Consider the following 57,671-nt stretch of genomic DNA (forward strand, 5'->3'; position numbering starts at 1 on the left):
ACATTTACAGCAGGACGAATTCCTTGATAGAACAAATTGGTTTCCAGAAAAATTTGCCCATCGGTAATTGAAATCACATTGGTAGGAATATAAGCAGAAACATCATTTGCCTGTGTTTCAATAACGGGCAACGCCGTCAAAGATCCAGAACCATTTTCCGCATTAAGTTTTGCAGCACGCTCCAAAAGGCGCGAATGGAGATAGAAGACATCACCAGGGTAAGCTTCACGACCAGGCGGACGACGCAGCAAAAGGGACATTTGGCGATAAGCAACCGCCTGTTTGGAAAGATCATCATATCCAATCAAAGCATGTTGACCATTGTCACGGAAATATTCCCCCATTGCACATCCCGCAAGAGGTGCGATAAATTGTAATGGAGCAGGATCAGAAGCGGTAGCCGCGACAATAATGGAATATTCAAGAGCACCACGCTCTTCCAAAACCTTAACAAATTGCGCCACGGTTGAACGTTTTTGACCAATAGCAACATAGATACAATAAACTTTATCTTGGTCTTTTCCAGCACCCTTTTCGTGGAATGGCTTTTGATTTAAAAATGTATCGAGTAAAATCGCGGTTTTTCCCGTTTGCCGATCTCCAATCACCAATTCACGCTGTCCACGCCCAATAGGAATGAGTGCATCAATAGCTTTCAATCCGGTAGACATTGGCTCATGCACTGACTGACGTGGAATAATTCCTGGCGCCTTAACATCTACACGACGACGTTCTGTTTCTTTAAGAGGACCTTTACCGTCTATAGGATTTCCCAATGCATCAACAACACGGCCAAGGAGTGCAGGACCAACAGGAACATCAACAATAGTGCCCAACCGTTTAACGGTATCACCTTCACGAATATCACGATCTGATCCGAAAATCACCACCCCGACATTATCGATTTCTAAATTTAGTGCCATTCCGCGCACACCATTTGAAAAGGAAACCATTTCCCCTGCTTGGACATTATCCAAACCGTAAACGCGGGCGATACCATCTCCTACAGACAAAACCCAACCAATCTCTGAAACTTCAGCCTTTTGGTCAAAGTTTCTGATTTGCTCTTTGAGAATTTTTGAAATTTCAGATGGTCTAATATCCATCAACTGACCTCTTTTTTCAATGCAAGCTTAAGTGAAGATAATTTTGTTGCAAGAGACGTATCAATCTGAGACGACCCCACACGAATGACCAATCCACCAAGAATTGTTGGATCCACAAGGGTATATAGCAAAATTTTTCCCCCAACGACACCTTCCAAAGCCACGCGCAATTCTTGTTCTTGTTGAGAACTCAACGGACGAGCAGAAACAATCTGTACCGAATTTTCTCTACGAAAAAGAGCAACACGGCGTTGAAAAGCATGTAAAATACCAGACAAAGCACCAAGCCGACGGTTTACTACGACAACGCGCAAAAAATCACCAAAAATCTGACCGGCACCCTTATCATCAAACTTCATGCACTCAAAGACAGAACGCATCACTTTAACCTGCTCTTTCACCGAAAAGAATGGACTCTGCACAAAGCGTTTTAAGTCTTCATTTTGATCCAAGACAAGTAAAAAAGATGCCACTACCTTTTCAACCTTTTCAACGACTCCTGCTTCTTGAACACAATCAAAAAGCGCTTGCGCATAGCGTTGATCTACCAATGGCAGCGGTATAAGAGAAAATGAATCCGACACGAAATACCGCCTCTTTCCCTTGAGCGACTCTCTGATAATTATCAGATGAAATAAATCAGACACCCCGAATTTTAAGAATCTTCCCCTTAAAATTCGGGACAAAAAACTTTTCGAGTTCTAGCATACACACAATCGACTCGCAACACTTCAAATCGATGCTTTCTGAAAATTTCTTATAAAACATTCAAAATGTTTTTAAAAACAGTTTTTTAGATATGCAAGTTATCACCACAGTTTTTCTTACGTCTCTTTTTGACATTTCCTGATAGATTTTTCAAGTCTCTATTATCTGTGCTTTACAAATGATCTGACAACAGAAAAAAATGCTGCTTATCAGAAAAGCTCCATTTACGTAAAAACCTCATTACTTCAAAAGAATAAGCAAACAATAATGAATCTCTATTCCCCTTTAAAAAGCAGAAAAAAGATCTTTCATTCTTTCCTTCAAGCATCTTGCAAATCCCCCCATTCTCTTGCCTTATTATATTTGCAGTATTTTCAGAGAAAACTTTGCGGATCAATATCAATCTGCACCCGAACAGAAGAAGGCATTTTAGGAGCATTTGCAAGCATTGCACGAATAAAGCCTTGTACATCAAAACAACGCTGTCCCTGTAGCAAAAGCCGAAAACGATAACGTCCTCGAATCAGCGCCAATGGTGCTTCTGCTGGTCCCATGACAGAGATATTTTTCTCCCGTGGAGCCACTTGGCGCAACACCCGCGCATAATGTTCCGCCGCTTGGCGTTTTTCTGAAGACACAATCAAAGAAGCAAGCCGCCCATAAGGTGGAAGATGATAATGCTGCCGCGCAGCAATTTCATGTGTGTAAAAATCCTCACATTGTTGAGAAAGCAAAGCTTGTATCACGGGATGATCAGGTTGGTAAGTTTGCAATAATCCTACACTTTCTAGCCCTATACGCCCTGCTCTTCCTGTCACCTGAGATAAGAGTTGAAAAGTGCGCTCCGCCGCCCGCAAATCACCATTGGCAAAACCAAGATCAGCATCAATCACTCCAACCAGAGATAACCCAGGAAAATGGTGCCCCTTAGCAACAAGCTGCGTGCCAATAATAATATCCACCTCACCATTGGCAATCGCTTGCAATTCACGCCGTAACTGACCAATCCCACCTTTAAGATCAGTTGAAAGAATCAATAATCGCGCCTGTGGAAAAAGTTTTTGTGTTTCCTCAGCAATTCTTTCCACTCCTGGTCCACAAGCCACGAGATGATCTAAAGTCCCACATTCAGGACACGCGTCTGGAATTGGTTGATGATACCCACAATGATGACATTTAAGCTGCCCTTGTAAACGATGCTCAACCAACCAACTTGAACAATCTGTACACTGAAAACGATGTCCACAAACCCGACACAAAGTTAAAGGTGCATAACCACGTCGATTGAGAAAAAGCAGCGCCTGTTCACCCTTCTCGATAGTTTTTGTCAGAGCCTCTTCAAGAACAGAGGAAATAAAGCGTCCCCTTTGCACACCTCCTTTACGCATATCAACCACCCGTAACTGTGGAAGTGCCGCCGCGTTAAAACGCGATGGCAAATTGACCCGTTGATAACGTCCCCACAAAACATTTGCTTGGCTTTCAATCGATGGGGTTGCTGAAGATAAAATAACAGGAAAATTCTCGAAAGAGCCCCGTGCAACCGCCATATCGCGTGCATGATAAAAAACGCGCTCTTCTTGTTTATAAGCACTATCATGTTCTTCATCCACCACAATTAAGCCAAGCTCTGGAAAGGGGAGAAAAAGTGCCGAACGCGCCCCAGCCACCACCCGCACCTGCCCTTCTGCAACTTGCCGCCATACACGTTCCCGACGCCGCGGCGCTAAATCTGAATGCCACTCCGCTGCAGATGCTCCAAAACGCGCATGAAACCGATCTAAAAATTGTTGTGTTAAAGCAATTTCCGGTAACAAAATCAAAACCTGCTTGCCATTTGTGAGTGCCTGCGCAACCGCCTCAAAATAAACTTCTGTCTTTCCCGATCCAGTAACACCCTCAAGCAGAAAAACTTGAAACTGAGAAGACAAAACCCCCTCTCGCAAAAGTCGTGCTGCCTTACTCTGCTCTCCTTCCAACTGAGGAGAACAAAAATCAGGATTGGGCAACGCCACAAGAGCAGGAGCCGGCACCATAACGTCTTCAAATACCCCAAGCGCTTTCAACCCCTCAACAACAGAAACAGAAGTTCCCGCCGCATGCGCCAGACCAGAACGGGTCCAAATCCCACCATCATGCACCAACTCCAAAACCCGTGACCGTGCTGGTGTGAGACGCTCCACATCTCCTCCACGATACCGCAAACCCAGCATTGGTGCTTCGGGTTCTAAAGCAGCCGGCACACATAAAACCAATCGCGCCACAAGACCGAAAGGTGTCATTGTATAGCGGCTTACAAAACGCAAAAATGCCATCATCTCCGCCTTTAAGGGCGGACAGTCAAAAACATGAAGGACAGAGCGTAATTTTTTACGCGCCACAACTGTAGCTTTTTCCCCATCTTGTGTGATCTGCTCTTCAACATCCACCACAAAACCACAAACTTGGCGCCCCATTACCTGAACACGAACAAAACAACCAACTTCACACTCCAGTAAAGGAGGAACTTCATAACTATAAGCCTGAGAAACAGGAAGAGGCACCAAAACCGAAACAATCTTTTTCTCTGTCACATCCTCTGTCGCCTTTGATCTCATCTTTATCTTTTGTACCAACAACAGGCCCTTTATACAAACAATGCTTCTACAGTCTATTTTAACGGCATCTCTTTTAAAGCCCCGCTTCTTCTAAAATCATTATGAAAAAGCCTTTACGTGCTTTATCATTGCATCCCTCTCAACAACAGCCAGCAAGTAAGGATTCCTTCATCATACCCCTCAAACAAAAAAGAACGCCTTTCTCCCATAACAGATAGAACTCTATCATTATAAGCATTTCATAAGAACACCGTAAGTGCTAACAACCAAACAAAATGCCTCACACATTGTGTGCTTTCTCCATTCCCCCATTTTTGCCCTCTTTATATTTCAACTTATCATAGAATAACACACATCCTCCCTCTTGCTTTTGCGATAAACAAGAGCGCATAACTAAAAAGAGAGAAAAACATCAGAAGCTTTGAAGTATAAAGCGCAAAAACAAGGAGGCTGAATATGAAATTTTTTGTGGATAGTGCGGATATTGAAGAAATCCGAGAATTACAAAATTTAAGCCTCGTTGATGGTATTACCACCAATCCCTCTCTTATTCTCAAATCGGGACGCAATATTCTTGAAGTTACAAAAGAAATTTGTGCGCTTGTCGATGGCCCTGTTTCGGTCGAAGTTACAGCAACTCAATTTGAAAGCATGATGAAAGAAGCAGCTGTTTTAGCAAAAATTGCTGATAATATTTGCATCAAGCTTCCCCTAACGCTCGATGGATTAAAAGCCTGTAAAGCCCTTACAAAAGAGGGATTAAAAACAAATCTCACACTTTGTTTTTCCGCCAATCAAGCTCTCTTAGCCGCCAAAGCAGGTGCAACATTTGTTTCACCTTTTGTTGGCAGAATTGACGATTGCGGAATGGATGGCATTGAACTGCTTCATGAAATTTGTACAATCTATAACAACTACGGTTTTGCAACACAAATTTTGGCCGCCTCCATCCGCACCGTGAATCATGTCAAAGAAGCAGCCTTAAGTGGTGCGGATATTGCAACCGTTCCACCAAAAGTCTTAAAAGCGCTGGTCCAACATCCCTTAACCGATAAAGGTTTACAAATCTTTCTAGAAGATTGGAAAAAAACCGGACAAAATATCGCTTAATGATGTGAAAGATCTTTTGAAAGCAGCAGAAGAATCTCTTCAGCTAATTCTTCTGCCACACGTTTTTGCGCATCTTCCTCTGCTTGCAGGGTTGCATATTCTTGGCGAAGCCGTTCAAAAGATGCACTCATGCTTACCGTGCTTTCGGCAATCACAATATTTTTCATATTTTGCAAAACATAGGAAACCTTCCCCATCACGGTTCCAACAGAAGGGCGCCCTTCTCTTTTCCTATCGCGATCCATCTCTATTTGTACAGAATTTCGTGTAAATGTAGACGTTTGCAATGCCAATTGATAAGCCGGAGCAGAAGGTTTCCGCCCATTTCCATAAAGAAGAAACAGCAAATGATTGCGCACCATTTGACCAAAACGATCTGAAGGTTCTGCAACAACAATGGAAGCAAGCTTTTGGGAAAGACTCAAAGCTTTTGGTTTTGCAGACGAATGCTCAAAAACAGAATCCACAGAACTTATTGTCGTCGAAATCTGTGTTTCCTGATGATAAAGCGGCTCCACTATGCACCCACACAAAAGCATGAGAAAACCAACCAAACCCACAAAAATAAATTTTCTAAACAACGACATTTACAATCCTTTTTGGAACAATAATCATTTTTTTTACTGATTTTTCAACCAGATGCCCTTGGACAAAATCAAGAGCTAACACAGCTTCTTTAATCACCGCTTCACTTGCTGTTGCTGCCACAATCACCTCACCACGTTTTTTACCATTAATCTGTACCGGCAAACTATAGCATTCTTCAACGGTTAAGGCAGGATCATAAACAGGCCAAGGAAGCTCAGAAATCAAGGCTTTCCCTCCTAAAACAGCATGACATTCTTCCGCTAAATGGGGCATGATAGGCGCAATCAATGCAAGAAAAAAGTCCATCGCTTGACGCAAAGCCGCCTTCATTTCATCTTCAACACCTTCCACTTTATTTAATAACGGAGCCATAATATTCAAGAACTCATAAAGGCGTGCAATGGCGCGATTAAAGGCAAATTTTTCCAAATCATCCTCCACAGTGCAAACTGTGCGATGTGCAACTTTTGAGAGCTCCAAAGCTGCTCCCTGATGCCCTGCACATGGTGCAACTTCTCTTAACACTGGAGCACTCAAAGCCACACAGCGCCAAACACGTTGCACAAAGCGATGCGCTCCTTCAACACCAGCTTCTGTCCAGATAACATCCCGCTCAGGAGGAGAATCCGACAACACAAACCAGCGTACAGTATCGGCTCCATAGGAGGCGATAATATCATCAGGATCAACGACATTCTTTTTTGACTTTGACATTTTTTCAATCAAACCAATTGTCACTTCGCTTTGATCAGACAATTTGTAAGCTTGACGTTTTCCATCCTTTTCAACAATGGAAATCTCTTCTGGTGAAACCCAACCTTGATCATCCCGATAGGTTTCATGAACCACCATTCCTTGGGTAAAAAGCCCCTTAAACGGCTCATCCACCGTCACATACCCCACCATTTTCATAGCACGCATAAAAAAGCGCGCATAAAGAAGATGTAAAATTGCATGTTCAATTCCGCCAATATATTGTTGTACAGGCAACCATTCAGTTGTTGCATTTTTATCGACCGGTTCTTGTGCAAAAGGCGCGATAAAACGTGCATAATACCAAGAAGAATCAACAAATGTATCCATAGTATCGGTTTCACGTCTAGCCTGTTTCCCACAAACAGGACAAACAACAGCTTGCCACGCTTTATGGCGATCAAGAGGATTGCCCGGCTGATCAAAAGTCACATCCTCAGGCAATACAACGGGTAAATCGGAGCGCGGTACCGGAACTACTCCACAAGCATCACAATGAATTATCGGAATCGGACATCCCCAATAACGCTGCCGCGAAATTCCCCAATCCCGCAATCGAAATTGCACTGTTTTTTGCCCTTGCGGTTGACCATAAAGCACTTGCTCCTCAAGCTTTTTCGCTGCGGCTTCAAAAGCTTGCTGCCGTGTCAAACCATTCAAAAAATCTGAATTGATCATCACACCATCGCCTGTATAAGCCGTTTTTTCAACCACAAAATCTTCTGGATTCATCCCCTTTGGCAAAACCACGGGCTGCACAGGGAGATTATATTTACGAGCAAAGTCTAAATCTCTCTGATCATGGGCAGGACACCCAAAAACAGCTCCTGTCCCATAGTCCATAAGCACAAAATTGGCGATATAGACAGGAATATGCACCCTTGGATCAAAGGGATGAACCGCCAAAAGGGGTGCCAGGAAACCTTGTTTTTCTGCTGTTTCAAGTGCTGCGGTTGTCGCCCCACCACACCGACACTCTTCAATAAAAGTGCTAAGCGCTATATCCTTTTGTGCAAGAGCTTGCGCAATGGGATGATCAACAGAGAGCGCCAAAAAAGAAGCGCCAAAAAGTGTGTCAGGACGTGTTGAATAACAGACAACCTCTTTCAATGTCTCACAAGCCTCATAGGCACATTCTGTTGACTTTAAAGCCCAACGAATGAGTAAGCCTTGTGACTTCCCAATCCAATTTTTTTGCATAGTGCGGACTTTTTCCGGCCACTGTTCAAGCTTCTCAAGTCCAGCCAAAAGATCTTCACTAAAATCACTAATTTTAAAAAACCACTGCGTCAATTCACGCTGTTCAACTAACGCGCCAGAACGCCATCCCCGCCCATCAACAACCTGCTCATTTGCCAACACGGTCCGATCAACAGGGTCCCAATTGATCTTAGCAACTTTACGCGTCACCAATCCCTTTTGATAGAAATCAAGAAACAACATTTGTTGGCGGTGGTAATAATCCACATCACAAGTAGCAAACTCGCGCGACCAATCCAATGAAAGCCCTAATTGCTTTAATTGCCCACGCATCACAGCAATATTTTGATAAGTCCAAGTTTTGGGATGAATTTTATTGTGCAGTGCAGCATTTTCTGCCGGCATACCAAAAGCATCCCACCCCATGGGGTGAAGCACATTAAATCCCTTTGCACGTTTATAGCGCGCAACAACATCCCCCATGGCATAATTACGCACATGCCCCATGTGAATACGTCCAGAAGGATAAGGAAACATCTCTAAAACATAATATTTTTCACGGCTATCTTTTTGAACGGTTTGGAAAACCTTTTTTTCATCCCAAATCGCTTGCCATTTTTGTTCGCGTGCACGTGGATTATAGCGTTCGCTTAAATGAGAACGTTCAATTGTCATTGTCATTATACTCTTTATAAAATTGAACTAAAAAACTTGTTTTTATGCTTCACCATGGATTAACTCCATCGTCAATATTTTCAACCAATATTTTATTAAGTATCTTACAAAGCTCTGATAAGCAATTACTATAAAGAATTATCTCGTCTCTCAATAAAAACAGAAAGAATACAACTTATGAACACAGAACAGCATCCCTCCATTGAAGCGTGGAAAAATCTTCAAAAAGACATTGCTGAAACATGTGAAGACTATAACCGCTCCATAGAAAACATCCAACTTATCGCTGTTTCAAAAACTGTCCCAGCAGACAACATATTTCCCCTTTTGCAAGCAGGACAGCGTCTTTTTGCAGAAAACCGCGTACAAGAAGCTGCTGAAAAATGGCCCTACCTGCGTCAACAATTTGAAAAAATTGAACTCCACCTCATCGGTCCTTTGCAATCCAATAAAACAGCAGAAGCTGTTAAAATCTTTGATGTCATTCAAACAGTTGACCGCGAAAAAATAGCCAAGAGCTTAGCTGAAGAAATGCAAAAACAAAACAAACACCTCCCCTGCTATGTTCAGGTCAATATTGGCTTAGAACCGCAAAAAAGTGGACTTGCACCGCAAGAAGTGGTCCCTTTTGTTGCCCAGTGCAAAAATCATTACGGACTAGATATTATCGGTCTTATGGCAATTCCACCTGTACAAGAAAACCCCGGTCCCTATTTTGCACTGCTAGCAAAACTAGCAAAAAAAGCCGGTCTCCCAAAGCTTTCAATGGGCATGTCCAATGACTTTAAAACAGCTCTTCAATTTGGCTCTAATATTCTTCGTATTGGCTCTGCTTTGTTTGGAAACCGCCCAGTCTAACCGCTTTACCCATAACAATACTGCAAAAAAGAATCCTTTTGTCATAAGAGAAGGATAAAAATGCATTGCACATGAAGGGAAAAAACTGTGAGATAAACAATCAATGGCAAAAAACATTGCGTGCAGTTATTGCGAAGCTACCCGTTTAAAAAAAATTGCATTTGCGGGATTCCTCACTGCACTTCCCCTCGTTTAGATACAATAAGCCAAGCACAACAATGTTATTGAAGATGATTTCAACACATTGATAATACTAAATAACACATATTGATATATTCAACGTGAATCAGTTAGATAAGTGAGGTGTAAATTAAAGGTAGAAAAAAATAATTATCAAAAAATCTTTATTTAATAAAAGCCTATTAATTATCACACTTTTAACAACGTATCTTATATCTGCTTCAAAAGGATATGCTAATTCGAATGAATTATTCTGTTCAAAAGCAATTACAGAACGAGAGAATGCATTTCGCATCCAACTTCTTAATGAAAACGAATGGTGGGAAAAAAGATTTAATAAAATCATAATGATAGAAGAGATATATTTCTTGGATAAAACTTCGCAGTTATCAAAGCCACTGTTTGAAAAACATGTAAAAATGATAAAAAAATGGCACAACATGCTTCGAAAACGAACAAGTGAACTATGCTCTATCCACTAGTATAGCACGAAAAATAGCTGCAATAGAAGAATTAAATGAAGCAAAACAATCTAAAATCATGTAAAGGTATCATACATTCTCAAAAACATTCCCAAAATTTAAGAGTATATAGATACACATAAGAGAGAACTTGAAAAACTAGACCATGAAATTAAAATATTATATGATGTTATCATTAATTTTTATCAATAATTACACACTGTTATGAAAGTGCTTTTGAAGTGCATTAAGAATAACCCGCAACAAACTCACAAGATGCGGTAGCATTTTATCTTCTATAATAAGATATTCTATTGTGGCGTAAAGATTATACTGTCTATAGAGGCATTGTGCTTCTTTTATTTGCCGCTTGTATATTTAAAAACTGCTCTGTAGCGAATTCTATCCATTTGTCTCTTGCCTTATCATCAATCGATGAAGACATTTCATCATTAAGCGCTGTCAAATGATAACAGAGCAAAGCGCTCCAATTAGAATAGCCGTTGCTCTTTCAAAATTGGTTATGTACGCAGCATTATGATTTAATATCTGTATCTTAGACTCTACCGCTTTTAAGGACACAAAAAGGCGTACGAGACTCTTTTTAAGTCAATTGCACCAGATTTTTAAAATTGACTATACAAATCTTTGTCATTTAGTCTAATCTCAAAATGAAAATTTTCATATAAGAAAAATTTTTGGAAAAATTCTGCTAAAATACAAAAAGACAATGGCTGATTTTTCAAACAAAAAATTATAACGAGGGGACTTATGACTAAAACAATTTATCCAATACAAGAGAATATTAAAAAAAATGCTCTGATTGACGAAGAGACCTATCAACAATGGTATCGAGAAAGTATCAATGATCCAGAAAGCTTCTGGGCAAAACATGGTCAACGTATTGAATGGTTTAAACCTTATACAAAAGTAAAAAATACTTCTTTTAATGATGATGTCCCCATTCGCTGGTACGAAGATGGGATAACAAATGTTGCCTATAATTGCATCGACCGCCATTTAAAAAACCATGGTGAGAAAATCGCGCTGATTTGGGAAGGGGATAACCCTTATCATGATAAAAAAATAACCTATAATGCACTCTATGAACATGTCTGTCGCTTTGCGAATATTCTAAAGGATCATGGTGTTAAAAAAGGCGACAAGGTGACCATTTACTTACCGATGATTCCCGAAGCAGCTTATGCCATGCTTGCTTGCGCCCGCATTGGTGCTATCCATTCAGTTATTTTTGCTGGTTTTTCTGCTGAAGCAATAGCAGGACGCCTTGTTGACTGTGAATCGACTTTCATCATTACCGCTGATCAAGGCTTACGTGGAGGAAAACAGATTAACTTAAAAGACAATGCTGATCATGCCATTGAGATTGCAGCACGCCAACATGTGCATGTAGATCAAGTTATGGTCATACGGCGTACCAGTAAACCCATTCATTGGGTAGAAGGGCGTGATTTCTGGTATCATGAAGAAGTCTCCCATGCCAAAACAAGCTGTCCAGCCGAACACATGAACGCTGAAGATCCACTTTTCATTCTTTATACCTCCGGTTCAACAGGAAAACCAAAAGGTGTGTTGCATACAACAGCAGGTTATCTTGTTTACGTCTCGATGACACATCAATATGTTTTTGATTATCATCCTGATGAAATTTACTGGAGTACTGCCGATATTGGCTGGATTACAGGACACTCTTATTTGATTTATGGACCTCTGTGCAATGGTGCTACAACTTTAATGTTTGAAGGAACACCAACCTTTCCAGACAAAGGCAGATTTTGGGAAATTGTCGATAAGCATAAAGTAAACACGCTCTACACCGCACCAACGGCTATTCGTGCGTTAATGGGAGCAGGAGATTCCTTTGTTGAACACTCTAAAAGAACATCTTTGCGCCTTTTAGGCACGGTAGGCGAACCGATCAATCCAGAAGCATGGAAATGGTTCTACCATATGGTTGGAGATGACCGCTGTCCCATTCTCGATACATGGTGGCAAACAGAAACGGGAGGGCATATGATCACCCCCTTACCCGGTGCAACACAACTTAAAGCGGGCTCGGCAACACGACCGTTCTTTGGTGTTCAACCTCAAATTGTAGATGCGCAAGGCAATATTTTGGAAGGTGAAGCAGAAGGCAACCTCTGCATTATTGACTCATGGCCAGGTCAAATGCGTACCCTCTACAATGATCATGAGCGCTTTATTGAAACCTATTTTTCATCCTATAAGGGAAAATATTTTACAGGCGATGGCTGTAAACGCGATAGTGATGGTTACTATTGGATTACAGGACGTGTTGATGACATCCTCAATGTCTCTGGACACAGGCTAGGAACCGCTGAAATTGAATCAGCGCTTGTTTCCCATCCCGCTGTTTCAGAAGCTGCGATTGTTGGCTATCCTCATCCCATTAAAGGACAGGGTATTTACAGTTTTGTCACCTTAATGGAAGGCAAAACCCCAAGTGAAGAGTTGCAAAAAGACCTTATTCGGCATGTCAGAAAGGAAATTGGCTCCATTGCCATTTTGGATAAAGTTCAATTTGCCCCTCAATTGCCAAAAACACGCTCGGGGAAAATTATGAGACGTATTTTGCGAAAAATTGCCGAAAACAATCTTGATAATTTGGGAGATATTTCAACCCTAGCCGAACCACAAGTCGTTGAAGATCTCATTGCCAACCAGCAAAATGGAGAGCCCACAACGTAACATAAAACCAGAACGGTGACTTGAGCTTTCCTGCTAAAATGAGCTCGGCATTCGTGCTCAAGTCACCGGTAAAGAAAATGACTATAAAGCCCCTCAATCTCTCTAAAAACAGATATTCTTTCTCAATACCAACGAGGAAAGATTGAAAAAAATATTCCAAGAAGTATGAACTTTAACGAAAACTTGACAAAAGAAAAGCAAAGTAACCTTTACCAACCGCAAAACACAAAAATCTCTTGTCAAAAAACAGGCGTATTGGCTTTTATGTTTCTGCTAGAAACACTTTAGAATTCCTGCTAAAATCATAAATAAAGGTAAAATAAGGAAAAATTATCATTGATCATATTCTTTCTCAAACACAAACTGAAAACAGTGAAAGAAAAAAGAGAGAACTGGAGCGTATGAACGCAACCAAAAGCTTAAAACAATGAGAGCAAAGGTCCTGAGAATGATGCACTATAAAAGCAGAAGTGGTAACAAAAAGTGATTCATTTTGAAAATGTTGGCCTGCGCTATGGAATGGGCCCTGAGGTCCTTCGTGATATTAGCTTTCATATTCCTGCTGGATCATTTCAATTTCTCACGGGCGCCTCTGGAGCGGGGAAAACGTCTTTGATGCGTCTGATGTTTTTAGCACTCAAACCAACCCGCGGCCATATTGATCTCTTTGGAAACGATACCGCATTGCTCAAACGACAAGAGCTTCCTGCATTAAGACAACGTATAGGTGTTGTTTTTCAAGACTTTCGTCTACTTGATCACATGACCACTTATGAAAATGTCTCTTTACCTTTACGCATTAAAGGACAAGAAGAAGCAACCTATCGCAGTGAAGTGGAAGATCTTCTCTGTTGGGTAGGCCTTGGAGACCATATTCATGTTTTACCACCCGTTCTTTCCGGCGGAGAAAAACAAAGGGTAGCGATTGCCCGTGCATTGATTGATCAACCTGAAATTCTTTTGGCTGATGAACCAACAGGAAATGTTGATCCACCTTTGGCAAAACGTCTGCTCCGCTTGTTTATTGAATTAAATCGTTTTGGAACAGCTGTCATCATTGCTACCCACGATATTGCACTGATGGAACAGGTTGCAGCACGGCGGATGCTTCTCCATAATGGACGGATGACAATTCATGAATAAGTCTTTGCCAATTTTTACAAGCAATAAAAAAAATACAACTCCGATTATTCCAAGCGGCAACATTTCTGGTCGAGCACTGGTCACAGTGATTGCTATTATGACCTTTCTCTCCAGCTTTACATTAATTGGAGTTGATCTGGTACAGCGTGCTGCGAAAAGTTGGAGCAATCAAATTAGCTATGAAGCAACGATTCAAATACGCCCTATTGAAAATGTTGATATCGAAAAAGCTCTTCATGACGCAGTGAAATTGGTTAAAACATTTCATGGTGTACAAGATGCCAAAATTGTTGACCAAACAGCAACCGAAAAATTGCTTGAACCGTGGCTTGGTACGGGATTAAGCCTCAATGAATTGCCCCTCCCCCGCCTTATTATCGTCACACTAAACGAGAAAGAAACAATCGACTTTCATGCCATTAATCACGCCATCAAAACACAAATTCCAGGAGGACAATTTGATGATCACCGCGTTTGGGTGGACCGTTTTACAACAATGGCACATACAACTGTTTTCATTGGTTTTTCAATTTTAATGTTGGTTTTAAGCTCACTGATACTCACGGTTATTTTTTCCACACGCAATGCATTGGCAGAGAATGCGCATATTATCAATGTCTTATACTTTCTTGGAACTGAAACCCTTTTTATTGCTCGACAATTTGACTGGCATTTTTTTAAAACTGCACTGCGTGGTGCATTATATGGCGGTGTCACAAGCATATTTCTGTTTGCTGCTTTTATCGTTTGGACAAACTATAACCTAGGGAGAGTAGAAACCAGCCAAATCACCGCTATGTTTGGACATCTTTCCATAAGTTCCATTCCCTATGGGAAAATCATTAGTCTTATTTTTTTCGTTTCTCTTCTTACCATGTTTACAAACCGTATGACTATTTTGGCACAACTTAAAAAAATTGATCAATGTGAAAACGGCTTATTTTAATTTATGACCCAAAACCTATACGATTCCAAACCACTCATACAATGCAATCCAGAGCATTCTGTCCAAAAACATACCAGAGGCAATCTATGGTCTCTACGCTGCTTGTTTCGCTATTTTCCACCGACAGCGCTTTCTCTTTTAACAATCGTTCTCCTCTTTTGTATTGGTTTCATACTTTTTGCTGAAAAAACCGAACGGCTTCAACCCCCAAATCCTTTGCCGCAAGCAGATGCAATTATTGTTTTGACAGGGGGAGAAAACCGAATAGAAGCAGGGCTAAGCCTCCTCAAAAAAGGGCTTGGTTCACGGCTTTTGATCAGTGGAGTAAACACAACAACCAACCTGAAGAGTTTGATGCACAGCACGCATATGACTCCCCAACTTTTTTCCTGTTGCGTCGACCTTGGACATAAAGCGACGAACACAAAAGAAAACGCCAAAGAAAGCGCAGCTTGGATTAAAAAACACCACTATAAAACACTTTATATCGTGACCCATGACTACCACATGTGGCGTTCTTTGCGTGAACTTCAATATTTAATGCCTGAGATCAATTTTATTGCTTATCCTGTTAAAAAGAACAACAATGAAAGCACGATACAACAGATCAATCAAATACGCATTCTTTTATTCCAATACATCAAAACAATCCAAGTATACATAAGAACCATATTCTAAGCTTTGCACATTGATTTTCTTAAAATTTTTCAAGGCTCTTCGACGTCATAAAACATGCTTATACAGCAAATATTTTAGGTCATAGACACGATAAACTCTTTTTATAAACGCTTCATACAGTATGAACAGAACACAGGAAAAAAGCCATATTCACCGCAATGGTTGATGCCTAATCGCGTGAGAGAGCAACAACAGGATCAAGCCGTGAAGCTTGCCTCGCTGGTGAAAAGCCAAAACATATCCCAATGAGGGTCGAAAAAGTAAGAGAGAGGATGATGGAATCCATTGTATAAATCAGATGGATAGGCGCCTTAAAGAGCAAAAACAAACCACCGATGGAGAATCCAAACAGGATTCCCAAACCACCACCAATGACACAAACCAAAATCGCTTCAATTAAAAATTGCTGCAAAATATCACTCTGACGTGCCCCAACCGCCATACGCACACCGATTTCATTAATCCGCTCTGAAACTGTAACCAGCATAATATTCATCACCCCAATCCCCCCCACAATCAATGAAATAGCTGCAATAGAAGAAACCAACAGTGTTAAAATATGTGTACTTTCTATGATACGTTCACGAAAGAATTCTGAATTTCTAATGAAAAAATCTTCTTCACCATGCCGCATTGTGAGAAAGCGCTTTACCATGGTTTCCGCTAAATGTGCATCCACATCATCATCAATCTTAACTGTAATGGCACGAACCTGCGTTGTTCCAAGAAAACGCGTTTGTACAGTTGTATAAGGCAAATAAACTTGTATTGTATTTGATACACCACCATTTGTAGGATTTTGCGGATCCACAACACCAATAATACGCGCTGGAACTCTACCCACCTGCACCACTTTCCCAAGTGGATTTTCATGGCTATGAGGAAAAAGAACAGACAGTGCTTCTTTTTCAACCACGAGATCCACCGCTCGATCATACACACTTTTCTGATCAAACAACTGCCCTTTGACAGCCTTGAGCCCCTGTGTCTGAAAGAACTGTTCTCCCACCCCCATAATGACAGCATTCACTTCAACGGCACCAAAACGCACCTTTGTGCTTGTTGAAATCTGTGGCGTTACACCAGAAACATAGGGCAAACCAGAAAGCGCTTCTGCATCAGCTTCAACAAGGCTTGTTATTTTCTCTGCTTGTGGATCAGAAAAGCTTTTGCCTGGCAAAATTGTTAATGTATTAGATCCTAAACTCTTAAAGTTTTCTAGGATTTTTTCTCGTGTGCCATTTCCCAAAGCAACCATGGCAATAATGGCACCAATACCAATAATCACCCCAAGCATTGTTAAAAAAGTTCGCATCCTATGGGAATTCATAGTTAACAAAGCCATAACAAATGCCTCACGGAAACGCTCGAAAAAAGAACGCAAAAAACCGAGCTGTTGTTTGTTTTCGAGATTTTTTTCTCCATATTGATTATCGGTTTTTGTTTTTTCATCCACCGCTTTTGTTTTTGTATCCTTTGTCACATGATCGGCAATAATTTCCCCATCACTGATTTCGATAATACGATCTGCTCTTTCCGCCACCTGCATATCATGGGTTACAATAATAATGGTGCGCCCTTCTTGATGAAGCTCATCTAAAATACGCAACACTTCTTGTCCACTTTGTTTATCTAATGCACCGGTTGGTTCATCAGCCAGAATAACCTCTGCATTATTCATGAGAGCACGGGCAATAGAGACCCGTTGTTGCTGACCACCCGAAAGCTGATTTGGGCGATGATTTATCCGATCACCCATCCCTAAACGCGTTAAAAGCTTTTGTGCACGTTGTTTTCTTGTTACCACGGGGCAGCCTGCATAAATAGCTGGAACTTCAACATTGCCTAAAGCTGTCAATTCATTCAACAAGTGATAGCGCTGGAAAATAAATCCAAAATGATTACGCCGCAAAGCGGACAATTCATCGGCAGAAAGAGAGGCTGTTTCTTTTTCTGAAATCCAATAACGACCAGAACTTGGTCGATCAAGACAGCCTAGAATATTCATCAACGTGGATTTTCCTGAACCGGAAGCGCCCACAATCGCTACCATTTCACCGCGTTTAATGGTGAGATTAATGTCCTTCAAAACAGTAACAAATGTTTCCCCTGCGGGAAATTTGCGCACGATATTTTCCAAAACGAGGACAGCATCTGCTTTTTCTGCTTTCATGCTTTAGCTTTCATCTTTGCTGTGAACATCAGCGACATCTGGCATCACACCATCACGCGCCCCCGTGATCACCACATCACCTTCTTTAAGCCCTGAAACAACCTCTGCAACCATCTTATTATTAAGTCCAATCGTCACCTGTTTAGTCACCACTTTTTTTCGCCCCTCCAAAACAGAAACCCATGCTTTACGGTCTTTTGTTTCATTTCGTAAAGCATCACTTGGAACCAACAAAACATTCTGAGCACGACCTAAGATAATATGAACTTGGGCAGTCATATAAGTCTGTAGAAAATTATCCTCATTATCAACATGGACAATCCCATTATAATAGATAGCCGATGATGATAAAGCGCTAGAATCCGTCACACCAGGATTAATACTGACATCCGCACGAACGGATTCAGGAGCTGGCTCTACCCTTTCTAAAGTTCCCTCATAATGACGCTGTGAATTGCCTAAAACTGTAAAATAGAGAGGTTGTCCAGCCTGAACTTTAAGAATATCAGCTTCGGAGATTTGTGCTTTAATGGTCATCTTTGACAAATCACCTAAAATCACAATTGTTGGCGCCGACTGAACCGCATTAACATTCTGCCCTTCTTCTACAATTGTTGCTAAAACTGTTCCCGCTGAAGGGGCGGTTACCCGCGTATAACCTAAATTAACCTCTGCACTATCCACATCAATTTGTGCTTGTACAATCTGTTGACGAAGCTGAGCAATTTGCGCCTCGCGTATTTTCACCTGCGTTGCAGCATCATCGAGATTAGCCCGTGAAATCGCATGTGATTCAATCATTTTTTTCTGACGTTCTAAATTTTTCTGTGCAAGAGAAAGATAAGCTTCTTGTTCTACCAAACTCGCCTCATAGTGTGATAATGCTGCTTTTTTTCTTTTTAGATCATTTTCTTGATCTATAGGATCAATTTCTGCTAAGAGATCCCCTTCCTTCACCACACTCCCTGGGGAAACACGCATTGACACCACCCGCCCTGTTGCACGTGCACCAACAGCAACCAACCGATAAGGACGGACAAGACCAGAAGCCAAAACACTTTCCTCGATATCACCACGTTTTACCACCGCGGTCATATAAGCTGGTGTTGATGTTCCAAAAAAAAACGGAACGCAACCATAATAAGACAAGAACAAATATAACGGTTAAAAATAAGGAAAGTTTTTTGCGTTTTGTAATGAAATTTTTGATAAAGTTTTTTTTCATTATCCTACCTTTGCACGCGAACGGGATGTACCATCAACAACCTCTGGACGATATACATCAACAACGCCATCCCAGCCACCACCCAACGCTTTCATAAGTGCAATATATTGAGTAACCAAAGCAACACGGCTATCTTTAAGAGCCATTTGCGCAGAATAATAGGAGCGATCAGCATTTAACAATTCAAGGAAGCTGGTATTTCCATTTTCAAAAAGGCTTCGAGAAAGTTTTAAAGAATGTAGCGAAGCTTTATTTGCAACAATAAGCTTCTCTAGACGCTGATGTTCTTTCGTTAATCTTACAAGCGCATTTTCCACATCTTCTAACGCTTCCAACACAGCAGCCCGATAAGTAATAAAAGCTTGATCACGTTGTGCCCGCGCTATGGCAATAGAAGCCTCAATTTGCCCCCCATTAAAAAAAGGAAAACGAAGACCAGGTGCCAACAACCAAGAAATTGTTGACGTTTTCCAAAATTCATGAATTGTCCCTGGTGCTGTTGAAATATTACCTGTCAAGGTGAGTGAGGGATAACGCTCTGCTTCACGTTGACCAATCCGTGCTGTTGCTTGCGCATATTGACGCTCTGCTTGCCGTAAATCTGGACGTGTTAACAAAATATCCGCTGGAATTCCTGCTGGTATTGGCCATTTTGGTTGCGGAATTTTTGCCTGTCGCGCATTTTTTTGTAAAAGATCCTTTAAAGCCATAGGAACATGACCCGTCAAGATGGAAAGGCGATGAATGCTCATTGCCAAATTCGCTTCCATCTGTGCGATATCGGCTTCTGTATTAGCCATTTGTGCTTGTGCATTGGAAACATCGAGTTCTGAAACATCACCCGCTTTTAATTTGGCACGCATCAATTCATATGTTTTGCGTTGTGATACAGCAATTTGCCGCACAATGAACAACTTTTGTTGCCAACCACGCATTTGAACGTAATTTGTTGCGACATCTCCCAACAACGTCACCATGGTAGCACGCATATCTTCTACAGCGGCTTCAAAACCATAACGTGCGGCTTCAGTTGCTCTTTTGTGTCCCCCAAAAAAATCTAACTCCCAACTCGCATCAAAATTACTACTATAGTGATTCATATATTGGTCCATAATACCAGGAACTTCCAGATAGCCGGTACGATCTGCTGAAACTGAAGCGGATATATTCGGCAAAAGAGCTCCCCTAACTTGCCCTAAAGTAGCACGTGCTTCGCGAATCCGTGCTTTGGCAACAGCAACATTATTATTACCAGAAATTGCAGAATCCATTAATACATTCAAAACAGGATCATTCAAACGCCGCCACCATCCAGCAAGCTCCACCGGACGCCCTGCTGTCTGTGCAGTTTGTTCTCCCCATTTTTGGGGAACGCGAAAAAATGTTTTCTTGTAATTAGGACCAACCATACATCCTGATAAGATAAAAAAACACAACAAAATACTACAAAGCAATCTGTTAGAAGTAACCCACTCTAGACTTTTGATCTGCATCCATTCTCCCATATGTTTTCAGAATCAATCCATTAATACTTCATTTACTATGTTCTTATTTCAAACTTATTGTGAAAAATCAAATACTGTTTGTACAGGAACGTGATCTGAAGGTTGATTCCATCCCCGTGCACTCCGAAAAATCGTAAGATCCGTAACAAAAGGTGCAAGATCTGGAGAAGACCAAATATGATCAAGCCGCCGTCCACGATCAGCAAGCGCCCAATCGCGTGCACGATAACTCCACCATGTATAAAGCTTGGTAGGAACGGGAATATGTAACCGCATCAGATCAATCCACCCTCCTTGGCAACATAAAGCTTGTAAGCGCTCAGTCTCAATGGGTGTATGGCTCACAACCTTTAACAATTGCTGATGAGACCAAACATCTTCTGCCAAAGGAGCAATATTCAAATCCCCCACCAAAAGAGAAGAAAGACCATTTTCCTGATCCGCCCGAATGGAAGACATGTCTTCTAAAAAATCAAGTTTATGACGGAATTTTTCATTTACCTTTGCATCAGGAACATCCCCCCCAGCAGGAACATAAAAATTGTGAATTTGTATGTCTCTGCCATAGGCCTCAACAATCACCGAAATGTAACGACAATCTTGTTTTTGACAAAAGAAACGCTTTTCAACGTTCTTAAAAGGCAAGCGTGAAACAATTGCCACACCGTTGTAAGACTTTTGTCCACTCAATGCGATATGCTTATAACCCGCTGCTTCAAAAGCCTCCCTTGGAAAGAAAGCATCTGGGCATTTTGTTTCTTGAAGACATAAAATATCCGCAGGAAATAGATCTAAATATTGAAAAATCTGTGCAAGACGTAAACGGATAGAATTAATATTCCAAGTAGCAAGACGAAAGAACATTTGTCAATTCCAGTGTTGGAGACACCACATTATTTCTTAGCGGGAAGTGTGAACATCCCATCAGCAAACCGAACACCGGTCCTTACATTCATGATTTGCACAGTCGTTTCCAAATTCTGTTGATCAACAATTGTCCATTGGCGTAAATCATAATTTTTAGAATCAAAAACCATTCTTATTTGCCCTGCCCCAATAGTTTTATCACGCAGAACAATTGTCACGGCCCCTGGAACTTCACGAAACGCTAACAAACGCCCTGAGGATACATCAATTTTATTATCTAATAGAAATTTCATCGGTGTTTGAAAAAGTTGTGAAAAATTCCAAGTGTTTAGAGCACGATTGTTAACTCCTACGAATTGACCATCTGCAATGATCTGTAAAGGTATTTTTTTGTAAATAAAACGAATTTTCCCTGGACGCTCTAAATAAAATGTCCCCTGAGACATTTTCCCCTTTGGACTAAACTGAATAAAATCACCTGTCATTGTTTTAATTGCGGCAAAGTGATTAGCTATATTTTGTGCCCTTGCCACTTTATTGGATGCCATTACCACTTTATTAGATGATTGCGAAAAAGCAGGAAAAGTTAAGCACCAAAAGACCAGAATTCCTACAAACCCAATGGTTCTTTTTTGTGGTGAAACAGACGTTTCCATAGAAAATGCTCCCAAAGAATATTCATTTATCTTATAATAATGATAAAGAGAATATCCTTCTTTAAAAGATAAAGATATTGTTTGAACAGACTATCAAAAGATTTTTATTTCAAAAGCGTTCTTCTTCAGAAGAGATTAAAACTTCTCGTTTACCGGCATGATTTGCCGCACTAATGATGCCTTCTTCTTCCATCCGCTCAATTAATGTAGCAGCACGGTTATAGCCGATGCCTAAACGGCGTTGAATATAAGAAGTGGAAGCCTTACGATCTCGAAGAACAATAGCAACAGCTTGACTATAGGGATCATCTGCTGCAGGAGAAGTTAAAGAAACATCCGCACTATTTTCTGCAATCTCTTCTGTAATAGTTTCCAAATAATCAGGAAGCGCTTGTGCTTTGAGATGTGCCACCACCTGCTCCACTTCATCATCCGCCACAAAAGGCCCATGAACTCGCTGGATACGCCCTCCTCCCATCATAAAGAGCATATCTCCTTGTCCCAACAATTGCTCAGCACCCTGTTCGCCAAGAATTGTCCGGCTATCAATTTTTGAACTGACAGAAAAAGAGATGCGTGTAGGAAAATTGGCTTTAATGGTTCCAGTAATAACATCCACTGAAGGGCGTTGGGTCGCCATAATCACATGGATACCAGCAGCGCGTGCCATTTGTGCAAGGCGTTGAACAGCACCTTCAATGTCTTTACCAGCAACCATCATCAAATCGGCCATTTCATCAATAATGACAACGATATAAGGCATAGGACTAAAATCAAGTTTTTCGGTCTCATAAAGGGGCTCACCGGTTTCATGATCAAACCCCACTTGAATTGTGCGCGTCATTGTCTCACCCTGTCCTTCTGCTTCCTTAAGACGCGCATTAAAGCCATCAATATTGCGGACACCCACCTTTGACATTTTGCTGTAGCGTTCTTCCATTTCACGCACAGCCCATTTCAGTGCAATGACAGCTTTTTTAGGGTCCGTTACCACGGGAGTTAACAAATGGGGAATGCCATCATAAACAGAAAGTTCAAGCATTTTGGGATCTACCATAATGAGGCGACATTGTTCAGGTGTCATCCGATAAAGCAGTGACAAAATCATGGTATTAATGGCAACAGATTTCCCCGAGCCTGTTGTCCCAGCCACCAAAAGATGGGGCATTTTTGCTAAATTCGCAATCACCGGTTCCCCACCAATTGTCTTCCCCAAAGCAAGCCCTAATTTTGCTTTGCTTTCCACAAATTCTCGCGCTTGCAAAATATCCCGCAAATACACCATCTCACGTTTTGCATTGGGCAATTCTATTCCAATCACATTGCGCCCTGGAACCACAGCAACACGGGCTGAAATCGCACGCATAGAGCGGGCAATATCATCTGACAACCCAATAATACGAGAAGATTTAATACCAGCAGCCGGTTCAAATTCATATAAAGTCACCACCGGTCCAGGGCGTGCATCAATAATTTTTCCCTTAACCCCGAAATCTAACAAAACACCTTCAAGTTCATGAGAATTGGCTTTCAAAGCAGCAGGAGAAAGTTTTGCATCCTTTGCCGCCGGTGGAAAAACTGAAAGATAATCCAAAAGTGGAAGAAGAAAACGACCGTTTGAAGAAGCCGTTATAGACTTAGAAACACGGTTTTTAACGGGAGAACTCTTCTCTTGATTTCCTTGACATTTAGTTTTTTCATCCACGAAAATTGGTTCAACCCGATCAAATACTTTTCCTTGTTTCTGAGAGCGTTTGATAGAGAAGAAACGAAAAAAACGCGCTTGTAAAAAATAAAAAAGATGTAAAATAGCTCCCAAAGTTGTAGCAAAAAAGCCATATCGGCTCCTCTCTTCAACATGTTCTGTATCTTCTGACATATCAAAGAGAGGATCAACGATTTCGTTGTCCTTGACCTTTTTTATTTTCCTTTTACTGGTCCGACGCCTCCATACCACATTGCCCGCAAAAGCAGCTATTAAAAAACCTAAAAGGCTAAAAGCCATCCCCAAGAGTACATTCTGAAATGGAGAAAAAAAGACTGGAAAAAATGAATAAACAGCACTGAGAATTTTATCCCCCAAAACGCCTCCCAACCCCATTGGCAATGGCCAATACGTAAAAGAAGCAAGAGGTGTCATAAGAGCAAAAGAAATTAAAAAACAAACCGTCGATATTCCCCACAAAAAAAGGCGAAAAATCAAATGATAGATATCCTTTTGTGCCAACAAAAGAAATGACCAAAATAATGGCGGCAACAAAACACCAAGACTTGCTAAACCGAAGAACTGCATAACAAAATCTGAAAAAATTGCACCTGGCCACCCCATAAAATTTGTAACTTTATTTGTACTTGCATGGGTGAATGATGGATCGGCTGCATTCCAAGTTGCCAAAGCAAAAACACAAAAAACAAGGAAGCCCAAAAGCCCAAGCCCAATGAAAACGCCAATCTGGCGCAAAAACATTTCAACGAGCTTTGAACTGTAAGATTTTTGTGCTTCTAATGAATTATAAGGAGAAGAACTTTGGTGCATCCATCAATTCCAAATTAAAATCCTCGCATGAAAGAGTTATAGAATTATGACCGCAAAATATTAACACAGTTTTAACCATCGTAATCATAACAATTTTCCTACCATGCTTGTGAAATATGATCCTTCAAGACAATCACATAAGAGACTTTCATTCCATCTTAAAAAGACCACATCGTTTCTGTCTTATTTCAGTTTTCTTTTGCATTGATAAAGTGTAAAGTTGGTATGCAACATTCAGGACAAAACTTTCCCTGTAAAATTATGAAGTCAAGTTATGGAATGAATTTCTCAATAATCGGTAGAAAGAATAAATGAAAAAAAGCCAATCTGTTTATAGACCAATGCGCGGAAAAGTGCGTTCTTTAAAACAAAAAGGGAATAGAAAGAATGTAGAAAAGGTAATATTAAAAAAGATATTCTGTTTATAAAAAAAAACAAACTGCCAACAATGGAACAAAGCGTTGTGTATCCTCATCCCAATAAAAATGTAAAACCCCATAAAAAAACAAGATCCAATACAAGTATCAGACAATGCGATCTTCTTATTGCAGGGGGAGCAGCTGTTGGTCTCGCCTTAGCAATAGCGCTCAAGCAAGCAGCTCCTAATCTGAATATTAATATTGTTGATGCTGCTCCTCAAGAAGAACCTCCCACTTCTCATATACGAACCATCGCCCTTTCTGCTGCTTCTATTCGTATGTTAAAACAGCTGCGATGTTGGGAATATATCAACCCCTTTGCACAACCGATTCATTCAATGATCATCACCGATACATGTGCAAATGATCCTGTCAAACCAACGCTTTTAACCTTTGAAGGTGATATTACTCCTAACGAACCCTTTGCTGCTATGGTGGAACATAGAGAACTCATTAAAGCTTTAAAAAAACGTGTCAAAGATCTGGAGATCACTTTTATTGCAAACATGCATGTCGTTGATTTTCATCAAGAAGACCAACATACAACTGTCACTTTAAGCAATGAAGAAATTTGGCAAACGAAACTGCTTATTGCCGCCAACGGAGCACATTCAAAATTACGCGAAAAAGCAGGTCTTAAAAACTTTTCTCATTCCTATAAACAAACAGCCATCATTTGCACGATTAACCATGAAAAACCCCATCATGGTCAAGCAATTCAACATTTCTTACCTGCTGGACCTTTTGCTCTTCTCCCTCTTAAAGGCAATCGCTCTGCTATTGTATGGAATGAACACCATAAAACTGCACAATATTATTTTAAAGCTGATACTGTTATTTTTGAAACAGAACTCGAAAAACGCATTGGTCATCGACTTGGAAAACTCTCTTGGAATGGAGAGCGACAAATTTTTCCCTTGAGCCTTTCTTTAACACGTCAATGCATTCAACCTCGTTTTGCTCTCGTTGGTGATGCAGCCCACACAATCCACCCGATTGCAGGACAAGGGCTCAACTTAGGATTACGTGATAGCGCCGCACTTGCTGAAGTTGTTATTGAAACAGCACGATTAGGCCTTGATATTGGATCCCTCATTGCTTTAGAGCGCTATCAAAGCTGGAGACGTTTTGAAATTGTCCGTATGGCTTTGAGTAATGATTGGCTTAATCGCCTTTTTTCCAACGATAATCTCCCCTTACGCATGCTCCGAGATGCCGGTCTTGGAATTATCAATCAGGCACCAAAAATAAAGAAATATTTCATTCAAGAAGCTTCCGGACTTACTCCCAATGCGCCACGTCTTCTTCACGGACTCCCACTTTAAGTGACATATCATTTCGCTTTTTATCCTCTATGAATAAGCCTCTCATTTAACAAGGGAATCCCCTTGCTTATTTTTTTGAAATACCAAGGTTTCTAGAGAAATCCTGGAGATATATAACAAAGCAATCCACACCCTACTCTATTTTTGATGAATACTGCAGTCCTCCCCTCCCTGCGCAATACAAAGAAAACAGACAAAGACTAGAAAATAATCCTATATTTTTGGCTTCAACCTGTATTTTCTCAAACTTATGTAAGTTTCATCATTTAATACATGAGCCGTTTATTTCCTGCTTTTTTAAAGGCAATTTCATTAAAACGACAAAATCCTAGCAGAAAATCTTCTCTGTACAGATTAAAAAACAAAACACATTGCCAACTTTTTTCAAATAAGCACAGTCTTTCTATTACGATCAGAATGTACACACAATAAAAACATCTCCTCACAGGGAAATGAAGCGGCAATTTTTCAGCCTTACATCCATACCAATAAAACAAAAAACGGTTTTTGGCATACCAAATGATCTATAAAACCATAGAGTGTTGGCTTATATTCTTATTCCCTCATAATTGTTAAAATACAAAAACTTAAACTCTATAAAAAATAGTTTAGCAAAACCACAGCAGCTTGTCGTTAGCAAAACTGAGTTTGGTCAGACATTTTATTTTAATGACTCTCAATTTCAGGATGGTGAATGCCCACTCTATTTTAGGACCTCATCTTGATCTTCACATGATTACGCAAGTAATTTTTATGTAAAAGAATTAACGATCATCCGGAAGATGATACATGAAAAATTACACACACACTCTCTCTGATGTGCCATCATTATTCAAAAAGTAAATCATGATGCAAACTAAAAACCCGACAGAAATTCTGAAAAGGTTTGGCTGAAAAACATATCACTATGAAGCAGAGAATTGCTTATTATCATCTCTCCTATCGTATTGTGTCTATTCTCCATGATTTTGAATTTTGTAGATTATGGAGAGAGTGGCAAGGAGTTGCAGTTATAAGTTGTTCTCACTACCGCTACCTATTCCCTTGCCAAAGAGTACAATAATGGCGAACAATCACATTATGAATATGATGATATGTTGCTTTTTGCGGAAGAACATTTCGGAGTTACGCACGGGTACTTACGGAAAACCATATCGAAGCAGCCTTAAACAGAGTGATTGCATGGATGCACGCACAGGATACTAAAAAAATTACGCGAAGAAACTGCCAATCATTCTGCCCTTGCAAAAACTCTACTTGGTAATATGGAAACTTTTAAAAGTGATGGATCTATTCCAGAAGGAAATGTGCCAGAATTTTTTGATTGTAAAACAACAGGGCGATTGAGCATCTCATTCTTTTTGCAGAGTCCTATAAAACAGAAAATTGGATAATATTCTGGTGCGTAAAAAAATAAACAGTGCTCGATGAGTCTTATCGCAGCAAACTGCATTCTTAAAACTCAAGGGTGGTTTGTAACGGAACCTAAAAAATATGATTCTCTTTACCGAACCGTTTTATTCAAATTTGATTTTATGCGTCTCTATGATAAGTTAAAGCCCATAGTGAAGTAGAGATTTCCAATAAAATTTTTTATAGCTTAAAAATATATTCTCTCTAATAAGAAATATGATTTCCTACGGATATTTCTATGTCTTTAAACACGATTAGAGCGAGAATTGATTTGTCTTGATAAAGGATTAATACTTATGTTGAAACACATTACAATGAACGAAAGCTTATCAAAATCTCCGAACAAATAATCATGGACTTAAGATTTGTAAAAAACGATAGAAAGAAAAAATACTCATCCCCCAATATAGTTACAATGTAGATATAGTTCGGCATTTGGCTTGCTTTGCATTAACGGACCAAATTGATATACTGAAGTTCTATCAAAATTCTCTAGCAACAGACAATTTCTCAATTTCTAAACATTTGGGTGCCGATGATAGAGAAACCCATTTAATTACGCTGTCTAACTTGCTGTAGAACCTTACTCATATTCTACATGAACCCTAAGTATTAAGAACAAATCTTAGTTTGCAAGAATTAGTTTTTCTCAACACAGTTACAGTTACCAACTGCTTAAAACTATGAGAATTGGCAATCTATCGCAATAAAGACTACAATTATAATGCTTATTTATAAATAAAGACTGCCTCTCCAACATAGTGTATAATCTTGATATAACAGTGCATCTTTCATACTCGAATAAACGCATTTGCGCTTTTATGGTTTTATCATCGCTCGGTACTTAAGATATCAGCGCAGCATTTTTATATATCAAATTCCCAAAAGAATATACTGCTTGAATTCATGTTTCTTGATATTCTTATAACTTTGCAAATATTGCCTATGCACTATGTTATTTCTAGTTCTTCAAGCGCATAACCATTCTCCAACCATTCTTTAATCCACTTAGGTCTACGCCCACGTCCATTCCACAATTCCCACTGGTTATTGGGATTTCTATAATGACGTTCTTTACTTACAAGATCAGCGATATCAATTCCATGTGCGTTAGCAATTTCAAGAATTTTTCGTCGTGCATTCTGCTTTTCTTTTGCGTGTCGTTTTTTCAATTCCACATCAATTTTAGCACGCATCTCTTGTAACTCATCAAAGTTCATATTTTTGAGATCATTCACCTTAATTACTCCCCTTGCAAAAAAGAATTGTGCTTTGTCATAATTTAAACACAATTATAGACAATTTTTGTCTATTTATTATCAAAATTAAAATTACGATGAATATAACACTTTGACGGAGATATCCTTTGGACCACGAAGAGTTATTAATTTGTATCTTAGCTTTCACAGCTACATCCTTTTTCAGTTTGCTCACTGAGATTGGTAAGTGGAGCATACAAATTTCATCACGCCTCACTAACTCTTGTGAACCAGTGGTCAAAAGTGAATATAAATCGTCATTTTATAAATTATGGCAATACATGATAAAGAGCAAGCCCTCTATATGTAATGAAAGTGCAGTTCGTTTTAACAATAAGAAATACATTCATATACAGCAATCTTCTCCTTCATATTCGTACTCTCCAGAAAAATTGAAGCAATCAGAAAATTACACGAAAATATTAAACTTAGCGCCCTATAGAAAACAATCATCAATTGAAAATAATCTTTCTTTCTATAAATGCAATAATTATAGCGTTGGTTCACTTAATGTGTGCAATTTTATTCCATATGTTTACATGGTTTGTGGAATGTTGGCTTGTATTAAAAATGTTCTTAGAAAAAATCAAATCTGTGCGTGTAAAGAGTCTTTTAAATTGGATAATTTTACTTCACGGGTTAATGGAAATGCAGTGTGTCAGCGCTTAGAAAGAACGCACAGAATTTACGTTTACATCAATAGAGTTTTTTATCATCAGGTGTGTTGCTTATGACTATTCCAGATTTCATAATGCTTGCTGCTGCCTGTGCGCCAGCTCCATATTCTGCAACAGTTTCAACTGTTGTTATGGAGGAATCATGGGATAATATCTGTGAAATAAGTATGCGTAATGAATTATTACATCAACCATTTACGTTTAGAGAAACCACCGCAACAGCTAAACAGCTTAAGCAAAATGAATATGATTTTGACATATCTTTAGAACAAATTGATGTTCAACATTCAAAATGGTTTCATGTTTCTCGTTCGAGTGCATCTAGTTCATGCAAAAATCTTAAAGCTTTACAAACCGCTCTAACGAATCGCTATAAACAAACAATATCGAAATGCAACTCTGAACAAACTATATTGCGAGCTGCACTAAGTTTTTACAAGCCGAGAAGTTTTCAAAATGATTTCATTGATACTTCTGTGAAGAAGGTTGGAATCCATATCGCAATGCAAACTCCTGCACACTCAAGTCACTCATCACAAGAACCTGTAAAGCTTCATGCAGAAGAGCCAGTTCAAACATTGGAAACAAAAACTCTATCTCCCTCCTCGGAAGAACTAGCGGATGTTTTTGTGCAAAAGATAAGTGGTGCTTATGATGTCTTTACAGCAGAAGATACTTCTTCATTGGAAAAGCAACAGGAATAATAATGACGACATTTATGAATGAGAATTGCAATTTTGATCAGATACAATAATAAAAGGTAGATAAAGAAATGTTAAAGCTCTAAATTAGTAAGATAAATAAAATCTTTTCTAATTGAGGGCAAAATAATGAAAATGATAGAGCAAAACAGTGTTGATATAGCATTCCATCAAAAAGCAGCGCGTGAAATTACAGTTGTGATGCGCTCAGAAAGAGAATGGTTTTTCACATTTGTTGCAGATGATCCAGTAACCGGAAAAGCAAATAAATATACACTTCTTACGCAAAGAGGAAAATTAAGAACTTGGGCTGATCCAAAATATCTCTTTAAATTTCTTCATGAAAGAGGAGTTATTTATGGCAATTTTAAACTTAATCAGGATGAAAAAACATGAAACAATCGAATATTCTCCAGACAGTAATTCGTAATAAACTCATCACAAGTGTTGCGGCTATGACTGTATTTTTTATGGGCAGTTCTATATGTGCCCAAGCACAAAATTTAACTAATGCAAAAACTGTTTTAGAGAAATTCCAGGCAGAGTTGGGTAAAATTATTCCTGTTGCCGCTGCGGTTATTCTCTTGTGCTTAGCAATTGGTTATGCAGGGCGTTACATCGAAAAAGATACCTTTGTACGATGGGCAATTGGCGTTGTTATTGCAGGCTCTGCAGCTGAACTTGCCAATTTATTATTTACAAAATGATAGTGAGAATAAATCGTGAAATTGTATAGTAGAAGTGTCCTTTGTTATTTAAACAGAAATATAAATTTCAGTAATTTTATTCATATCAATATAAAATATTACTTATAAATAAAAAAGTGTTTTTTATGCCAACTATACTTTAAATAAAGGTAAATAATATGAAGCAATTCAACGTTCTTAGAGAGACAATGAGCAATAAAATTAACGTAATTATTGCAATAGCAAGTGTATTTTTTATGACTCATTCCGTGTATGCTCAAGCACAAGGCTTAGAAAATGCAAAAAAAGCTCTAGAGGCATTCAAAAAGCAATTAGATATCCTTATCCCTTTAGCTGCTGCTGTTATACTTTTATGTTTGGCAATTGGTTATGCAGGGCGTTACATCGAAAAAGATACATTTGTACGATGGGCAATCGGCGTTGTCATTGCAGGCTCTGCAGCCGAGATCGCTAAATTATTATTTAAAGGATAATAAGAATGAATCATAAAGTTTTATAGTATGAAGTATCTTTTGTTATTCAAACAGAAGTATAAATTTCAGTGATTCTACCCAATCAATATAAGCTATTACTTATAACTAAGGAAAAATGTTTTTTTTGCAAACTATACTCTGAATAAAGGTAAATAATATGAAACAATTCAACACTCTTAAAGCAACAATAAGCAATAAAATTAATGTAATTATTGCAACAACAAGTGTGTTTTTTATAACACGCTCTGTATATGCTCAAGCAGCAGGTTTGGGTAATGCAAAAAAGGCTTTAGATGCATTCAAAAAAGAGCTTGTTGAAAACATTATTCCTATTGCCGCGGCTGTTATCCTTTTGTGTTTAGCAATTGGTTATGCAGGGCGTTACATCGAAAAAGATACCTTTGTACGATGGGCAATTGGCGTTATCATTGCTGGCTCAGCAACCCAAATTGCCACAATGTTATTTAAACCACAATGAGGTTAATATTCAAATAGTGGAATACAAAGTATTTTTTCAAAAGCGAAGATTTTTCATGAGTTGCAAAAGACCAATGAATGTCTCGCCCATATCGAGAGTATAAAAACGTTAGAGTAAAATATGAAACCATGTAATAATTCCCAATCAAAAATTAACAGCAAAATTATCACAATTTCTGCAGCTATAACCGCATTTTTTGTATCTCATCCTGCATATGCAAAACTAGAAAATGCTAAAAAAGTTTTAAAAACATTTAAAGAAGAACTTGTTGAAAAAATTATCCCCATTGCCGCGGCTGTTATACTTTTATGCTTAGCAATTGGTTACGCAGGACGCTATATCGAAAAGGATACATTTGTGCGGTGGGCGGTTGGTGTTATCATTGCTGGATCAGCAACCCAAATTGCTACCATGTTATTTACGCCAAATTAAAGCAAATCATGAACTTAAAAGGCATAAAGTGTTTTTAATAAGCCATGTCAATTGGTTGTAGATGTATCTATAATAACTTTTCTTATGCTATAAAAATAGGTGTTGTTTATGGCGATTTCAATCATAATGAAGGTAAAAAAATGAAACAATCAAATATTCTTGATGCAGAAACCGGTAAAAAGATCAGTGGTATTATTATAACATCAATTGTGTTCTTGCTGACCGAACCAGCATATGCTCAAACGGGAACCAAGGCCATAGATATTTTTACAGGTATGCAATATGGGTTAAGTATGATTATTCCCATTGTTGGCGCTATTATTTTTTTATTTCTATTGCTTATTTATCTGTTTCGCATCATCTCAAGGGCTACATTCATACGGTGGTCGTTCAGTGTCATCGTCGCAGGTGCAGCGTTTTATATTAGCACTCTCTTATTTTACATCAACTAACCGGAGCAACCAGTGAAACCACAAAAACATGAAGCATTTCCTTTATTTAAGGGAGCGACCCGTGTTCCAACAATTTGGGGTGTGCCTATGATGCCACTTATTGTTATGGTTGTAGGTGTTGCTACTATTGCTATGACAGTAAATATCTTTTTGTGGGTAATCGCGCCACCATTATGGTTCATTATGGTGCAAATTACCAAAAACGATGATAAAGCATTCCGTATCTGGTGGTTGTGGATTGATACCAAATTTCGCAACCGTAACAAAGGCTTTTGGGGCGCATCAAGTTACAGTCCTTCTAATTACCGCAAAAGGAGATAAATATGACGGTTGTTGAAAGCAACAAGCGACTTCTATCAGAGACACCAGTAAGCCTGTTTATTCCCTATTCACACCACATTACAGATACGATCATCTCTACAAAAAATGCGGAATACTTGTCGATCTGGAAAATTGATGGGCGTTCACATCAAAGCGCTTCAGAAGAAGATATTTTCCAATGGACAAAAGAGTTAAACAATACCTTACGCGGTATTGCATCAGCCAACTTATCACTATGGACTCATATCGTACGTCGGCGCGTCTATGAATACCCTGATTCAACATTTGATCAAATGTTTTGCTATCAACTCGATGAAAAATACCAGCAAAGCTTTACTGGTTATAATCTGATGGTCAATGACTTGTATCTGACTGTCGTTTATCAACCTATAGCTGATAGAATTATGTCCTTCTTTTCCCAGCATGAACGTGAAACGCTTGATCAAAAAAAGATGCGGCAAGAGTCGTCTATAAAGGCTCTCAATGAGATTAACAATACCTTAGGTCAATCGTTAAAACGTTACGGTGCAGAGCTTCTTGGAGCTTATGAAAAAAATGGCCATGCTTATTCTTCTGCACTCGAATTTCTTGGAATGCTAGTCAATGGCGAATACCGTCCTATGCCGATATGTCATGACCGTTTTGCTGATTATATGTCTATTAATCGGCCTTTTTTCTCAAAATGGGGAGCTCTTGGTGAACTACGTACAACCAGTGGAACGCGTAGATTTGGCATGCTAGAAATTAAGGAATATGACACGACAACAAAGCCAGGACAACTAAATGTTTTGTTGGAAAGTGATTTCGAATTCGTGCTAACACAAAGCTTTTCGGTACTTTCACGACATGCTGCCAAGGATTATTTACAGCGGCATCAGCGTAATCTTATCGACGCTCGTGATGTGGCGACGAGTCAAATTGAACAAATTGACGAAGCACTCAACCAGCTTGTCAGTGGACATTTTGTCATGGGGGAGCATCATTGCACACTAACACTTTACGGCGATACAATTCAACAAGTTCGCGACCATATGGCAAAAGCGAGTGCTGCACTGCTAGACGTTGCAGTATTGCCAAAACCTGTAGATTTAGCTATAGAGGCTGGTTATTGGGCACAACTTCCTGCAAATTGGAAATGGCGACCACGTCCTGCACCAATCACATCGCTGAACTTTTTATCATTCTCATCCTTTCATAATTTTATGTCAGGTAAACCAACCGGGAACCCATGGGGACCAGCGGTTACAATTCTTAAAACAACCAGTAAAACGCCTCTTTATTTCAATTTTCATGCCTCCAAACTTGAAGAAGATTCAACAGACAAGCGATTACTTGGTAATACCGCACTTATCGGACAATCAGGTTCTGGTAAAACTGTACTTCTCGGATTTTTGTTAGCGCAAGCACAAAAATTCAAGCCAACAACTGTTGTCTTTGATAAAGATCGTGGTATGGAAATTGCTATTCGGGCGATGGGAGGTCGATATCTGTCATTTAAAGCTGGCAAGCAGAGTGGTTTCAACCCATTCCAACTCCCGCCTACACAAGAAAATCTGATTTTTCTGAAACAATTTGTTAAAAAATTGGCAGAAGCTGGTGGTGAAGTCACGCACCATGACGAAGAAGAAATTAACCAAGCTGTCACATCTATTATGAGTAGCAACATTGATAGATCCCTGCGTCGTTTGTCTTTCCTCGTGCAATTCTTACCAAATCCGCATCTGAGTGATTATAATGCCTCTCCATCTGTCCATGCTCGTTTAATAAAGTGGTGTGAAGGTGGTGATTATGGATGGTTATTTGATAATCCCAGTGATGCACTTGATCTCTCAACGCATCAAATTTACGGCTTTGATATTACTGAATTCTTAGACAACCCAGAGACTCGTACTCCGGTGATGATGTATTTGCTTTATCGCACAGAAGGAATGATTAGCGGTCAACGGTTTATGTATATCTTCGATGAATTCTGGAAACCTTTACAAGATCCGTACTTTGAGGATTTAGCAAAAAATAAACAAAAGACTATTCGTAAACAAAATGGTATTTTTGTTTACGCTACACAAGAGCCTGGAGATGCGTTAGAAAGCAATATCGCTAAAACGCTCATTCAGCAGTGCGCAACCTACATTTTTCTAGCTAATCCAAAAGCAAATTATGAAGATTATACAGAAGGCTTTAAACTCACAGATGCTGAATTTGAATTGATTAAAGGACTTGGTGAATTTAGTCGTCAATTTCTCATAAAACAAGGTGACCAATCTGCCCTTGCAGAACTGAATCTTGGCAAATTCCATGTGACAATTGATGGAAAAACCATTGAACGCGACTTTAGTGATGAACTTCTCGTGTTATCGAGTACACCCGACAATGCAGAGATAGCAGAAAATATTATCGCTGAAGTAGGCGATGATCCAGCAATATGGTTACCAGTTTTTTTAGAACATGTAAAAAATAATAAGAGGGAAACATGAAAAGAGTAATTACTTTAGCAACAATAGCAGTAATTTTGTTGACAACAAACTTAGCAAAAGCTTTGGTGTTTGGAGCAGGTGCAGCAGATTTAAGAAGCTCAGTTCCGTCTTTACCTAATTGGTTTCTTTGGAAATCACCTTCCAAAAAGGCGGCTCCTAAAAAGCCTACTCCACCGCAGCACTATGTAGAACTCATTGAGTTAATAAAAAAACAGCTTGAAATAAATAAGCAGCAACTCAAAAAGACAGCAGAAACGCATGATTCCGTAACAGGAAATCGAAAGTTAGGTACTAATCAACTTGAAGTTATAAAAACAGATCATACCAGTTTTTTTCTTAAAGATCCACAATGGATCTATAATGAAAATTCTGACATTTCAGCATCTAAGTTCAAGTCATTCAGTGGCATTCTAGGAGAGGAAAAAATCCCTGGTTCTATTGATCAGGCACGTAAATCTATCGAAAGGCGTAAACAATATGCAGCGATTGTCGATAAAGCTGTCAGTTTACAAACTTTTCAAGAATCAGAAAATCGCTTTAAGCAAATCTCTGAACTCATAAAACAAATAAATACAACGACAGATCTAAAAGCCATTGCCGAATTACAAGCACGCATAAAAGGCATGCTCGCCATGATCCAAAATGAATCGACAAAATTGCAAATGGTCGCGCACTCACGCAATGCAGAACAAGCACTTATTAGTCAACAAAAGCAAAAACGCAATATGCAAATTCTTGACAGTACCAATAAGGGAATGCCCACCATAAGATTTACAAGATAAGTTTTTGTATAACAAACTTAATTCTACGCCATTGTTTTTTCTTTCTTTCTCGGCAGAAAGCTAAATATCATATTGAGAATTTTCTCAACATCTTGGAGAAACACACGGAGACTTAATCCATCATAATCCAACAAAAATGCTGAAATGAATTGCGTAAATAAAAATAAAACGTACGACATGCCCCCATATTTTAAGGTAATGGAAAACTAAAATTCGCTAACGAGGAATGCCATGAACTTCAAAATGTTCACGCAACTTTTTAATCACATTGATCAAGCAACAAAAACACATGTCATAGATATTTCCTCAAAAGCAATTGCTACAATTACACCCTTCGTATCAATCGGTCTCACCATCGCTTTTATTGTATATGGATGGCTCGTTATTCGCGGTGCAATAGATATGCCTGCCTCTGAATTCCTAAGCCGTTGCTTGCGGATCAGCATTATTACTTCAATGGCATTGTCTGTAGGACTTTATCAGCAAGAAATTGCAAATGTGATAATAGAAATGCCGCATAATTTATTAAGTACACTGATGAAAGATCCACCAAACAACAACCAATTAATCAGTTTGATTGACAAAGTAGCTGAAAGTGGTTTCACACGTGCAAGTGAAGCTTTCGAAGAATCTGCTTTCTTAGATGCTAATGGACTACTTTATGGCCTCTTCGGTATCCTTATTCTGCTTGCAACAAGCTTCCTAGCCGCAATTGGCGGCGCCTTCATTTTGATGGCAAAGATCGCACTTGTACTCCTCGTAGGCCTCGGACCACTCTTTATCATCACCTTGCTCTGGCAACCAACCTATCGCTTTTTTGAGCAATGGATATCTCAAATTTTGAGCTATATAATTCTCATTGTACTTCTAGCCACCATATTCAATCTCATGATGAATATCTTTGCAAATTATATGATAGATTTGAAATTCGATGGAAAACAGAATGTCGGTTTGATACTTGGTGGTGTTCTCATCTTGTCCATTATCTCCATCATACTGTTGCTCAAACTATCAAGCATTGCAAATGCTTTGGCTAAAGGCGTTACATTTGGACATCTCTGGAGATTAAATGCAGCAAGAAGCCTACCTTCACGTAACAACCGCACAATTAAATAATCAAAATACCTTAACCGCAAAATAGGAAATATCCATGCTGCAGTTCAACATTTCCATAAATAAAAATGAAATTAAGAAAAAAGAAATGATCGCAAACTATGCGTTTTACTTTTTAATCAAAATTTAAATAATAACAAAAATATTAGAGTTTTATATTATGGCAAAAAAATGAGTATCAAAATGAAATCAATCGTTTTTGCAATTTTGATCGCAAGCCTTTTATCAGCTTGCACATCGGCTCCACAACTAAAGAAGCCAAGTAATTGGAACCGTGTGCCTGTGAATAAAACAGTCCCTGCCGAAATTCAGCGAGAAACAATATGAGAAAATTAACTATCATAGTGACAATAAGCGTAATTCTTGCAACTCTAAACTCAGCAAAAAGTGCTGAAATTAAAGAAGACACTATTTCTCTTCTGGACAAAATACACAAATCTATAACAGGCATTCGAGCAAAAACGTTAAAAACAGAAGAAGATGATGGAACTTTATTACTGCCGAATCCACAATACATCTATGACCAAACTAAGCAAAGTAATATTGCCAACAAGATCCCTGAATTATTTAGAAAAATTATAAAAGACGAAAATTATCTTCACGATTCTCCTGTAGATGAAGCACGCGAAACTCTTGATTGGCGCAGTCAATATGCAGCAGTCATAGATAAAGTTATCCTTTTGCAGGCTTTTCAAGAAACAGAAAAGCGTTTTGAGGAAATTGCAAAAATTCTAACAAAGGTCACTGAAACGCAAGATTTAAAAGATATTGCTGAACTGGAGCTGCGTATGAAGGGCATGCTCGCCATGATCCAAAATGAATCGACAAAACTGCAAATGGTCGCGCATTCAAGTAATACAGAACAAGCACTTATTAATCGACTAAAACGTAAACGCAATGTGCAAATTCTTCAGCAAAAAAATACACAAATGCCTACAATAAGATAAGTTTTTGTATAAAAGACTGAATTCTACTCCATTTTTTTTACCTTCTCTCTCGGCAAAAGCCAATACATAATCATTGAGTACTCTCTCAACATCTTGAAGAAACACACGGAGACTTAATCCATCATAATCCAACAAAAATACTGAAATAAATTGTGTAAATAAAAATGAAACGTACGACATGTCCCCATGTTTCAAAGTAATGGAAAACTAAAATTCGCTAAAGAGGAATGCCATGGACTTCAAAATGTTCGCGCAACTTTTTAATCACATTGATCAAGCAACGAAAACATATGTCATAGACATTTCCTCAAAAGCGATTGCTACAATTACACCCTTCGTATCAATTGGTCTTACCATTGCTTTCATTGTATATGGATGGCTCGTTATTCGTGGTGCAGTTGATATGCCAATTTCTGGATTCATAAACCGTTGCTTGGGGATCAGTATCATTACTTCAATTGCACTAACCGCAGGGTTGTACCAGAAAGACATTGCCAATGTAATAATAGACATACCTCAGGACTTATCAAATAAATTGTTAAACAATCCACCAAACAACAACCAATTAATCAGTTTGATTGACAAAGTGGCTTTAAGTGGATTCGAACGTGCAAGCGAAGCTTTCGAAGAATCTGCTTTCTTAGATGCTAATGGACTACTTTATGGCCTCTTCGGTATCCTTATTCTGCTTGCAACAAGCTTTCTAGTCGCAATCGGTGGTGCATTCATTTTGATGGCAAAGATCGCACTTGTACTCCTCGTAGGCCTCGGACCACTCTTTATTATTGCTTTGCTCTGGCAACCAACCTATCGCTTTTTTGAGCAATGGATAACACAAATTTTAAGTTACATAATTCTCATTGTACTTTTAGCCACCATATTCAGTCTCATGATGAATATTTTTGCAAATTATATGATAGATTTGAAATTCGATGGAAAACAGAATGTCGGTTTGACACTTGGAGGTGCTCTCATTTTATCCATTATCTCCATCATACTGTTGCTCAAACTATCAAGCATTGCAAATGCTTTGGCAAAAGGCGTTACATTTGGACATCTCTGGAGATTAAATGCAGCAGGAAGCCTACCTTCACGTAACAACCGCACAATTAAATAATCAAAATACCTTAACCGCAAAATAGGAAATATCCATGCTGTAGTTCAATATTTCCATAAATAAAAATGAAATTAAGAAAAGAGAAACGATCGCAAACTATGCGCTTTACTTTTTAATCAAAATTTAAATAATAACAAAAATATTTGAGTTTTATTTATGGCAAAAAAATGAGTATTAAAATGAAATCAATCGTTTTTGCAATTTTGATCGCAAGCCTTTTATCAGCTTGCACATCGGCTCCACAACTAAAGAAGCCAAGTAATTGGAACCGTGTGCCTGTGAATAAAACAGTCCCTGCCGAAATTCAGCGAGAAATAACATGAGAAAATTAACTATCATAGTGACAGTGAGCGTAATTCTTGCAACCCTAAACTCAGCAAGAAGTACTGAAATTAAAGAAGACACTATTTCTCTTCTGGAAAAAATACACAAATCTATAACAGGCATTCGAGCAGAAACGTTAAAAACAAAAGAAGATGATGGAACTTTGTTGCTGCCGAATCCACGACACATCTACGATCAAAGTAAGAGAGATGATGTTACCAAAAAGGCCCCTAAATCATTTCAAGAAATTATAAAAGACGAAAATGAACTTCGTGATTCTCCTGTAGATGACGCACGCGAAAAGCTTGATTGGCGCAGTCAATATGCAGCAGTCATAGATAAAGTTATCGTTTTGCAAGCTTTTCAAGAAACAGAAAAGCGTTTTGAGGAAATTGCAAAAATTCTAACAAAGGTCACTGAAACGCAAGATTTAAAAGGTATTGCTGAACTGGAGCTGCGTATGAAGGGCATGCTCGCCATGATCCAAAATGAATCGACAAAACTGCAAATGGTCGCGCATTCAAGTAATACAGAACAAGCACTTATTAATCGACTAAAACGTAAACGCAATGTGCAAATTCTTCAGCAAAAAAATACACAAATGCCTAAAATAAGATAAGTTTTTGTATAAAAGACTGAATTCTACGCCATTTTTTTACCTTCTCTCTCGGCAAAAGCCAACACATAATCATTGAGTACTCTCTCAACATCTTGGAGAAACACACGAAGACTTAATCCATCATAATCCAACAAAAATACTGAAATAAATTGCGTAAATAAAAATAAAACGTACGATATGTCCCCATATTTTAAGGTAATAGAAAACTAAAATTCGCTAAAGAGGAATGCCATGGACTTCAAAATGTTCACGCAACTTTTTAATCACATTGATCAAGCAACGAAAACATATGTCATGGATATTTCCTCAAAAGCGATTGCTACAATTACACCCTTCGTATCAATCGGTCTTACCATTGCTTTCATTGTATATGGATGGCTCGTTATTCGCGGTGCAGTTGATATGCCAATCTCTGGATTCATAAACCGTTGCTTGGGGATCAGTATCATTACTTCAATTGCACTAACCGCAGGGTTGTACCAGAAAGACATTGCCAATGTGATAATAAACATACCTCAGGACTTATCAAATAAATTGTTAAACAATCCACCAAACAACAACCAATTAATCAGTTTGATTGACAAAGTGGCTTTAAGTGGATTCGAACGTGCAAGCGAAGCTTTCGAAGAATCTGCTTTCTTAGATGCTAATGGACTACTTTATGGCCTTTTCGGTATCCTTATTCTGCTTGCAACAAGCTTTCTAGTCGCAATCGGTGGTGCATTCATTTTGATGGCAAAGATCGCACTTGTACTCCTCGTAGGTCTCGGACCACTCTTTATCATCACCTTGCTTTGGCAACCAACCTATCGCTTTTTTGAGCAATGGATAACACAAATTTTAAGTTATACAATTCTCATTGTACTCCTAGCCACCGTATTTAGTTTCATGATGAATATCTTTGCAAATTATATGATAGATTTGAAATTCGATGGACAGCAGAATGTGAGTTACGCGCTTGGTGGTGCTCTCATTTTATCCATTATATCCATTGTGCTATTGCTCAAACTGTCAAGCATTGCCAATGCTTTGGCTAAAGGTGTCACATTTGGACATCTATGGAGATGAAATGCAGAAAGGAATAAGCAATATTCTCGGTAGCAACCAGCATAATTAGCTAACAAACATATCCAATAGTCCAGTGAAAATATATCCACTGCAGATGAATATTTTCATAAATAAAAGATAAAATTAAGAAAAGAGAAAAAATCACAAACTATACACTTTACTTTTTTTATCAAAATTGAAATAATGATAAAAATATGAAAACTTTATATATACTAAAAATAGGAGTGTTAAAATGAAATCAATCATTTTTACAGTTTTGATTGCAAGCCTTTTATCAGCTTGTGCATCAGCTCCAAAACTCAAAAAACCAAATAATTGGAATCGCGTACCTATTAACAAAATTGTCCCTGATGAAATTCAGCAAGGTGTCATATGAGACAAAAACAACCTAAACCAGTAAAAGCAGATCAACTTAAAAATTATTACGAAGAAAGCCGTGGATTAGAACGTGAACTCATTAGCGAATTTATAAAATCACGCAGAACGGCATGGCGTGTAGCGGGTGCTGTTGGTATTTTTGGTTTATTCGGTATGATGTGCGGAGTCGTTGGCTTTTCCCAACCAGCTCCAACACCCTTAGTGCTACGCGTTGATAACACAACAGGTGCGGTCGATGTAATTTCTGTGATGCGCGAGCATGAAACAAGCTACGGCGAGGTTGTGGATAGATATTGGCTCAATCAATATGTCCTTAACCGTGAAACTTATGACTACGATACTATTCAGCTAAACTATGACACTGCAGCGCTTTTAAGTGCACCAGCTGTTCAACAAGAATTTTATAAGATTTATGAAGGCGAAGATGCACGTGACAAAGTGCTTTCCAACAAAGCACGCATCACGGTTAAAGTACGATCGATTCAGCCCAATGGACATGGACAAGCAACTGTGCGTTTTACGACGCAACAACATGACACTAGCGGTGCCGTTGGACCAAAACAACATCAAATCGCAACAATTGGTTACACCTATGTTGGCGCACCAATGAAATCATCTGATCGATTGCTTAATCCACTTGGTTTTCAAGTGACAAGTTACCGCGCTGATCCGGAAATACTGTTGAATAATTAAGGAATTGATTATTATGAAAAAAATTGTGTTCATTGTCCTACTGTCCTCATTTTTATCTCTTTATACGGTATCTGTGCAAGCACTCAAAACTCCATCCAATTCACAATATGATCATCGTATTCGCTATGTAACATATAATGTAGCTGATGTGGTTCAAATAGAAACCGTTCTCGGCGTAGCAACACATATTATTCTTGAAGAAGGTGAACAATATATCACCCATGCTTTTGGTGATTCTGATGCTTATGCCTTTGCTCATAAAGGGCGACATATTTTTATTAAGCCCAAAGCAGAGCTTGCCAATACAAACCTTATTGTTGTTACTGACAAGCGTAGCTACAAATTTCGATTACAATTTCGAAATGACCGTGCTGGTGCCACTTATGAATTAGCTTTTCATTATCCCAGTACCGATTCTCAAAATTTAGAGGAAAATAAGCAGCGCCTTGCCATTGAACGTGGTTTTCACCAAGTCGTGAACGGATATAATCTGAGCTACACCATGAGCGGCAACCAAAATATCGCCCCGATAAACGCTTGGGACAATGGACGTATTACCTATTTCAAATTTCCTACCAACATGGATATGCCATCAATTTACGTAGTGGATGCTGAAGGCAATGAAAGCCTTATACCACGTACTGTTGTAGGCAATGCTAACGATATCATCGCCGTTCACAAGGTCAGCCCCAAGTGGCTCATACGGCTTGGCAAAAGTGCTTTGGCTATTTTCAATGAAGCCTACGACCCCAATGGTATACCAAACACAACTGGAACAATATCTTCGGTGGTTCACCGCATCAATAAAGGAGGAAAATGATGTTCAACAATAAGAAAGGAGATGAGAATAACAAAGGCAGAAAACTTGATGACATCGAACAAAAACACATTGAAGGTGCCTATGGTAGCTCTGAATTAGGTGCAGAACGCCGTCCAACAGTTCCTGGTGCACGCGCATTATTAATGGTAGGTCTCATTGTTGTAGTGGCAGTGCCAATTGCTTTGACTTGGAAGGCTTTAAAAATGCGCAATGCCGTAGATGTTGAGGAAGAAAAACCACAACAAACCGTGCAACAAATTATCCCTAGCTATACTCCTCGAGTCATAGAAGAGCCTAAGGTTGTAGAAGAGGTAGACAAACTAACAGAAACAGAAGACTCAACACTTGAAATTCCACCAGCTTTGGCAAAGCTTCTTCAAACAACCATTCCGCCACATCTGCTTAAAGATTCTGAAGAGTTAGCACGCAAACGTATGTTCAGTTCAGGTCTTAACAACGGTGGCGGTAGCGAAGGTTCGACAGAACATTCAAAAAATAAGACATCTGAAAACGATACAAATAATGGCGTATTATTCGACCAGCTGCAGCCTGTACGTTTAGGTCAATCACACGCCGTTCAACTTCATAACCGTGATCTTTTAATTACGCAAGGTACGCAGATAGATTGTACACTAGAAACAAAAATTATCACAACGCAACCAGGAATGACGACATGTTATTTAACACGCGATGTTTATTCTACGAGTGGTCGTGTTGTCTTGTTAGATCGTGGTTCTAAGGTCGTTGGTTTTTATCAAAGCGGTATACAACAAGGACAAACGCGTGTTTTCGTCCAATGGTCACGTATTGAAACACCCTCTGGGGTTATCGTCAATCTTGACTCACCTGGCACAGGCCCACTTGGTGAATCAGGTATTGGTGGTTGGGTTGATACACATTTTTGGCAACGATTTGGTGGAGCCATCATGGTGAGCATAATCGGTAATTTGGGAGAGTGGGTAAAAGGAAAAATCGGTCAAGAAAATAAGGAAAAGTCACAATCTCAAAATGTGCAAGGCGCTGAATCGGTGGTGACCGACTTTATTCAAAACTCCATTAACATCGCACCAACACTCTACAAAAACCAAGGGGAAAGAGTGAATATTTTTGTTGCTCGTGATCTGGATTTCAGTGATGTCTACAGCCTCGTTACACGCTAACCCAATACAGAAAGATCAAGCAGTTGCACAACTTCTGCAACCACTTGATCATTTCTTAGAAGATCCAAAAATTACGGAATTATCAATCTGTCGCCCCTGTGAAGTATGGACAAAAAGCTTGGGGGGGTGGCAAGTGCATAGCGTACCAGAGTTAACACCTGCTTTTTTACAGACGCTTATTACAGCTATTATCGTCTATAACGGTATGGCTCCCAAAAGCGTCAATTACGTGCAGTTACCTGGAGGACAACGGGGCACGATTATACAAACACCAGCTGTTATCGATGGTGCACTTTCTTTTATGATTCGAAAACATTCTCTCACGGTTAAAACACTAGAAGAGCTTCACTGTGAAGGAGCATTTAGTGATTTTGTTGATGTGAGTTTTAATAAACCTTCAGAGAAGGAAGCAAATGATTTACTTTCAAAACAGGATTTCACACGATTAGAGCCATTTGAAGTTCAACTTTTGCAATTAAAGCGTGAAGGTAAAGTTCTTGAATTTTTAGAAAAATGCGTTCTAAATAAACGCAATATCATCATTGCCGGCAAAACGGGATCAGGGAAAACAACATTTGCCCGTTCCTTAATTGAAAAGGTGCCGGTAGAAGAACGTATTATTACGATTGAAGATGTCCATGAGCTTTTTCTTCCCAACCATCCTAATCATGTGCATATGCTTTATGGTGATGGAGTGGGACGTGTTTCAGCCGAGGAATGTCTTGATGCCTGTATGCGTCAATCGCCTGATCGTATTTTTCTTGCTGAACTGCGTGGCAATGAAGCATGGGAATATCTCAATTCGTTGAATACTGGGCATCCTGGATCAATTACAACAACGCATGCCAACAATGCGTTGCAAACATTTGAACGGTGTGCAACGTTGATCAAACGATCGGAGATTGGACGTCAACTTGATATAGAAATGATAAAGATAGTGCTTTACACTACAGTGGATGTGGTATTATTTTTCAAGGATAGAAAGCTCTCTGAAGTCTTTTATGATCCAATTTTTTCTAAATCAAAGATAGTGTGAGTAAGGTTTTTCTCTGAGAAAGAGCACATAAAACAACAACAGCCGCAACAAGTTGTTGCGGCTTTTTATTTGATCTTTTTAAAACATTCCCTCCCTCTGCTGCTACTCTGTTGAACCGTTCAGGCTTTTACAGCAAAGAAGCAATTAATGACCATCCCTGCAATGGAAGAACAAAATCATGCACAAGGTTTTTAGTACATACAATTTTATTTCTTTTAATAATTTTTTTCATTTATTTTTGAGAAATATGGTTTTGAACAATACAAACAACAAACAATGCTTAATCATACCCGCTATAGTTGCTATAGAGTCTTCTCCTCATATTGGAAAGAAATGAGGCATTTTTTGTTACCCAAACAAATTTCTTGCACTTGCTCACAAGCAACAAGAAAATTCAATGATAAAGCAAAAACCGTAACTAACCTAAACATTTATTTTTCATAGATAAACATGAAAGAATGTAAAATGAGCGCCCATGAAAATCCATAAAATGAGGTATAATTTCCATGACTGTTGAATTCGTCTAGGATACCAATCGGTTACAGCTTTTATGCACATTCAAGATGTATTTTTTCAATGAAGGGATTTTTTCTTTAAGAAATAAAGACTTCTTTTTAAAAAATGATAAGTGTTTTTTCATACAAAGCCAATGCTTTTTACAGACTGAATCTTGTGTCTCATGGCAAAAAACATGCCCCCCTTTTGGTTTTTCCATGCCTCTTATTAACTGGTAAGTTTTTAAAGGCGACGTTCAACCATGAGTTTTTTAATCTCAGCAATTGCTTTAGCTGGATTTAATCCCTTTGGACAAGTTTGTGTACAATTCATAATTGTATGACAGCGATAAAGCCGGAAAGGGTCTTCTAAATTATCAAGACGCTCACCACACATTTCATCACGGGAGTCAGCAATCCAACGATAAGCTTGAAGTAAAATAGCGGGTCCTAAATAACGATCACCATTCCACCAATAACTTGGACAGGATGTTTGACAACAAGCACACAAAATACACTCATAAAGACCGTCGATTTTTTGGCGATCAGAGTGACTTTGTAACCATTCTTTTGCAGGTTCTGGTGAGACGGTTTGCAACCAAGGTTCAATCACACGGTGTTGCGCATAAAAGCGCTTCAAATCAGGAACCAAATCTTTAACAACGGGCATAGAAGGCAAAGGATAGACCTTAATGGGGTGCTTTACATCATCCATCCCTTTGGTACAAGCCAAGGTATTGGTCCCATCAATATTCATGGCACATGAACCACAAATTCCTTCACGACATGACCGGCGCAATGTCAAAGTTGGATCAATATGATTTTTGATAAACAAAAGCCCATCAAGAATCATTGGTCCACAGGCTGAACGATCTACATAATAGGTATCTAGATGAGGGTTTTCCTCATCATCAGGCGACCAACGATAAACATGAAATTCTGTCAACCGCGTAGCACCTTCAGGCTTAGGCCAAACTTTTCCAGTTTTTACTTGAGAATTTTTGGGAAGCTTAATTTGTACCATAATTCATTCTCCCCTTAATAAACACGTTTTTTAGGTGCGATACGTTTTAAATCAATACCGCCATCTGCTTCAGATGTTAACGGATCAACATGAACAGGCCGATAGCCTAAAGTGACTTTTCCATTTTTTGATAAATGCGAAAGTGTATGTTTACGCCAATTTTTGTCATCACGCTCTGGATAATCTTCACGCGCATGGGCGCCTCGGCTTTCTAAACGCGCTTCTGCGGAATAGACAGTCGTAATTGCATTGACCATCAGATTTTCAAGCTCTAATGTTTCAACCAAATCAGAATTCCATATCAAGGAGCGATCTGTCACTTTGAGATCAGAAAGTTCATCCCAGATTTGGCTTATCCGCTGACACCCCTGTTGCAAAGAATCTGCTGTACGGAACACTGCAGCATCTTCTTGCATAGTTCGTTGCATTTTCTCACGCAAAACAGCGGTTGGCGTTCCTCCTTGGGCAAAACGCAAACGATCAAAACGCGCCATAATTTCGTCCACGGCTTTCTCATTCAGAGGAGGAATTTCGGCATCACGATCAATGACTTCACCAGCACGAATTGCAGCAGCACGTCCAAACACAACAAGATCAATCAATGAATTTGACCCCAAACGATTAGCACCATGGACAGAGGCACAGCCAGCCTCCCCCACCGCCATCAAACCTGGTTGAACACGATCAGGCGAATCGGCTGTGGGATTGAGAACTTCTCCATAATAATTGGTAGGAATCCCACCCATATTGTAATGAACTGTTGGGAGAATGGGGATAGGTTCCTTTGTCACATCAACACCAGCAAAAATCCGTGCTGATTCAGAAATCCCTGGCAACCGCTCATGCAATATAGCAGGATCAATATGGTTAAGGACCAAATGGATATGATCTTTCTTCGGACCAACGCCGCGTCCTTCGCGAATTTCAAGCGTGATACAGCGTGAAACGAGATCTCGTGAAGCCAAATCCTTAAAGGAAGGGGCATATCGCTCCATAAAACGCTCTCCCTCAGAATTCACCAAATAACCGCCTTCACCACGCGCTCCTTCCGTAATTAAGCATCCGGAACCATAAATACCTGTAGGATGAAATTGAACAAACTCCATATCCTGAAGTGGCAACCCAGCACGCGCAATCATTCCTCCTCCATCACCGGTACAAGTATGCGCGGATGTTGCCGAAAAATAAGCGCGTCCATAACCACCAGTTGCGAGAACAACCATCTTTGCTGAAAAACGGTGTATTGTACCATCATCGAGATTCCACGCCACAACACCGGTACACACACCATCCGTCATAATCAAATCAAGTGCAAAATATTCAATAAAGAACTGCGCATTATGTTTTAAGCTCTGTCCATAAAGGGTATGCAAAATAGCATGCCCCGTACGATCGGCTGCAGCACAAGTACGTTGGACAGGAGGACCTTCACCAAACTGTGTGGTATGTCCCCCAAACGGACGTTGATAAATTTTACCTTCTTGTGTCCTCGAAAAGGGCACTCCATAATGTTCTAATTCGTACACAGCAGCAGGAGCATTACGCACCAAATACTCCATTGCATCAGTATCGCCCAACCAATCAGACCCTTTGACAGTATCGTACAAATGCCATTGCCAATTGTCAGGCCCCATATTGGAAAGTGAAGCAGCAATGCCCCCCTGTGCTGCAACCGTGTGGGATCTGGTTGGAAAAACCTTTGTGATACAAGCAGTTTTTAATCCTTGTTCAGCCATACCAAGCGTAGCACGCAAACCAGCACCACCTGCCCCCACCACAACAACATCAAATTTATGATCTACAAAGTGATACGGGGCATTACCTGCTTTAGCACCGAGAGATGATCCTGTATTCACCATACGTTTAACCCCCTAATGCAATTTTCAAAAGAGCAAAAATGATGACACCCCCACAAACAAAACAAAACAAAATATTTAATGCTAAAAAGAATATCCGGAAACCTTCACGTGGAATATAATCTTCAATAACCACCTGCATTCCAAGTTTCATATGATAAAGGACAGAGAAAGTCATCAACCCCATTAAAACAGCCACAACTGGGTGTGAAAGCCGCGCACGCATAATGCTATAGTCCTTTCCAACGAGTGAGAGAATAAGAACAATAAAAAAGATCAAAAGCGGTAGATTGATAAAACCTGTCAAACGCTGCAACCAAAAATGCTCTGTTCCTTCATGGGCACTTCCACGTCCGCGTACTTTTGCAAGTTCTGTTCGAAAATCTTTTTTCATAGCCCTCTCCACCCCCAGCTAAACAATGCTATATCCAATAATCCAAATGGCGAAGGTCACAATAAGAGAAATACACACAGTTGCCCACGCAGCCACTGTTGCCTTTTTTTTAGCCAAAAGGCAAGGTTTTAGATCCCAAACAATGTGACGAATACCGCCAACCATATGATGAACGCCAGCAAGGGTATAAAGAAATAAGATACAAAGCCCCGGCAAAGATCCATAAATCTCATTCACTGTTCTAAAGGCCTCAGCTCCACAAGCAATCGAAACCAACCAAAGAGCAAGAAAGACGATACCGAAATAAAGAACCATACCGGTGATACGATGCGCAATGGACATCGCCATTGTGATAGTCCAACGATAAATACTCACATGGGGGGAACGAGGGCGCTCTTTTTTCCTAATTGTCTCTGTCATAAAACATCCTGACCTGGTTTTACTGCAACAGCATCATGCGCGATAAGATCCGCACAAAATGACCAAATGCACTCTATTTCCAATTTATTTGGCATCTTAGGATGCCAATATTACAGGTCGGTTATCTCAAATAACGGATTAAAGGTCACGCATAAAAAAACCGATTGTTCTACAGATATAAGCTATAAAACCCGCTTTATCTAATACAATTTTATCTTCACGTCAAAAGTCTAACATCTTTTCTCAAAGAGAAACATATATTTTTTCAAATATAGGCATTTTTGTTTTTCAATATCAACAACATGTTTTCTGAAGTTTTCAGTTTCAGATTACAGTTATAGTTACAAGAGAAACAGAACACCAAAACTTTGAGAGATTCAACATTTTCACGTCAACTCAAAGCCTCTTTATGAGATATCACAACAAATCACAAGAGATACTAAAAGCAACGGAAAAGTCGATTTTTCATAAATTCTAGCAGAGGTAGTATTGAAGCGATTACTCAGCAACTTGCGTTTCGACATCTAAAGCAACAGCTGTTGCTTCTACACCCTTAGCAAGCTTTTCACCTTTTTTCCGGTAATCTCTCTTTTCAGCGATACGCGCAGCTTTACCTCTCAAAGCACGAAGATAATAGAGTTTTGCGCGGCGCACTCTACCTCGGCGCACAAGCTCAACAGCTTCAATCAAGGGAGAATAAACGGGAAAGACGCGTTCAACACCTTCACCATAAGAAATTTTGCGCACAGTGAAAGTTTCATTCAATCCACCGCCTGAACGTGCAATACAAATTCCTTCATAAGCCTGAACACGGGTACGTGTACCTTCCGTCACACGCACCATAACACGGACTGTATCCCCAGGTTGAAAGGCGGGCAATTGGCGTTTTGCTTCAATTTTTGCACATTGTTCAGCTTCAAGCTGTGCGATAATATTCATTTCTTTTATCCTTCATCTTCTTTATCGAACAGTCAGAGCGCTCAACTTTTACCTAAAAAGCTTTTTCATACAAAGAAAAGAAGTTCTTTAGGCTATGCTTTATGCAGGAGCGAATACACCATTTCTTCATTATCTTGGAACGATAGAAAACCCTTCACAGAAAAACTCTTGTATAACAGAGAGCCATGCAATACACCACCTTACAACATGAATCAAGTTTTCTGACGATTTTTATCATAACGCGCATAAAGATCAGGGCGACGTTGACGTGTGAGCAATTCGGCTTGGCTTTGACGCCAATCAGCGATAGCCTTGTGATGACCTGATGTCAACACGGGCGGAATACCGCGTCCTTCAAAAAGAGCAGGACGCGTGTAATGCGGGTATTCCAACAAACCATTCTCAAAACTTTCACACTTCACAGAAAGTGCATTCCCCATAACGCCAGGGAGAAGACGGATAATGGCATCCAACAGAACCAGTGCCGCCGTTTCTCCCCCTGAAAGGATATAATCCCCAAGAGAGACTTCTTCTAGTTGTCGTGCTTCTATCACCCGCTCATCCACACCTTCAAAGCGCCCACAAACCAATGTCACGCCTGATTCACACGCCAAAGAACGGGCATAAGCTTGATTAAAAACCCGCCCTCGCGGGCTCATCAACAATCTTGGCGAATCATCTGAACAATGATCAAGCGCAGCTGCTAATACATCTGCACGCATCACCATACCCGCCCCACCACCAGCCGGTGTATCATCAACGCTATGGTGTTTATCTAAAGCAAAATCCCTAATTTGCACTGTCTCCAGTGACCATATCCCGCGCTTCAAAGCTTGCCCTGCTAACGAATGCCCTAAAAATCCAGGAAACATTTCAGGATAAAGTGTTAAAATACGTGCTTGAAACTTCATTCATCCTCACCTTGTATCACAAGCCATACTCCATCAACAGGCAATACCAACTGGTGTATTCTCAACGTTATGGTTTTATCCGACGCACAATTTCTCATTTACACTGTTTTACCATATCCCTGCTTTAAAAATTGCTCTACTTCAGAAGTCCTAAAATATTTCAGGATAAAGTGCTAATAAATCTGTTAGGTAATGTAGTCTTGCCTTCTTTCACTTTCCACTTTCATCATTTTCCTACCCCTTTATTTTTGCTTCAAGTCACCATCCTCTACAGCATTCTTTTCCTCATCGCTTAAACCAGCAGCAACTGGATCAACAACAAGAAAACCAGAAGGAATACAAATTTTTAGAACAGCTGCCTTGCTAAAAGGGATAAACACAGTTTTGCCTGTATTCAGCCGTATTTCAAGCAAATCACCAGCTCCAAAATTAAAAAAACCACTCACCTCACCCAAGATTTTACCAACACAGTCTTGGACACAAAGCCCAATGAGATCAATCTGATAAAATTCATCCTCACCCAAATCATCTAGCAATTGATCGCGCGTAACATAAAGGCGAACCCCTTTTAAACTTTCAGCAACATTGCGGTCTTCAATCCCTTTAAAATGCACAATCGCATTCTTTTTTTGCATACGAAGAGTCACAATCTCATAAGAGCGCCCCATATCATCATAAAGAACACCATAAGTTTTTAAACGCTGTGTTTCAGCACTTAAAACTTTGAGCAAAACGTCCCCTTTTATACCATGAGGTAAACCAATAATGGCAAGATAGACTTTATTTTTAGGCTTTTTTCTATTATGTTCCATACAAAAATATCATCTCTTCAAAATGATTCCCTGAATCTCATAACTTTGCATTAAATCTTGTTGCCATATAAAAATCTTCCAAAAAGACCTTTCTTGGTGACAAAAACAAATGAATAAAAGGAGAAGTCTTATGGCAAATATTATGCTATTTTACAAAGATATTACCCCAATTAATAAAGTTACCCATAAAAACCTCAAATTTTCTCCTCCAAGTGATATGTCTTTTGCTAAAGATACCCATTGGATTCCTTTAGCAAGCAGTGAATATTTTCAAGCTGCTCTAGACTATCCTATTTTGTTTATGTGCGCAGAAGATGAACAAAAGAAAAAGCACTATACATCGGCTGCTCTTGTAGGTCTTTCTAACGACGAAAATGATTACATTACCTCTGATAAAAATTGGGAACGAAATACTTATGTCCCCGCGTTTGTCCGTCGTTATCCTTTCGTTCTTGCACAACTTCAAAATGAAAAAGAGCTTTCTGTTTGCTTTGATCAACAATCAGGCATGTTTAATGAAGTTGCCGGAACAGAACTTTTTAATTCGGATGGTTCTATTTCGCCTTTTATGGAAGAGCGTATTCATTTCCTAGAAAGCTTTAAAATTGCTATGGAAAAAACCACTGAATTTATTAACGCCCTTGTGGAGATGAACCTTCTAAGCCAAAAGTCAATCAATGTAAAAAATGATCAAGGTCTTTCAGCACAATTAGAACATTTTTGGGTTGTTGATGAAGAAAAACTGAACAAACTCTCTGCAAATCAACTTGCTAAACTCCATAAAAATGGCTTTTTAGGGTTAATCTTTGCGCATCTTATGTCAACGCATAATCTTTTAAAAATACTCTCTTTAAAAGGCGAAAAGCGCGTTGTAAATAACGAAGAGCTACAACAAAAGAAAAATGGTAGCTCTGAAAGTGACACAGTGAAAAAGAAAGAAACCCTCAACTAAGAATGCCCACAAAAAAAGACGGTAGAAAAGGTAAAAATGTCTTCCTGATTCCAGCGAACCATGCCATTTTGACCGCAAGGAAAAACTGGTTAGATGGTCTTGTACAAACACGTCGCATGTCCAAACAAACTGCACAAGCTTATGAGTGTGACACAAGACAGTTTTTGTTTTTTCTCTGTCAACATTTAGGGTATGAGCCAACTTTTAATGATCTTGCCAATTTGCGCGTTCTCGATTTACGCGCTTATTTGGCCTATCGCAGAGCAAATAACATAAGCGCCCGCTCTTTAAGCCGAGGGATGGCGGGTTTACGCTCTTTTTTCAGATATTTATCACGCGAAGGGATCGTCAACGTCCCTGCTGCTAAGCTTATCCGAACCCCAAAACAGCCAAAATCGCTGCCAAAACCTTTGGCGATAAAATCCGCTCTTCATATCGTCAAACAAGAAAATCAACAGGAAAATGAAGCATGGATTATCGCCCGCAATGCTGCTGTTTTGATGCTTCTTTATGGCTGTGGCATGCGCATATCAGAAGCTTTAGCGCTCACACCAGAACAATTTTCTGATCCTGAAAAAAAAAGCTTGTTTGTCACTGGAAAAGGTCAAAAAACACGCCTTGTTCCTCTCATAAAAATTGTTTACGAAACAGTACAGAATTACCTCAAATGCTGTCCCTATCCTTTAGTGAACAACCAACCCATGTTTCGTGGTGCACGAGGCGGCCCTTTGCAGCCAGCCATTATTCAACGAGCTGTTCGAAATCTACGTGCAAGCCTTGGTTTACCAGAGACAGCGACACCTCATACCTTGCGCCATTCTTTTGCCACCCATCTTTTATCCCGTGGGGGAGATTTACGCACCATTCAAGAACTTCTTGGTCATGCCTGCCTCTCCACTACCCAAGCCTATACCCATGTTGATACAGATCGCTTATTAGAAATTTATCAAAAAGCACATCCTCGCTTTGAAAAAACTTGAATGGAAAAGCAAATTAAACAGAGGAAACTTCAAGCGCCAAAGCATGAACACAAGTGGCTAGCTCTTTCTGTAAGACTTGATAAATCGCGCGATGGATTTCCACACGCGTCATGCCGACAAAAGAAGAAGAGAACATTTTCACCCGAAAATGTGTTTCCCCTTTCCCATCAAAAGCATGCTCTTTATGAGGATGCCCCTCATGAAGGTGGCTTTCGTTAATCACCTCAAGTTTTTGTGGATGGAAAGCGTCTTGGAGCTTCATCTTTATTGTTGTTTGAATCGGGGTCGACATTTTTGTTCCTTCACAAAATGAATGCAGAAAAAAGCTTTTTCCATGAATAACATGGACAAAGAGAGTGTGAAAACAAATTTTTAAAAGTCAATTCTTGTCAAATCAATCGATTTTGCATAAACCTAAAAACATGGTAACAACATCTAAATTATTCGACTCAATTCGAATCAGCTCTCAAAAAAAGGGGAAAGCTGAATCACAAGCCCAACAATGTCAATGGGAAGGCTGTGAAAAAGCTGGCACCTATAAAGCACCTGCAGGTCGAAATCACGAAGGTCAATATCTCTATTTTTGTATTGAGCATGTGCGTGCTTATAATAAAAATTTTAATTACTTTTCTGGTCTTAGTGATAAAGATATTGCCAAGTTTCAAAAGGATGCGCTCACGGGACATCGTCCAACATGGCCTACTGATTTTAGCAATGGCACATCAAAAAAAACAGCCGCACATTACGCACAAATTCGCTCTGGAACAGCGGCTTACCAAAACCGTATGCGCGATCCATTCATGCTCTTTACCCAACGTCACGCAACCAGAAATTCCTCACGGAAATTAAAACCTTTAGAAGCTAAAGCGTTTGATACATTGGGATTACCAGCAAACGCTTCTTCTGAAAATATCAAAGCAAAATATAAAGAGCTGGTAAAAAAACACCATCCTGATTCCAATGGTGGCAACCGTTCTTCAGAAGAGCGCTTTCGCGATGTTTTGCACGCTTATAATTTGCTTAAAAGATCTGGTTTGTGCTAAAAAAAACACGTGCTTTTATAAACCTGTTTTCCTTCAAATCATCATTGTTTTCACAAAAATATATAAGATATTGGTTTATAATGGTATTTCATAGTTTTGCATGTTGAATGAAAATCCTGAATATGGTTAAAATTCTCTCATTTCAAACCTGTTTTATGTTGAATCAAGCAAAACCATTCCCTTGCAGATCACAAGCGGAGCTAGTGTGTAGGTAAAAATCGTTTAAGAAAAAAGTAAAAATACCTCTTATGAATCGTCTAAATGCAAGGGCTCTCACAAAATTTAAGGGCTAGAAAATAGAATGAGGGTAGCAGCTTGCATGCCTCATAAGCTTAAAAATGGTGGTACTCCATAGATTTACCGGTATACCATCCACGTGCGGTGCCGCGAAATGAGCTTGAGAACGTTGAGAGATATTTCTTTAAAACAAACACGTGAATACGAAAGAACATCTGGTAAAAGATTCTTTTATATCCAAGACTCCCATGGATAGAGCATTGCATAAGTGCTCTAACTCTTGTATCGTTATTTTAAAGAGTGAAAACAAAGAGCGTCCTTTCCCTTCCAGAAAAAGAATGACAAAAACAAAGCTTACAGTCGAAAATGTGCCCGATATCACACTTTGTGCGCGTGATTTGTTTCATATTGAAACAGATATGAAGGTTCCTGCTTTTAGCACAAGAAGCCCCCACGTTCCCGATAGAGATCCCGATTATCTTTTTGATCAACAAACAACTTTAGCAATTTTAGCAGGCTTTGCCTTTAACCGCCGTGTCATGGTTTCTGGTTATCATGGTACAGGGAAATCAACGCATATTGAGCAAGTTGCTGCACGTCTCAACTGGCCTTGTATAAGAATTAATCTCGACAGTCATGTCAGCCGTATTGATCTGGTAGGAAAAGATGCCATTGTTTTAAAAGACGGCTTACAAATCACGGAATTTAAAGAAGGCATATTGCCATGGGCTTATCAAAACAATATTGCTCTTGTTTTCGATGAATATGATGCTGGTCGTCCCGATGTTATGTTTGTCATCCAACGGGTCCTTGAAGCTTGTGGGCGACTAAGCTTGCTTGACCAAAGCCGTGTCATCACGCCTCATCCCGCATTTCGTCTTTTTGCGACGGCAAATACCATTGGTCTTGGTGACACAACAGGCCTCTATCACGGTACACAACAAATTAATCAAGCCCAAATGGACCGCTGGTCTATTGTGACGATACTTAATTATTTACCCCATGATAAAGAGGTTGACATTGTTTGTTCAAAAGTCAAATGTTTTCAAACAACAGAGGGAAAAAAGACAATTTCACAAATGGTTCACGTTGCTGATATGGTACGGCAATCTTTTATAAATGGAGATCTTTCAGCCGTCATGAGTCCACGTACAGTCATCACTTGGGCAGAAAATGCTGTCATTTTTCAAAATGTGGGCTTTGCCTTTCGGTTAACCTTTCTCAATAAATGTGATGAACTCGAACGTGCTACTGTTGCAGAATTTTATCAACGTGCCTTTGGAGAAGAGCTTCCTGAATCACTCATTCATGGTGTTTTGCCTTAAGGAATATGTCAATCATGACGACCGAAGCTGGCAACAATAGCAAAAATCTCGTAAATGATTCTCCCAACAATACTTTTAATACCACCGCTTTTAAAAAAGCACTTTCCAGCTGTATGCGTGCCATTGCTGCTACACCCAACCTTGAAGTTTCCTTCAGTCATAACAGACCATCTTTAAGCAAAAATGATGCGCGTTTACCGGAATTACCCCAACAAGCAACTAGCAAAGATATAACGATTACCCGCGGTTTAGGTGATTCCATGGCTCTGCGCACAGCATGGCATGATAATCGCATTCACGCACAATTTGCTCCACAAGAATCAGAAGCACGTGCTGTCTTTGATGCTCTGGAACAAACACGTGTTGAAGCAATCGGCACTTTAGCCATGGAAGGAATTGCA

At 39.4% G+C, this 57,671-nt stretch carries 52 protein-coding genes and 4 pseudogenes (2 of these 56 running past the window's edge); 35 read left to right on the forward strand and 21 right to left on the reverse strand.

The annotated features are described in order from the left end of the window. The 3 genes from atpA to J7R10_RS01495 all read right to left on the reverse strand — a co-directional run. Positions 1–1,106, reverse strand: the 5' portion of a protein-coding gene (gene atpA, locus J7R10_RS01485; protein ID WP_010705821.1) for a F0F1 ATP synthase subunit alpha. Its footprint begins 430 nt before the window's first position; the window shows 1,106 of its 1,536 coding nt (coding positions 1–1,106); its start codon is at positions 1,104–1,106; its stop codon lies beyond the left edge, outside the window. Beyond that, positions 1,106–1,690 (reverse strand): ATP synthase F1 subunit delta, encoded by a 585-nt coding sequence (gene atpH / locus J7R10_RS01490; protein ID WP_010705822.1) that lies wholly within the window; start codon positions 1,688–1,690, stop codon positions 1,106–1,108. The genes atpA and atpH overlap by 1 nt, the downstream gene beginning before the upstream one ends. 498 nt (positions 1,691–2,188) lie before the next feature. Continuing rightward, complete coding sequence (locus J7R10_RS01495; RefSeq protein WP_010705823.1) at positions 2,189–4,411, reverse strand: primosomal protein N'; 2,223 nt, start codon at positions 4,409–4,411, stop codon at positions 2,189–2,191. A 456-nt stretch (positions 4,412–4,867) separates the two neighbouring features. On the opposite strand from J7R10_RS01495, the gene fsa reads away from it, so the two are divergent. After that, entirely contained in the window at positions 4,868–5,521 is a 654-nt protein-coding gene (fsa, locus tag J7R10_RS01500; RefSeq protein ID WP_010705824.1) for a fructose-6-phosphate aldolase, read from the forward strand. Here the strand turns inward: fsa and lptE are convergent. Together lptE and leuS are read right to left on the reverse strand one after the other, a co-directional pair. After that, positions 5,518–6,108 carry an LPS assembly lipoprotein LptE gene (gene lptE, locus J7R10_RS01505; RefSeq protein WP_010705825.1) on the reverse strand — a complete coding sequence of 197 codons (591 nt, stop codon included), beginning with the start codon at positions 6,106–6,108 and terminating at the stop codon, positions 5,518–5,520. The two genes, fsa and lptE, sit on opposite strands and share 4 nt — an antisense overlap. Continuing rightward, on the reverse strand, positions 6,095–8,737 hold the full coding sequence (leuS, locus tag J7R10_RS01510; protein ID WP_010705826.1) for a leucine--tRNA ligase: 2,643 nt from the start codon (positions 8,735–8,737) through the stop codon (positions 6,095–6,097). The genes lptE and leuS overlap by 14 nt, the downstream gene beginning before the upstream one ends. A 177-nt stretch (positions 8,738–8,914) precedes the next feature. Here leuS and J7R10_RS01515 point away from each other — a divergent pair, with 177 nt between their 5' ends. Next, on the forward strand, positions 8,915–9,595 hold the full coding sequence (locus tag J7R10_RS01515; RefSeq protein ID WP_010705827.1) for a YggS family pyridoxal phosphate-dependent enzyme: 681 nt from the start codon (positions 8,915–8,917) through the stop codon (positions 9,593–9,595). 854 nt (positions 9,596–10,449) lie between these two features. Here J7R10_RS01515 and J7R10_RS09780 read toward each other — a convergent pair. Then, positions 10,450–10,696: pseudogene (locus J7R10_RS09780) on the reverse strand (hypothetical protein); the annotation flags it as partial. Positions 10,697–11,007: 311 nt separating this feature from the next. Here J7R10_RS09780 and acs point away from each other — a divergent pair. From acs to J7R10_RS01535, 4 genes are all read left to right on the forward strand, one after another. Beyond that, complete coding sequence (gene acs / locus J7R10_RS01520) at positions 11,008–12,966, forward strand: acetate--CoA ligase (protein ID WP_010705828.1); 1,959 nt, start codon at positions 11,008–11,010, stop codon at positions 12,964–12,966. A 483-nt stretch (positions 12,967–13,449) separates the two neighbouring features. Further along, entirely contained in the window at positions 13,450–14,109 is a 660-nt protein-coding gene (gene ftsE, locus J7R10_RS01525; RefSeq protein ID WP_010705829.1) for a cell division ATP-binding protein FtsE, read from the forward strand. Then, positions 14,102–15,055, forward strand: a complete 954-nt coding sequence (locus J7R10_RS01530) for a cell division protein FtsX (protein WP_010705830.1) — start codon at positions 14,102–14,104, stop codon at positions 15,053–15,055. The genes ftsE and J7R10_RS01530 overlap by 8 nt, the downstream gene beginning before the upstream one ends. A gap of 3 nt (positions 15,056–15,058) precedes the next feature. Then, positions 15,059–15,733 (forward strand): YdcF family protein, encoded by a 675-nt coding sequence (locus J7R10_RS01535; protein ID WP_010705831.1) that lies wholly within the window; start codon positions 15,059–15,061, stop codon positions 15,731–15,733. Between the two features lie 169 nt (positions 15,734–15,902). Here J7R10_RS01535 and J7R10_RS01540 read toward each other — a convergent pair whose 3' ends face one another. The 6 genes and pseudogenes from J7R10_RS01540 to J7R10_RS01565 form a co-directional block, all read right to left on the reverse strand. After that, entirely contained in the window at positions 15,903–17,906 is a 2,004-nt protein-coding gene (locus J7R10_RS01540; protein WP_010705832.1) for a MacB family efflux pump subunit, read from the reverse strand. 3 nt (positions 17,907–17,909) lie between these two features. Further along, positions 17,910–19,131: pseudogene (locus J7R10_RS01545) on the reverse strand (efflux RND transporter periplasmic adaptor subunit). Then, positions 19,131–20,624, reverse strand: a complete 1,494-nt coding sequence (locus tag J7R10_RS01550; protein ID WP_010705834.1) for an efflux transporter outer membrane subunit — start codon at positions 20,622–20,624, stop codon at positions 19,131–19,133. Before J7R10_RS01550 ends, J7R10_RS01545 begins: the two are co-directional and overlap by 1 nt. A 66-nt stretch (positions 20,625–20,690) precedes the next feature. After that, entirely contained in the window at positions 20,691–21,500 is an 810-nt protein-coding gene (locus J7R10_RS01555) for an exodeoxyribonuclease III (protein WP_010705835.1), read from the reverse strand. A gap of 29 nt (positions 21,501–21,529) precedes the next feature. Further along, entirely contained in the window at positions 21,530–22,159 is a 630-nt protein-coding gene (locus J7R10_RS01560) for a LolA family protein (protein ID WP_010705836.1), read from the reverse strand. A 109-nt stretch (positions 22,160–22,268) separates the two neighbouring features. Further along, positions 22,269–24,695, reverse strand: coding sequence for an FtsK/SpoIIIE family DNA translocase (locus tag J7R10_RS01565; protein WP_010705837.1), 2,427 nt, complete (start codon positions 24,693–24,695; stop codon positions 22,269–22,271). Positions 24,696–25,143: 448 nt separating this feature from the next. Here J7R10_RS01565 and J7R10_RS01570 point away from each other — a divergent pair, with 448 nt between their 5' ends. Together J7R10_RS01570 and J7R10_RS10315 are read left to right on the forward strand one after the other, a co-directional pair. After that, on the forward strand, positions 25,144–26,439 hold the full coding sequence (locus J7R10_RS01570; RefSeq protein ID WP_407059612.1) for a ubiquinone biosynthesis hydroxylase: 1,296 nt from the start codon (positions 25,144–25,146) through the stop codon (positions 26,437–26,439). Between the two features lie 578 nt (positions 26,440–27,017). After that, positions 27,018–27,161, forward strand: a pseudogene (locus J7R10_RS10315) (SMI1/KNR4 family protein); the annotation flags it as partial. A gap of 1,641 nt (positions 27,162–28,802) precedes the next feature. Here the strand turns inward: J7R10_RS10315 and J7R10_RS01575 are convergent. Further along, positions 28,803–29,090, reverse strand: coding sequence for an H-NS histone family protein (locus J7R10_RS01575; protein ID WP_010705839.1), 288 nt, complete (start codon positions 29,088–29,090; stop codon positions 28,803–28,805). 751 nt (positions 29,091–29,841) lie between these two features. Here J7R10_RS01575 and J7R10_RS01580 point away from each other — a divergent pair. The 22 genes and pseudogenes from J7R10_RS01580 (at position 29,842) to virB11 (ending at position 45,883) form a co-directional block, all read left to right on the forward strand. Continuing rightward, positions 29,842–30,492, forward strand: coding sequence for a lysozyme family protein (locus tag J7R10_RS01580; RefSeq protein ID WP_010705841.1), 651 nt, complete (start codon positions 29,842–29,844; stop codon positions 30,490–30,492). A 126-nt stretch (positions 30,493–30,618) separates the two neighbouring features. Continuing rightward, positions 30,619–30,919, forward strand: a pseudogene (gene korA, locus J7R10_RS01585) (KorA family transcriptional regulator). After that, on the forward strand, positions 30,882–31,196 hold the full coding sequence (trwL, locus tag J7R10_RS01590) for a VirB2 family type IV secretion system major pilin TrwL (protein WP_010705843.1): 315 nt from the start codon (positions 30,882–30,884) through the stop codon (positions 31,194–31,196). Before korA ends, trwL (J7R10_RS01590) begins: the two are co-directional and overlap by 38 nt. 158 nt (positions 31,197–31,354) lie before the next feature. Next, on the forward strand, positions 31,355–31,669 hold the full coding sequence (gene trwL, locus J7R10_RS01595; RefSeq protein ID WP_010705844.1) for a VirB2 family type IV secretion system major pilin TrwL: 315 nt from the start codon (positions 31,355–31,357) through the stop codon (positions 31,667–31,669). 157 nt (positions 31,670–31,826) lie between these two features. After that, a complete protein-coding gene (gene trwL, locus J7R10_RS01600; RefSeq protein ID WP_010705845.1) occupies positions 31,827–32,147 on the forward strand; it encodes a VirB2 family type IV secretion system major pilin TrwL in 321 nt (106 codons plus the stop codon). Between the two features lie 120 nt (positions 32,148–32,267). Then, positions 32,268–32,579 carry a VirB2 family type IV secretion system major pilin TrwL gene (trwL, locus tag J7R10_RS01605; protein ID WP_010705846.1) on the forward strand — a complete coding sequence of 104 codons (312 nt, stop codon included), beginning with the start codon at positions 32,268–32,270 and terminating at the stop codon, positions 32,577–32,579. Positions 32,580–32,719: 140 nt separating this feature from the next. Further along, positions 32,720–33,031, forward strand: coding sequence for a TrbC/VirB2 family protein (locus J7R10_RS01610; RefSeq protein WP_026501441.1), 312 nt, complete (start codon positions 32,720–32,722; stop codon positions 33,029–33,031). A 12-nt stretch (positions 33,032–33,043) separates the two neighbouring features. Next, a complete protein-coding gene (locus tag J7R10_RS01615; protein ID WP_010705848.1) occupies positions 33,044–33,352 on the forward strand; it encodes a VirB3 family type IV secretion system protein in 309 nt (102 codons plus the stop codon). A gap of 2 nt (positions 33,353–33,354) precedes the next feature. Beyond that, positions 33,355–35,826, forward strand: coding sequence for a VirB4 family type IV secretion/conjugal transfer ATPase (locus tag J7R10_RS01620; protein ID WP_010705849.1), 2,472 nt, complete (start codon positions 33,355–33,357; stop codon positions 35,824–35,826). Further along, positions 35,823–36,608, forward strand: coding sequence for a TrbJ/VirB5 family protein (locus J7R10_RS01625; RefSeq protein ID WP_010705850.1), 786 nt, complete (start codon positions 35,823–35,825; stop codon positions 36,606–36,608). Before J7R10_RS01620 ends, J7R10_RS01625 begins: the two co-directional genes overlap by 4 nt. A gap of 231 nt (positions 36,609–36,839) precedes the next feature. Further along, positions 36,840–37,724: a TrbL/VirB6 family protein gene (locus tag J7R10_RS01630; RefSeq protein ID WP_010705851.1), complete on the forward strand. Its 885-nt coding sequence runs from the start codon at positions 36,840–36,842 to the stop codon at positions 37,722–37,724. Between the two features lie 180 nt (positions 37,725–37,904). Further along, positions 37,905–38,048: a TrwH protein gene (locus J7R10_RS01635; protein WP_010705852.1), complete on the forward strand. Its 144-nt coding sequence runs from the start codon at positions 37,905–37,907 to the stop codon at positions 38,046–38,048. Continuing rightward, positions 38,045–38,668: a TrbJ/VirB5 family protein gene (locus J7R10_RS01640; protein WP_010705853.1), complete on the forward strand. Its 624-nt coding sequence runs from the start codon at positions 38,045–38,047 to the stop codon at positions 38,666–38,668. The genes J7R10_RS01635 and J7R10_RS01640 overlap by 4 nt, the downstream gene beginning before the upstream one ends. Before the next feature lie 232 nt (positions 38,669–38,900). Next, entirely contained in the window at positions 38,901–39,785 is an 885-nt protein-coding gene (locus J7R10_RS01645; protein WP_010705854.1) for a TrbL/VirB6 family protein, read from the forward strand. Positions 39,786–39,964: 179 nt separating this feature from the next. After that, complete coding sequence (locus J7R10_RS01650) at positions 39,965–40,108, forward strand: TrwH protein (protein WP_010705855.1); 144 nt, start codon at positions 39,965–39,967, stop codon at positions 40,106–40,108. Then, positions 40,105–40,728 (forward strand): TrbJ/VirB5 family protein, encoded by a 624-nt coding sequence (locus tag J7R10_RS01655; protein WP_010705856.1) that lies wholly within the window; start codon positions 40,105–40,107, stop codon positions 40,726–40,728. The genes J7R10_RS01650 and J7R10_RS01655 overlap by 4 nt, the downstream gene beginning before the upstream one ends. A gap of 231 nt (positions 40,729–40,959) precedes the next feature. Then, entirely contained in the window at positions 40,960–41,796 is an 837-nt protein-coding gene (locus J7R10_RS01660; protein WP_010705857.1) for a TrbL/VirB6 family protein, read from the forward strand. Between the two features lie 232 nt (positions 41,797–42,028). Next, on the forward strand, positions 42,029–42,172 hold the full coding sequence (locus tag J7R10_RS01665) for a TrwH protein (protein WP_010705858.1): 144 nt from the start codon (positions 42,029–42,031) through the stop codon (positions 42,170–42,172). After that, positions 42,169–42,867 carry a VirB8 family type IV secretion system protein gene (locus J7R10_RS01670; RefSeq protein ID WP_010705859.1) on the forward strand — a complete coding sequence of 233 codons (699 nt, stop codon included), beginning with the start codon at positions 42,169–42,171 and terminating at the stop codon, positions 42,865–42,867. Before J7R10_RS01665 ends, J7R10_RS01670 begins: the two co-directional genes overlap by 4 nt. A 13-nt stretch (positions 42,868–42,880) precedes the next feature. Continuing rightward, positions 42,881–43,687 carry a P-type conjugative transfer protein VirB9 gene (virB9, locus tag J7R10_RS01675; protein ID WP_010705860.1) on the forward strand — a complete coding sequence of 269 codons (807 nt, stop codon included), beginning with the start codon at positions 42,881–42,883 and terminating at the stop codon, positions 43,685–43,687. Next, positions 43,687–44,847, forward strand: coding sequence for a type IV secretion system protein VirB10 (virB10, locus tag J7R10_RS01680; protein WP_010705861.1), 1,161 nt, complete (start codon positions 43,687–43,689; stop codon positions 44,845–44,847). The genes virB9 and virB10 overlap by 1 nt, the downstream gene beginning before the upstream one ends. Next, the gene (gene virB11, locus J7R10_RS01685; RefSeq protein WP_208436373.1) at positions 44,819–45,883 is read left to right on the forward strand and encodes a P-type DNA transfer ATPase VirB11; all 1,065 of its coding nucleotides are present in this window, start codon (positions 44,819–44,821) and stop codon (positions 45,881–45,883) included. Before virB10 ends, virB11 begins: the two co-directional genes overlap by 29 nt. A gap of 738 nt (positions 45,884–46,621) precedes the next feature. On the opposite strand, the gene J7R10_RS01690 is transcribed toward virB11, so the two are convergent. The 7 genes from J7R10_RS01690 to rimM form a co-directional block, all read right to left on the reverse strand. Next, positions 46,622–47,401 carry a succinate dehydrogenase iron-sulfur subunit gene (locus J7R10_RS01690; RefSeq protein WP_010705863.1) on the reverse strand — a complete coding sequence of 260 codons (780 nt, stop codon included), beginning with the start codon at positions 47,399–47,401 and terminating at the stop codon, positions 46,622–46,624. A gap of 14 nt (positions 47,402–47,415) precedes the next feature. Then, positions 47,416–49,260 (reverse strand): succinate dehydrogenase flavoprotein subunit, encoded by a 1,845-nt coding sequence (gene sdhA, locus J7R10_RS01695; protein ID WP_010705864.1) that lies wholly within the window; start codon positions 49,258–49,260, stop codon positions 47,416–47,418. 4 nt (positions 49,261–49,264) lie between these two features. After that, positions 49,265–49,651, reverse strand: coding sequence for a succinate dehydrogenase, hydrophobic membrane anchor protein (sdhD, locus tag J7R10_RS01700; RefSeq protein WP_010705865.1), 387 nt, complete (start codon positions 49,649–49,651; stop codon positions 49,265–49,267). An 18-nt stretch (positions 49,652–49,669) separates the two neighbouring features. Continuing rightward, on the reverse strand, positions 49,670–50,071 hold the full coding sequence (gene sdhC, locus J7R10_RS01705) for a succinate dehydrogenase, cytochrome b556 subunit (RefSeq protein WP_010705866.1): 402 nt from the start codon (positions 50,069–50,071) through the stop codon (positions 49,670–49,672). A 498-nt stretch (positions 50,072–50,569) separates the two neighbouring features. Continuing rightward, a complete protein-coding gene (rplS, locus tag J7R10_RS01710; RefSeq protein ID WP_010705867.1) occupies positions 50,570–51,010 on the reverse strand; it encodes a 50S ribosomal protein L19 in 441 nt (146 codons plus the stop codon). A gap of 212 nt (positions 51,011–51,222) precedes the next feature. Further along, positions 51,223–51,921, reverse strand: coding sequence for a tRNA (guanosine(37)-N1)-methyltransferase TrmD (trmD, locus tag J7R10_RS01715; protein WP_010705868.1), 699 nt, complete (start codon positions 51,919–51,921; stop codon positions 51,223–51,225). 242 nt (positions 51,922–52,163) lie between these two features. Next, positions 52,164–52,733: a ribosome maturation factor RimM gene (gene rimM, locus J7R10_RS01720; RefSeq protein WP_010705869.1), complete on the reverse strand. Its 570-nt coding sequence runs from the start codon at positions 52,731–52,733 to the stop codon at positions 52,164–52,166. A gap of 130 nt (positions 52,734–52,863) precedes the next feature. Here rimM and J7R10_RS01725 point away from each other — a divergent pair, with 130 nt between their 5' ends. Further along, positions 52,864–53,685 (forward strand): SapC family protein, encoded by an 822-nt coding sequence (locus J7R10_RS01725; RefSeq protein WP_010705870.1) that lies wholly within the window; start codon positions 52,864–52,866, stop codon positions 53,683–53,685. Between the two features lie 2 nt (positions 53,686–53,687). Further along, the gene (locus J7R10_RS01730) at positions 53,688–54,665 is read left to right on the forward strand and encodes a tyrosine recombinase XerC (RefSeq protein ID WP_010705871.1); all 978 of its coding nucleotides are present in this window, start codon (positions 53,688–53,690) and stop codon (positions 54,663–54,665) included. A gap of 13 nt (positions 54,666–54,678) precedes the next feature. Here the strand turns inward: J7R10_RS01730 and J7R10_RS01735 are convergent, their stop codons facing one another. After that, positions 54,679–54,957 carry a BolA family protein gene (locus J7R10_RS01735; protein ID WP_010705872.1) on the reverse strand — a complete coding sequence of 93 codons (279 nt, stop codon included), beginning with the start codon at positions 54,955–54,957 and terminating at the stop codon, positions 54,679–54,681. A gap of 130 nt (positions 54,958–55,087) precedes the next feature. On the opposite strand from J7R10_RS01735, the gene J7R10_RS01740 reads away from it, so the two are divergent. From J7R10_RS01740 to cobT, 3 genes are all read left to right on the forward strand, one after another. Then, positions 55,088–55,708: a J domain-containing protein gene (locus tag J7R10_RS01740; RefSeq protein ID WP_010705873.1), complete on the forward strand. Its 621-nt coding sequence runs from the start codon at positions 55,088–55,090 to the stop codon at positions 55,706–55,708. Between the two features lie 575 nt (positions 55,709–56,283). Continuing rightward, the gene (gene cobS, locus J7R10_RS01745) at positions 56,284–57,270 is read left to right on the forward strand and encodes a cobaltochelatase subunit CobS (RefSeq protein ID WP_010705874.1); all 987 of its coding nucleotides are present in this window, start codon (positions 56,284–56,286) and stop codon (positions 57,268–57,270) included. A 14-nt stretch (positions 57,271–57,284) separates the two neighbouring features. Further along, positions 57,285–57,671 carry the 5' portion of a cobaltochelatase subunit CobT gene (gene cobT / locus J7R10_RS01750; protein ID WP_010705875.1) on the forward strand. 1,512 nt of this gene lie beyond the right edge of the window, so only the first 387 of its 1,899 coding nucleotides appear in the window; the start codon lies at positions 57,285–57,287; the stop codon falls past the right edge of the window.

The organism is Bartonella vinsonii subsp. berkhoffii ATCC 51672 (assembly GCF_902825225.1).
Taxonomy (GTDB): Bacteria; Pseudomonadota; Alphaproteobacteria; order Rhizobiales; family Rhizobiaceae; genus Bartonella; species Bartonella berkhoffii.

Bases quoted from the DNA above. Each gene is read 5' to 3' on its own strand.
- J7R10_RS01495 (WP_010705823.1), bottom strand. From the start codon at position 4,411: ATGAGATCAAAGGCGACAGAGGATGTGACAGAGAAAAAGATTGTTTCG.
- fsa (WP_010705824.1), top strand. From the start codon at position 4,868: ATGAAATTTTTTGTGGATAGTGCGGATATTGAAGAAATCCGAGAATTA.
- lptE (WP_010705825.1), bottom strand. From the start codon at position 6,108: ATGTCGTTGTTTAGAAAATTTATTTTTGTGGGTTTGGTTGGTTTTCTC.
- leuS (WP_010705826.1), bottom strand. From the start codon at position 8,737: ATGACAATTGAACGTTCTCATTTAAGCGAACGCTATAATCCACGTGCA.
- J7R10_RS01515 (WP_010705827.1), top strand. From the start codon at position 8,915: ATGAACACAGAACAGCATCCCTCCATTGAAGCGTGGAAAAATCTTCAA.
- acs (WP_010705828.1), top strand. From the start codon at position 11,008: ATGACTAAAACAATTTATCCAATACAAGAGAATATTAAAAAAAATGCT.
- J7R10_RS01530 (WP_010705830.1), top strand. From the start codon at position 14,102: ATGAATAAGTCTTTGCCAATTTTTACAAGCAATAAAAAAAATACAACT.
- J7R10_RS01535 (WP_010705831.1), top strand. From the start codon at position 15,059: ATGACCCAAAACCTATACGATTCCAAACCACTCATACAATGCAATCCA.
- J7R10_RS01540 (WP_010705832.1), bottom strand. From the start codon at position 17,906: ATGAAAGCAGAAAAAGCAGATGCTGTCCTCGTTTTGGAAAATATCGTG.
- J7R10_RS01550 (WP_010705834.1), bottom strand. From the start codon at position 20,624: ATGCAGATCAAAAGTCTAGAGTGGGTTACTTCTAACAGATTGCTTTGT.
- J7R10_RS01555 (WP_010705835.1), bottom strand. From the start codon at position 21,500: ATGTTCTTTCGTCTTGCTACTTGGAATATTAATTCTATCCGTTTACGT.
- J7R10_RS01560 (WP_010705836.1), bottom strand. From the start codon at position 22,159: ATGGAAACGTCTGTTTCACCACAAAAAAGAACCATTGGGTTTGTAGGA.
- J7R10_RS01565 (WP_010705837.1), bottom strand. From the start codon at position 24,695: ATGCACCAAAGTTCTTCTCCTTATAATTCATTAGAAGCACAAAAATCT.
- J7R10_RS01570 (WP_407059612.1), top strand. From the start codon at position 25,144: ATGGAACAAAGCGTTGTGTATCCTCATCCCAATAAAAATGTAAAACCC.
- J7R10_RS01580 (WP_010705841.1), top strand. From the start codon at position 29,842: ATGACTATTCCAGATTTCATAATGCTTGCTGCTGCCTGTGCGCCAGCT.
- trwL (WP_010705843.1), top strand. From the start codon at position 30,882: ATGAAACAATCGAATATTCTCCAGACAGTAATTCGTAATAAACTCATC.
- trwL (WP_010705844.1), top strand. From the start codon at position 31,355: ATGAAGCAATTCAACGTTCTTAGAGAGACAATGAGCAATAAAATTAAC.
- trwL (WP_010705845.1), top strand. From the start codon at position 31,827: ATGAAACAATTCAACACTCTTAAAGCAACAATAAGCAATAAAATTAAT.
- trwL (WP_010705846.1), top strand. From the start codon at position 32,268: ATGAAACCATGTAATAATTCCCAATCAAAAATTAACAGCAAAATTATC.
- J7R10_RS01610 (WP_026501441.1), top strand. From the start codon at position 32,720: ATGAAACAATCAAATATTCTTGATGCAGAAACCGGTAAAAAGATCAGT.
- J7R10_RS01620 (WP_010705849.1), top strand. From the start codon at position 33,355: ATGACGGTTGTTGAAAGCAACAAGCGACTTCTATCAGAGACACCAGTA.
- J7R10_RS01625 (WP_010705850.1), top strand. From the start codon at position 35,823: ATGAAAAGAGTAATTACTTTAGCAACAATAGCAGTAATTTTGTTGACA.
- J7R10_RS01630 (WP_010705851.1), top strand. From the start codon at position 36,840: ATGAACTTCAAAATGTTCACGCAACTTTTTAATCACATTGATCAAGCA.
- J7R10_RS01635 (WP_010705852.1), top strand. From the start codon at position 37,905: ATGAAATCAATCGTTTTTGCAATTTTGATCGCAAGCCTTTTATCAGCT.
- J7R10_RS01640 (WP_010705853.1), top strand. From the start codon at position 38,045: ATGAGAAAATTAACTATCATAGTGACAATAAGCGTAATTCTTGCAACT.
- J7R10_RS01645 (WP_010705854.1), top strand. From the start codon at position 38,901: ATGGACTTCAAAATGTTCGCGCAACTTTTTAATCACATTGATCAAGCA.
- J7R10_RS01650 (WP_010705855.1), top strand. From the start codon at position 39,965: ATGAAATCAATCGTTTTTGCAATTTTGATCGCAAGCCTTTTATCAGCT.
- J7R10_RS01655 (WP_010705856.1), top strand. From the start codon at position 40,105: ATGAGAAAATTAACTATCATAGTGACAGTGAGCGTAATTCTTGCAACC.
- J7R10_RS01660 (WP_010705857.1), top strand. From the start codon at position 40,960: ATGGACTTCAAAATGTTCACGCAACTTTTTAATCACATTGATCAAGCA.
- J7R10_RS01665 (WP_010705858.1), top strand. From the start codon at position 42,029: ATGAAATCAATCATTTTTACAGTTTTGATTGCAAGCCTTTTATCAGCT.
- J7R10_RS01670 (WP_010705859.1), top strand. From the start codon at position 42,169: ATGAGACAAAAACAACCTAAACCAGTAAAAGCAGATCAACTTAAAAAT.
- virB9 (WP_010705860.1), top strand. From the start codon at position 42,881: ATGAAAAAAATTGTGTTCATTGTCCTACTGTCCTCATTTTTATCTCTT.
- virB10 (WP_010705861.1), top strand. From the start codon at position 43,687: ATGTTCAACAATAAGAAAGGAGATGAGAATAACAAAGGCAGAAAACTT.
- J7R10_RS01690 (WP_010705863.1), bottom strand. From the start codon at position 47,401: ATGGTACAAATTAAGCTTCCCAAAAATTCTCAAGTAAAAACTGGAAAA.
- sdhA (WP_010705864.1), bottom strand. From the start codon at position 49,260: ATGGTGAATACAGGATCATCTCTCGGTGCTAAAGCAGGTAATGCCCCG.
- sdhD (WP_010705865.1), bottom strand. From the start codon at position 49,651: ATGAAAAAAGATTTTCGAACAGAACTTGCAAAAGTACGCGGACGTGGA.
- sdhC (WP_010705866.1), bottom strand. From the start codon at position 50,071: ATGACAGAGACAATTAGGAAAAAAGAGCGCCCTCGTTCCCCCCATGTG.
- rplS (WP_010705867.1), bottom strand. From the start codon at position 51,010: ATGAATATTATCGCACAGCTTGAAGCTGAACAATGTGCAAAAATTGAA.
- trmD (WP_010705868.1), bottom strand. From the start codon at position 51,921: ATGAAGTTTCAAGCACGTATTTTAACACTTTATCCTGAAATGTTTCCT.
- rimM (WP_010705869.1), bottom strand. From the start codon at position 52,733: ATGGAACATAATAGAAAAAAGCCTAAAAATAAAGTCTATCTTGCCATT.
- J7R10_RS01725 (WP_010705870.1), top strand. From the start codon at position 52,864: ATGGCAAATATTATGCTATTTTACAAAGATATTACCCCAATTAATAAA.
- J7R10_RS01730 (WP_010705871.1), top strand. From the start codon at position 53,688: ATGCCCACAAAAAAAGACGGTAGAAAAGGTAAAAATGTCTTCCTGATT.
- J7R10_RS01735 (WP_010705872.1), bottom strand. From the start codon at position 54,957: ATGTCGACCCCGATTCAAACAACAATAAAGATGAAGCTCCAAGACGCT.
- J7R10_RS01740 (WP_010705873.1), top strand. From the start codon at position 55,088: ATGGTAACAACATCTAAATTATTCGACTCAATTCGAATCAGCTCTCAA.
- cobS (WP_010705874.1), top strand. From the start codon at position 56,284: ATGACAAAAACAAAGCTTACAGTCGAAAATGTGCCCGATATCACACTT.